Here is a 52,973-nt window from a genome sequence, read left to right on the forward strand (position 1 = left end):
ATCTGCCGGCCCGACACCTGGAACGCGTCAATCCCGGCCCCAACAGCGGCCTTCACGGCACCGTCGCCGACTGCATCAACGACGTGGGCGCGGCGGCCGTGATCTGCTGGCGCCGTTGGGGCCCCGTACGGGCGGTGGGAGGATGCGAGCAGGCCGAGGAGGGGCGGGAAGCGTGGGGCGTGGCGAGCGGGACACGGTCGCAGGGGGAGCGCGACTGTACGAGGCGGCGCGAGCAGTGGTCGACGATCACGGCAGGGCGGTCGAGGCGATACGAGCGGCGCTGAAGCCGATTCACGATGCAGCCGTGAAGCGTGAACTCGACGCCATCCCTGTGACCCGGCTGCAGGACGTCACCGAAGGACGGTTGCGGCTGGGTAGCGTCGAGAAGAGCAGCCTGCGCACCGTTGGCAGTGTTCTCGACGCGGGCCCCTACCGGTTGCGGCAGATTCCCGGCGTGGGACAGCGCACCGTCGACCAGATGCTCGCCGCCGCCCGTCGGCTCTCCGAGGCGGTGCACGAGAGCGTGGCCGTCCACATCGACGTGGACCATCCGGAGCCGAGCACCACCGCCCTCGTCATGGCCCTGCACGTACTTGTGGAGGCCGGCCCGGACGCTCGTCGTGCGGTCGACAAGGCCACTGTCCTGGTGGAACGGCTCGGTCTGCTGCTCACTGACGCGAGGCCCGCCGCGGGACGATTCCGGATGTTGCTGGCGGCCCAGGAGAAGAAGACTCGCGCGCTGGCGGCGGTCGCCGAGATCCGGTCGCTGATGGACGAGGCGGAGCGGGCGGGCCTGCCCGGGTTGTTCGCCCAGGCCTCGGTGGACCTGCTCCGAGCGCCCGAGTCCGATGTCGCGGCCTGGGTGGACTTCGAACTCCGTTCGGCCGAGTACTACAGCCTGCTCGCCGAGATCTCCGGGCACCTGTCCGACGCGGCCGCCGCCGAAGGCTTCCTGCCGGACGAGATTGCCGAGCGGGTACGGACCCAGCGCCTCGACGACGCCCACCGGCGGGTGTCGCTGCGCGGCTACCAGGCGTTCGGCGCACGGTTCGCGCTTGCCCAGCGCAAGGTGATACTCGGCGACGAGATGGGTCTGGGGAAGACCATCCAGGCGATAGCCGTGCTGGCCCACCTGGCTGCCGAGGGACAGAGCCACTTCGTGGTTGTCTGCCCGGCGAGTGTGCTCGTGAACTGGACACGGGAGATCGAGGCGCGCAGCGCCCTGCGGGTCACGGTGCTCCACGGGCCCGATCGGCACTATGCGTTCGCCGACTGGAAGGGACGGGGCGGGGTCGCGGTGACCACATTCGACGCGCTGCGCGGTTTTCCCTCGCCGGGCGGCGGGGAGGTCGGACTGCTCGTGGTCGACGAAGCGCACTTCGTGAAGAACCCGAACGCCAAACGCTCCCAGGCGGTTGCTCTGTGGGCGGAGCGTTGCGGGCGCGCCCTTTTCATGACCGGAACGCCGATGGAGAACAGGGTCGTGGAGTTCCGCGACTTGGTCCGGATGCTCGACGAGGGCGTCGCGGACTCCCTGGGCGAACGGGATGCGTTGGCCGGATCAGTCGCCTTCCGCAAGGCCGTGGCGCCGGTCTACCTGCGACGCAACCAGGAGGACGTACTGACGGAACTCCCCAGTCTGCAGCAGACCGACGAGTGGGAGGAGCTGAGCGCATCGGACGAGGAGGCCTACCGGGACGCCGTGGGCGCAGGCAACTTCATGGCGATGCGCAGGGCCGCGTACATGGGTCCCGAGAAGTCGGCCAAGCTGGACCGGCTCCGGGAGATCGTTCAGGAGGCCGGTGAGAACGGGCAGAAGACGGTCGTCTTCTCCTATTTCAAGGACGTACTGGCCGTGGTGAAGGAGTCACTCGCGGCCGAAATCACCGACGGCGCCCCGGTGTTCGGTCCGCTCACCGGAAGCATCCCCGCCGGACGGCGGCAGCAGATCGTCGACGACTTCGCTGGTGCCTCCGGCCCCGCGGTGCTTCTGGCGCAGATCCAGGCAGCGGGGGTCGGCCTCAACCTGCAGGCCGCCTCCGTCGTGATCATCTGCGAACCTCAGATCAAGCCGACCCTCGAACACCAGGCGGTGGCCCGGGCGCACCGAATGGGCCAGGTCAGGCCGGTCCGCGTGCACCGTCTACTCGCCATCGGGGGCGTGGACGAACGCATGGTGAAGATGCTGGAGACCAAGACGCGCCTGTTCGATGCCTATGCGCGCCGCAGCGCCGTGGCCGAAGCCTCGCCGGATGCGGTCGACGTGTCGGACACCGAGCTGGCACGCCGGATCGTCGAGGAGGAACAGGTGCGTTTGGGTATGAGGGAGGACGGCATGACGGAGGAGAGGCTCACGGCTGCCGAGTGAGTTGGTCGACGTCAAACGCGCGCTGTGTTCGGCGGTGACAGCGGCGCACTCGCGGGCGGCGCGCTCGCGCGCTTGTGTGTGCCGAGCCCGGTCCGCCGCCCGGTCTGTTCGACAGGGCGGCGTCCGGGCAGGTGGCAGGGGCCGGCGTTCTCAACCGTCGGGTCGACCTTCAGAAATCGGATGTCCCGTAGCCGGACTGTGTTGCTCGTCGGCGTTCGAGCCGTCGACGACCCCCAGCAGCTTGCCGCTCCGGCGGTTCACCCGCTTGAGGCGGCTCCATCCGCGCTGAGGGGACGGTCGTAGACCTCCAGGTTGCGGATCGAGGCCCAGGCGCCGCTGGGAAGGCCGGTGACGGTGACCCGCACATACCGTGCCTGCGCGCGGAAGACGGACAACTGCACCTGACTCGTGCCGGTGGTGGCGGTCAAGTCGGCCAGAGTGGTCCAGTTGGCGTTGTCGGTGGAACCCTCGACCCGGTACCGGTAGTTCGTTGCCGCGGACTCCCAGGCGATACGAGTGCCGGTCAGCGACTTCTCCGAGCCCAGGTCCACCTTCAGCCACTGGCCCGTGTTGCCGTTGTTCGCGCACCAGCGGGTGGTGGTGGAGCCGTCGACGGCCTTGGCCGCGGTGTTGCCCTTGGAGGTCTCCTCGCTGCTGGCGGTGACCGTCTTGCCGACGGCGATGTCGGCCGGCTGCACGGAGCGGTCCAGTGTGACGCCGACGACGCTGTCCTCGGGGATGCGGGTGCGGTTGACGCCCGTGATCGTCACCCTGCCGTCCGAGCCGACGTTGTACGCCAGATCGGCACCCGTGGCGACGTCGAAGAGGCGGGTGACCTGTGCGTCTCCGATGGACTGGGTGGTGAAGGAGGTGCCGCTGTAGCCGGGCAGCAGATGGATGTAGAAGGTCTTGTCCTTGTACGTATAGCCGTACTGACCGTCCACCGGTTCCCACGGTCCGCCGCGCGTGCCGTAGACGGCCTGGCCGCAGGTGGACAGGAAGGAGCCGACCCGGCGCACGGCGGCTGCCTGGTCGGCCGGCACCGCGCCCGTACGGTCGGGGCCGACGTTGAGCAGACAGGTCATGTTCCGCACCCAGGCGTTGACCAGGATGTTCATGATGGCGCCGAAGCTCAACAATGGCGAGCCGGCCTTGTAGCCCCAGGCGCCGCCTATGGTGAAGCACTTCTCCGCCAGTTTGCCGGTGCGGATCGCTCCGCTCGGCACGGAACCGCCTTCCTCGCTGGCGAAATCGCCGATCCAGCCGGAGCGCAGAGTGGCGACGATGTCGGGCTGGTGCTTGCGCACCAGGCCGGTCAGCCCCAATGGCTTGCCGGTGGCGGAGTCGGTCTCGCTGTAGGCGGAGTCCACCGGCCACTCGTTTTGGGGGTCGCGGAACTTGCCGGGCTCCCAGAAGAACGCGGCGTCCGCGTCGCTGCCCTGCTGGCCGAGCCAGCCGCCGTCCCACCACAGGTCGTCGATCTTGCCGTACCGGGTGACCAGCTCCTTGACCTGCTGATACACCTCGTTCTTCATGATTCGCGCGTTCTCCTTGTGCGCAGGATCGGTGACGTAACCCCACTTGTTCGGGAGGCAGTTGGTGCCGCGGACGTCGTAATAGCCGGGGTAGCGCCAGCTCAACGGCGAGTAGTACAGACCCACTCTCAACCCGGCGGCGCGTACGGCGGTGACGTACTGGCCGACGAAGTCGCGCTGCAGGGGCGCCTGTCCGGCATGCCAGGCGTTCGGGTGCGTGGATGGCCACAGCGCGAAGCCCTCGTGGTGGCGGGCCGTGAGCACCGTGTACTTGGCGCCCATGTCCTTGGCCAGCTGCGCCCAGTCGGCGGGGTTGTACGCAGTGGCGGTGAACTGCTCGCCTGTGGCTTCGGTGACGTACTTCCGGTAGTTCTCCGGGGTGACGGCGGAGTTCTCCATGTACCACTCGCCCTTGGCCGGGCCGGAGTAGACGCCCCAGTGGATGAACATGCCCAGCTTGGCGTCCTGCATCCACTGGATCTTCTCGTCGGACTGCTGCTCGATGCCCAGGTCCACCTTGGGGATCCGTAAGGGGAGGAGGGGCAGCGGCTGGGGGGAAGTCGCGGCGTGCGCGGGTGTCGCAAGCGTCGGCGAAATGGCTGCGGCAACCGTCATGGCGGCCATGCCGGTCAGCACTGTGCGGCGACTGATCGGTTCGGACAAGGCTCTCTCCTGAGTGTTCACAGAACAGAACAGAACGGACGGTGTTGGGACGTGGGCGGGAGTGGGCGCAAGGAGGGCACCACTGCGGTGAACTTCATGGCGCCACACCACCCAGGAACATGGGATGTATTAGTGGGTACGGAGGGGGTGCTGTCTATAGGTAGGACGTAAATCCCTAAAATCGGCAGGAGTTGAGAAGGGTTCCTAACCGCCAGGACATTTGTCATCGGATGTATGTGGCCGTGGTAGTCGTTGACGAGGGCATGGCATTCGTTTAGTGTCATGTGGACGGAAGCGAACAGATTCCAACAATTGCGAGTCGTGAGACTCAGTCAGCTCTTTCAGCGTTGCCGCTCCAGCGTGAGGACGGCGGCGGCGATTGACGTCACTTGCTTCGGGCTGCAGCGGGATCTTCGGAAGATGCCAGGACTTCAGTCGTGCGACGCCGCGCTCGACCGGCGCTCGCGCCGCGGACAGCGCTCGGCTGACGGTTTGCTGGGGTGGGGTGAGTTCGCGGCCCGGCGGACGTCTGAGGCGTGTCGTCATCCACGAGTCGGCTCCCGTGTAAGCCCGGTCGGCGAAGACCGGGACGCCCTGCCGTCCGCAGATCCGGATGATCCGGTGGGCGCGGGCGGCCGTCAGGCCGTGGGCGCGGCCGGGCGGTGCGGGTGAGATCCACAGCAGTCGTCCGGCTGGGTCGGTCACCACCTGCACGTTCACTCCGTGCCGGCGGTGCTGGTGGGAATAGTCGGCGCGGCTGTCGCCGACCCGGTCGCACTCCGCGAGGGTGCCGTCCAGCAGGACGTAGTCGGCGTCGGTCTCGCCCAGGGCACGGAGCAGGCCGGGCGCGCGGTCGGCGGAACCTGAGAGGGACAACGACGAAGGGCCCCACCGCGAACGGTGGGGCCCTTCGACGTCGTGCCCGGTGAGGCACTGGCGGAGGTTACGAGATTCGAACTCGTGAGGGGTTGCCCCCAACACGCTTTCCAAGTCTTCGCCCGGGGGTTCGGTGGGTCCCGGGGGCGTTCTGACCTGGGGTGGAGCGGGTGCCGGCTGGTGGCGCGGTCGAGGTGGGTGAGGCCCGCCAGGCCGAATCGGGCCAGGACGTGGTGCAGGGTCGAGGACACCAGCCGCAGCAGGTGGGCGATGCGGGCGGGGCCCAGCGGCGCAGGACGCGAGCCTTGATGGTCCGACGTTCGGTGCGGGCCGGGGTCCGGCGCGACCTGGAAGCGTTGCGCGGCCGCGCAGGGGCCAGCCGTCGTCGATGGCACACCGGGCCAGACGCAGCCTGCCGGTCGGCGTCAGCGGGGCATTACAGTGCGGGACGAGGGCCTCCTGCGGGCGGCTGTTGACGTAGCAATCCGCACCGAACCCAGAAGGCCCTCACCCGTTCAAGCACCCAGCACGCGTGTCACCAACGTCCGGGGACAGCACACTTAGGCACGGCAGGTGATGTCCTGGCTGGGCAGGCGGCCTGTGATCAGGTAGGTGTTGACCGCGTTGTTGGCGCAGGCGGGGGTGGTGGGGATGCCGTACACGCCGTGATCCCGTCCGCCCTGGACCTGGACGAGGCGTGAGCCGCGCAGGGCGCGGTGCATGGCCTGGCCGCTTGCCGCCGGAGTCTGGGAATCCCACTGGTTCTGCAATATGAGCGCGCCCACCGTGTTGTTGACACGCGTGGCCGGTTCGGCGCCGCGCGGCCAGAAGGCGCAGGGTGTGATGTTGGAGGTGAAGTCGCCGTAGAGGGGGAGGCGAGCGCCGTCGCGGATGGCGTCGTGCCGGTAGCGGGCCGGATCGCGGGGCCAAGAGGCGGAGTTGTCGGCGCAGATGATCGCCCAGTGGAGCGCCTCGTAGTTGGCCTCGGAGGAGTCCGCAAGGCCGTCGGCCGGCTGCGGATCCGGGCGGGTGGCCGGGGCCTTGCGGAGGCTGACGACGTCGCGTGCGGCCTGGTAGGGGTCGTAGAAGAACATCGACCGCAGTGAATCGCGGATGTCGGCACCGGTGACGGCCCGGTCCTCGAAGTCGAGGTCGCTGCCCTTGTACCTGAGTGGCGTGCGGTCGGCGCGGGCGATCAGCTTGAAGAACGCGGCGCGGACCTCCGCGGGGCTGTCACCGAAGTGGTACGTGCGGTCCCGGCGGGCGACCAGGCGGGTCCAGTCCCGGAACGCGGGCTCGACGCCCTCGGCCATGGCCTGGTACGTGCCCCGGCCGAAGTGGTTCGGGTCCACCGAGCTGTCGAGGACGACGCGGTCGCTGCGGGCCGGGAAGAGCTGGGTGTAGACGGCGCCGAGGTAGGTGCCGTAGGACAGGCCCAGGTACGAGATCCGCTTCTCACCCAGGACGGCGCGGATGACGTCCATGTCCCGCGCGGTGTTACGGGTGGTGAGGTACGGCAGCCGGGCGCGGTCCCGGGCGACGCACTTCGCGGCGAAGCTGCGGGCGAAAGCGGTGTCCTTGTGGAAGGACGCCGGCCGGTACACGCGCGGCCAGTTCAGCTCGTTCCTGGTAAGGCCGCAGTTCAGGGGGCTGCTGGCGCCCGTACCGCGTGGATCGAAGCCCACGATGTCGTACCGGTCCCGGACGCTCTTGGGCATGACCTCCGTCAGCCCCGAGGGGTCCAGTCCCCCGCTTCCCGGCCCTCCCGGGTTGGTCAGCAGCACACCACGCCGCTTGCCGGGCACGCCGGTGCGCAGCCGGGAGATCTCCATACGCAGTGTGGGCCCGGCGGGCTGCTTGTAGTCGAGAGGCACTTTGACGGTCGCGCACCGTAGGTCGGATTCCTCGACGTTGTCGCAGCGGTGCCAGGCGGGGCGCTGGTCGTAGTAGCGGTCAAGGGCGGAGGCCGGGGAACGGTCGGGTTCGGCAGCTGCCGCCTGCGCGGTAGGAAGGCACAGGCTGACGGTCAGTCCGGCCGCGACGAGGGCGGCCTTGCGTGCGGTAGGCATGACAAGGACTCTGCTTCCCCACCCGACCGCCCCGCCTCGGCCGAACGGCCACAAACGAAGGCGGTCGCCGGGGCCCTCGGGCGAAAGACCGATAGACGCGCGCACGGGCCGTGGCCCCTGGTGCGTCTCCTGCATCGAGGTGAGCCTTTCACCGGTGGGGCCGCGGAGCGTTTGGTACTTGACCTGCGTCCTGGCGACCGAGGGCGTGACCCGCACGCCTTGCCGCTGAGGGGATGGCAGCCCCACGGCGGGCCTGTTTCCCCCGCGGTTTCTACCGAGTGTCATCCCGGGAGCTGACGCGACGGCATACCTGAGTCTGACGAAACCGCCTCTCGCATCAGCCCCAGGGGGTCGGCAATTCAGCTGATACGCAGGACCGGTGAGAACCGGACGATGGAGAAGTCCCCAGCGGGGTGGGCCTGGACTCCCGTGTCCCTGTGCTGTCTTCGGCGGTCTGTGTCCGTCGGTGAGAACTGCGCCCCGTGCTGCCTCTGCCGTCGATCGGAGTCGTCCCCGTGACCACCGCCTCGCCCACCGGCCCCCGCACCGTCACCGCCACCGTGGCCGCCCGCGCCACACAGCTCTCCAAGGTCTACGGGCAGGGTGACACCCAGGTGGTCGCCCTCGACCAGGTCAGTGTCGGCTTCGGGCAGTCCCAGTTCACCGCGATCATGGGGCCCTCCGGGTCCGGCAAGTCCACGCTGATGCACTGCGTCGCCGGGCTGGACTCCTTCTCCTCCGGTTCGGTCCGCGTCGGTGACGTCGAGCTGGGGTCGCTGACGGACGGGCAGCTCACCAGGCTCCGCCGGGACAAGGTCGGTTTCATCTTCCAGGCGTTCAACCTGCTGCCGACCCTCACCGCGCTCGAGAACATCACGCTCCCGATGGACATCGCGGGCCGGACGCCGGACCGCGAATGGCTGGACACCGTCATACAGATGGTCGGTCTGTCCGGCCGGCTCAGCCACCGTCCCGCCCAGCTCTCCGGCGGCCAGCAGCAGCGTGTCGCCGTCGCCCGGGCCCTCGCCTCGAAGCCGGACATCGTCTTCGGGGACGAGCCGACGGGGAACCTGGATTCGCGTGCGGGCGCCGAGGTTCTCGGGTTCCTGCGGGACTCGGTACGGGAGTTGGGCCAGACCGTCGTCATGGTCACCCACGATCCGGTCGCCGCCGCCTACGCGGACCGGGTCATCTTCCTCGCCGACGGGCGGATCGTCGACGAGATGCACGAGCCCACCGCGGACCGCGTCCTCGATCTCATGAAGCCCTTCGACACCGCGTTCCGGACGACCTGAGCCGAGCTCGGCCGAACCGAGTCGTACGACCCGACACCCACCCCCTGATCGGCCCCCGCTCTTCCCCTCGTCCCACCAGGACACATCACCATGTTCCGCACAGCCCTGCGCAACGTCCTCGCGCACAAGGCCAGACTGCTGATGACCGTGCTCGCCGTCATGCTCGGCGTCGCGTTCGTCTCCGGCACCCTGATCTTCACCGACACCTACAAGAACGCCGCCACCAGCCAGACGGCCAAGAGCTACGCCCACGTAGATGTCCAGGTCGGGGAGAACACCGACTACTCCGGCGAGTCCCCCGGCATCAGCCGGAAAACGCTCGACAAGATCGCCGGACTCGACGGGGTCGCCGGCGCCGCCGGGCGGGTCGACGGGCTCGCCTATGTCGCCGACAGGGACGGCGGGCTCATCGCCAGTGGCCTGTTCAACTCGGCCGCCAACTTTGCGCCGGGCAAGGACGGCAAGGACCCGCTCTACGCGTTCACCGACGGCGGCGGACCCACCGGGCGTGGGCAGATCGCGCTCGACCAGCACACCGCCGACAACGGCGGCTACCACGTCGGCGACACCGTGCCCGTCGCCCTCAAGGGTCCGTCAAAGACGTACAAGCTCTCCGGCGTCTTCAGCACCGAGAACGACGAGGTGGCCGCAGGCGGCAGCCTGGTGCTGTTCGACACGCCGTCCGCACAGCGGTTTTTCCTCCAGCCGGGCTACTTCGAGAACGTCACCGTCACCGCCGCCCCCGGCGTTTCAAGCACCGAACTCGCCGCCGACATCGGCAAGGTGCTTCCCGACTCCGCGACGGCAGAGACGGGTCGGCAACTCGCCGACGAAAATGCCAAGTTGGTGGAGGGGGACGCCACTTTGATCGGTGGAATTCTGTTCGCCTTCGCCGGCGTCGCGCTCTTCGTCAGTGTTTTCCTGATCGCCAACACCTTCACCATGCTGGCCGCCCAGCGCACCAGGGAACTCGCTCTGCTGCGCGCGGTCGGCGCCTCCCGCACGCAGGTCACCCGGTCCGTGCTGATCGAGGCGATGATGGTCGGCGCCGTCGGCGCGGCCGCAGGGCTCGGGCTCGGCGCCGCCCTGGCCGCCGTCGCCCGTGCCACGGTTGACTTCGACGGCGGGACCCCGGACGGACCGCTGGTCGTCACGTCGACGACCGTCCTGGTCGCGGCTGTGGTCGGTGTCCTGGTCACCATGGTGGCCGCCTGGCTGCCCGCCCGTCGCGCCGCGAAGATCCCGCCGGTCGCGGCCATCGGCAGCGCACACCTGCCTGCCACCACCAGGTCCCTGATCCTGCGGAACTCCCTCGGCGGCATCGTCACACTGCTCGGCGCGGCGGTCGTCGTCGCGGGTGCCGGGACCGGCGGTTCCGGGGGCGGGGGAATCGTCGGGTTCGGTGCCTTGCTCGCGGTGATGGGAGTCATCGTGCTGATTCCGTTGCTCTCCCGGCCCATGATCGCGGTCGTACAGCCGCTGCTGCGGCGCGGCTTCGGGGTCTCCGGCATCCTCGCGGGCCAGAACGCGGTGCGCAGCCCCCGCCGTACCGGCGCCACCGCCTCCGCGCTGGCCATCGGACTCACCCTGGTCAGCGCGCTGACCGTGCTCGGCGTCACCCTCGGCCAGTCCATGGACAGGATGACCACGGACATCGTCAAGGCCGATTACATGGTCACGGCCAGTGGAGTGCGCCTGGACACCTCGGCGGCCACCGCCCTGCGCAAGGTCCCAGGCGTAAGAGCGGTGTCGCCGGAGCAGCCTGCCTGGATGCAACTCGACGGCATCCAGGAGGACATCTCCGCCGTCGCCCCGGCGGACTTCGACAAGGCCCTCCACCTCCCGGTGGTCTCCGGCTCGCAGGGCGCGCTCGCGAAGGGGCAGATCGCCGTTGCCGAGGACGAAGCGCGGTCCCACGGCTGGAATGTGGGGGACACCCTGGCGGCCGTGTACGAGGAGTCAGGCAAGAGCCGCAGGCTGACCGTCGGCGCCGTCTTCGCCTCCAACGAGGTCGTCCGGCCGGTCGTCGTCTCCGCGGACGTGATCGGACCGGACGCCACCGGCACGTTCCTCTCGAAGATCTACGTCACCACGGACGGCAGCACGAAGGAGAAGGCACTCGCCGACGCCCTCGCCGGGCGCCCGGGGACCAAGATCGACGACCGGCAGGCCATCCGCAACGAGCTCAGCGGAACCTTCGACACCGTGCTGAACGTCCTGTACGCGCTGCTCGCGATCTCCCTGGTCATCGCGGTGCTGGGGGTGGTGAACACCCTCGCGATGTCGGTGTTCGAGCGGCAGCGGGAGGTCGGCATGCTGCGAGCCGTCGGGCTCGACCGGCGGGGCGTGACACGGATGATCCAACTGGAGGCCGTGGTCATCGCCCTCTTCGGCGCGGTGATCGGCATCGGGCTCGGTTCCTTCCTGGGCTGGGCCGTCTGCGAGCTCACGAAGGCGGACATCCCCGGCTACGCACTGGTCCTGCCGTGGGGACGGTTCGGGCTGTTCCTGCTGCTGGCGGCGCTGGTCGGCCTGCTGGCCGCCCTGTGGCCCGCCCGCAGCGCGGCCCGGCTGAACCTGCTCACCGCCATCAAGACCGAGTAGACGGAGCGGGGCGCCGTACGGTCGCAGGCATACCGTGCCTGCGACCGTACGGTCGTGTGGCGAGCAGGGACAACGGCCCATGTCCGCTCACGTCCCAGTACGTCGGTCTCTGCTGGGCCGCACATCGTGGCAGCTCGGGACCGCGCGGGTCGGCGTGCGGGCCGAGGTGATCACACTCCGCCGTACCGGCCCGGCCATCCGGCGCCGGTCCGGAGCCGCGGCCAGGTCGACCCGGTAGCACGGAGCCCGTAGGGCCGTCCTCGGTTCCGCTGTCGTTGTCGTCGAGCATCTCGCTGCAGCGGACCAGTGCTTTCGCCCTGCGGGCCGCTCGGGGTGAAGAGGCTGCGACCCCGCGAACGTGACTGCGGATGGTCATGCGTCCACAGGATCGTAGTGGCGGAAGGTCTATGAACATTCCGCGCCGGCCGCGAGTGTTACCGCGGGAAGAGCCTCATGCGCGAAGGCTCGTACCCGCCGGCGGCACTGCCGGCGCTCCGCTGAGGGCACCTGGAGGAAACCGTGGATCGTTCCTGGCCACTCATCGAGGACGACGGGGACGTCCTCGGCGCGCATCCGCGCCACCAGCCGTCGTACGTCGTCGAGCAAGAGGTCGTGCCGGCCCACCGGAACGTATGTGCGCGGGAAGTCGCGGAAGGATCCGAACAACGGTGACAGTCCGGGATCGCGCAGATCACGCCCGCCGGCGTACCAACCTGCTGCCTCCAGCAGATGGGAGCGGGTGAGCATGTCGCGTCCGATGTTCGCCGTGGTGTTCGCGCCACTGGGAGACAGGTCGACCCAGGGGAAAACGGGCACAACAGCGGCCGGCATCGGCAAACCCTCCTCGCGCGCTTTCTGCAGGAGCACCAGCGCCAGGCCGCCGCCGGCCGACTCGCCGACGACGACCAGTCGATCGGGGCCGGGAGCGCGTACGAGTTCGCGGTAGACGGCCAACGCGTCTTCCACTGCTGCGGGGTACGGGTGCTCGGGTGCGAGCCGGTACTCGACGCTGACCAGGTCGGGACCGCCGTCGGCGGACAGATGGGCTGCGTTGGCGCCGTCCCGGGCGCTGCCGGCCATATAGGCCCCGCCGTGCAGGTAGAGGACGGTGCCGCGGGCCCGCGCTCCGGATGACGCGCGAAGCACGGGGACGCCCGCGATCACCTCTTCGGTCAGCTTCACGCCTCGGGGTGCGCGAGCCAGAGACGCGAGTCGCCGCAGCAGTCGGCGATCTGCGGCCAGGTCGGCCGGCGTACCTTCCTTGCGGCGTGCTCGTCGGCTGAGCACCGCACCGACGAGCCGCATGGCGAGACTGGGGTTCTGGGCGACGAGTGTGGAGGCGATGGCGTCCGGGTGGGTCACAGAGGCTCCCTGGGGTGGCAGACGATTTTCGCGAGGATGTAGGTGACGGTCAGCGAGGCGACCGGCTCAACGGTTGTGCCTCGCCCGGGCCGTGGCAGTGAGCCGCCGGAGCCGCGGCAGGCGGTCTGTTCGTGGTGCTGTGGTCGCCGCACGAGGAGACGGGATGAAGATCCGCACGAGGAGACGGGATGAAGATGCCACAGGTCGCTTTGTCTGGGGTGATGGTCGGACGACCGGCCTCTACGATGGCGACCCGCTGTGTCAGGAGGGCATTGAGCCGCACCGGGCCGTTCGGCCCACGCTCGGCGAAATCGGACAGCACCTCTTCCGCGCCTGGACGCGCGAACGCCTTGATGCTGCCTGCGGCGATGAGGAGGCACCGGTGCTCGTCCTGGCCGGTCGAGGTGCGGGGCCTCAGTGCCGGTGTCACATCCTCTTTCCGCAGGTCACGTGCCCTGGAGCTGGGTGGTGATCGGGTTAGCCGTTCGGCTGAGCGTCGATGGACGCCGAACCGAACGGCAGCCGGAGGGATCGTCAGGCGGCTGTAGCGAGGTGAGTTGGGACCGCCTCGGTCCGGCGGTTGCGTCGGGTGAGGCGGCGGGTCATGAGGGTGATGAAGGCCCACTGGATGTGGGCTTCGGCGTGGGACATGAGGCGTTCGTAGTCCCGCGCGTTGCGGCGGGCCCGCATCGTCCACGAATTCGACCGTTCAACCACCCAGCGCTTGGGCAACAGGACAAAGCCCTTGGCGTCCTTGGGTCGGGAGACGACTTTGACGGTGATGCCGAGGGAGGTCTGTGCCCAGGTGCTGAACTCGTCTCCGCCGTAGCCGTTGTCTGCCCAGACCAGGACGATTTCGGGGTGCTCGGCGTGAAGACGGGTCAGCAGGACGCGGGCCGCGTCTCGGTCCTGGACGTCGGCCGGCGTGACGAGCAGGTCGACGAGCAGGCCGTCCTGATCAACCAGGAGGTGCCGCTTTCGCCCATTTATGTGCTTGTTCGCGTCGTAGCCGCGCGTCGCCTTCGACACGGTCTCCGCGCCCTTGACGGACTGCGAGTCCACGATCACCCGGACCGGCCAGGGACACCGCCGTCGCCGAAGTCGCAACCGCCGGCGAAGGTGATCGAGGACGTGCCGCAGGACACCGGCCTTCGCCCATCGCGCGAAATACCCGAACACCGTGCGCCACGGAATCCCGAAGTCGGCAGGGAGAGCGCGCCATTTCGCACCGTTGTCGGTGATATAGCGGATCGCGTCGACCACGCGCCGACGGGGCCACTTCTCCGGCGCCCCGCCCTTGGAGGTCTGGCAGGCGGGGGTAGGCAGAAGCCGTTCCAGGAGGGCCCATTCGAGGTCGCTGGTGTCGGAGGGGTAGCGGTAGCGGGGCAGCGGCATGACGGGTGCCGGGCCGCGACCTGAAGAAGGGCAGCCAACTGCCGGGCGGTCGCGGCCCGTCGCCTTTCCAGGGGGTCACTCGAGGTTGGCGAGGAGGTGCAGGGTGGACTCGATCGCGCCCATCTGCGCCATGACCGTGCGGATGTAGGGGTCGTCGGGCTTCTTCTTCTGGTGCGGCAGGAGGATCCCGGCGATGAAGTTCTCCACCCGGTGGTGGACCGACTCGAAGAACGCCCGCTCGTAGCCGATCCAGACCTCCGGCGCGTCCTCCAGCATGCGGTAGCCCCACGTCTTGTCCCAGGTCACCGGCGGGAGCCCCTTCGCGGCGGCGACCCGGCGCAGGTGGGCGAGCCCGGTGTGGACCTGCGCACGAGTGCGCTCGGTGGCCGCCATCAGTTGGACGATCGTCAAGCCGGCGGGACGGGCCTCCAGCAGGGCGGACAGGACGGCTTCGGCGTGGACGTGAGCGGGAACGCCCCGCCCCATCGCTACTCGCCCGAGCCCTTCAGCAGCTTTTGGAGCTGCTCGTCCAGATCGACCTCGCCGCGGGTGACCGCGTTCTCGATCCAGTCCGCCGACGCCCGCACCCGTGCGAGGCTTCGCAGGATCGTCTCGCGTTCGGCGTCGTCGTAGGGCTCGCCGCGCAGGTTCGGCACGATCCTTCCGGCGGTGACGGCGAACTGCGTGCAGACCGCGACCAGGTCCATGAACTGGGTGTTGTGTTCCATGCGCCGCAGCTGGTCCAGCTGCGGGGCGGCTTCCTCCTGCCCGTACTGGACCTGCTGGCGGAACTGGTCGAACTGCGCCTCGTTCACGGTGTGCCTGGCCGTGTCGTCGGCCATGGCCTTCGAGGCGACCGCCGGGCGGCGCAGGAAGTCGGTGGCCACCCGCGCGGCCACCTGGTCATCGGCGGCCAGGTCGTGGATCGCATCCACCTTCTCCTGGACGCTCTCGGGGGTGTCGACCTTCCAGCCGACGATCCGTTTCGCGCTGTCATGCGTCCAGCGCGCAGGTCCACCGCGCGGGTTGGGTGGGGGGTTGTCGACCGCCTCGAACCGTACCTGCTCGTCGGGGATAGAGGCGAGGATCTTGTGGATGGTGTGGGAGACACCCGCCCGTCGGCGTTCCTTCGGCCAGCGCGAGGCCACCCACCGGTAGTCCCGGACGGTCGAATAGGCCAGGCCAACGTCCTCCGCGAACATCCGGATCGCCTCGCTGACTGTGAACAACACCTCGCTCCCCGACGGGTTCGTGCCCCCGTAGGAGCGCATCGGCTCGATCTCCATGGCCGCGTCCCCGAGCTGCCACTGGACACTGCTCATCGTCTCGACCCAGTCCCGCCCCAGCTTGACCAGCTCGTCGTAGCGCTGCCGGGTCACACTGCCGACCATCCCGGTCATCCGGACACCACCCCCGGGGACAACACCCTCGCGTGCCGTCAACTCGCCCTGGACACCCGTCACTTCGCACCATCCGACCGCCTCGCCCGTCAGAGAAGGGCGTACCGGCCCGGCGCCCGAAGCGGCCCCGCATCCCTCGAACGCGCAGGCTCACGCCTCGCTTGACCGCGCGCGCCGCGTGTGCCAGGCTCGTTTGCGGCAGGCGGGAGAGCAGTACACCGCCGTGACCAGGCGGTCGACACCGACCGTCCACGCCACCCCGCACTGCGGACACGAGGTCGTCACGCCGGCATTCACCGCCTCGGTCCGAGACTTCGCCCGCCGCATCCGCCGCCAGTGCCTCGAACGGCAGGCCGCCTCACAGAACACCGCCGTCGACTTCGCCGACGGCATCAACGGCCCACCGCACCCCCGGCACAGCCGCGGCCCGGAAGCGGCCTCCGCGACGACGACCAGCCGCAGCCGGGGCACCCCGTCCCTGCCCATGCCGCCACTGTACGAGCCATCGGCGCCCGTTACGGGCTTCCGAGCCACGCACATTCCGATCACTCCGCTGTCGCCTGCGAATTGGCAAGCGCCGGTACCCTCACGCCGGGGTGCGCGGCGCTGGCTGTGGGCGCCGGAGTCGCGGCCTTCGTTGGAGTCGTCGCCCGCGTCGGGCTGGTGGCGGACGCTTGCGCCAACGAGGGAACGCAAGCCTGCCTCAACCAGATGGGTGGACTGGTCCTTGACGGCATCGGATTCAACGCTGCCGGTGGATTGGCGACCCGTGCGCTGCCCACGGTAGGCAGAGCGGTGGCAAGCCGAGCCCGAAGCGTGTGGGAGGACCGTGTCGAGCTGGTGAGGTGCGAGCGGCGGGAGTGGTTCCCCACCGGCCGGTCCGGTGGGGAACCCTCCTTCCCGTCTGTGCCCGCATACGATGAACGCCGAGCAAGGAGTGGTGAGAGAAGGTATGGCGCACACCGACGCACGACTGGGGATGTGGCGTGACAAGACCTTGTTCTGGGGTTGTGTGGCGCTGGCCTGGGCCGCTCTCTGCGGAGAGCTGGCCTGGGAGGCATCCGGCCGTGAGTACTGGCGGATCTATCCCTTTCTGATGATGGCGGTCATGGGGCTGGTTCCGGTGTGGCGCCTCGCTCTCGTCACCACTGTGCGAGCGAATGCGGAAGGTCTGCTCGTTCGCAACAGGTTCAGGACGTGGCACATTGAGTGGCGTGACATCGAGCGTTTCACCTGGGAGTGGGGCGAAGGACCCCGGTTGGAGCTGCACGACGGCAGCCGGGTCAGACTGGACGCCTACGCGGGCTGGCCGGCGGGCAGCCGCAAGCAACAGGTGATCGAGACCATCGAGTGGGGCCGTCGGCGCGGCTCGGCCTCGGGGACCCCGAACACCTCGTCCCAAGCAGCTTGGGGCGCGGCCGAGGGCATTCTCGTCGTGTCGATCATCGCCACCTTCGCGATCCTCCTTACAGCGCCCTGAGCCTGCGCGCTGCCGGGCTGTGCTCGGCGTCGAGGCGGGCGCTGTGTCGCCGCCCGGAACCGGGTCCGTCCGCGCAGTTTTGATCCGCCGTCAGAGGGTCCGTGTTGAGGCGACGTCGAGAGCAGCGGCACTTGGATCGGGCAGGGTGACCGATCCTGCACTCGCTCGGCTGGACGCACGGTCCCTGCCGATGAGAGCGACAGCATCACGCCCTGAATAACGCAAAACCCTGCCCAATTGGCATGGATGCATCAGACACAGCTTCTCAGGGAACTACGAGCCCGTTCCCGGCCACAGCCTGCCGGGTTCCTTGAGCACTGCGCCGGCACTCAGGTCAATCCGCACCTGCTGGAACGAGCGGTGATCGAAACCGCGAACGCCGCGGGTGGCGAACGTGATGAAGGGGTGTCGTCCTCACCCCAAGAAAGGTCGGGGTCGGTCCCGGTCTGCGTTTCACCGCCAGCCCCACTCCCTATTCGGTGCCGGTTTGCCCCGAGCTGCCACGGTGGTCCGCCCATCGGGGGACGCGGCGCCTCGCTTTTGGCGCGGCCGGATCTTCGTGCCGGTCAGCCCTCACGCGAGCGATCTCGCTCCCTGCCACTAAAGCGCGTTAGTAGCAGGCACGCAAGTGGCTGCTCGTATCCACAGCTCCGTGAGAGTCAGCGGCAGACAGGCCGCTGAATGCTGCGGGGCGCACGCCGAGATCAGACTGAGTGACGCTCGATCACCCGGGTGACCTCGGGCCCGGCCGGCATGGGCCGGCCCTCGAGCAGGCTGGTGACGGCCGCGACGAGGTGGCGCGCGGTGTCCCGCATATCCACCGCCACCATCGTCAACGGCGGGGCGGCGAGGCGCGCGGCCGGGGAGTCTGCGGCGCCGATCACCGCCAGGTCTGACGGTGCGGTCAGGCCGTGCTCGCGCAGGCCCGCGAGGACGGCCAGGGCTGCCACGTCGTCGTGGGCGCACACGCCGGTGACAGCCATGTCGCGCCACGTCGCGACGGCGTCGACGGCGGCTTGGGCTCCTGCCTCGTCGCCGGGAACGGCCAGGGTCACGGGGGCCGGTACATCGCGCTCCGCGCAGGCTCGCCGGAGCGCCTTCAGGCGCATCTCGCTTGCCTCGGCCAGGCGTTCGTCATGCGGGCGGGCATAGCCGAGCCGGCGGTGTCCCGCCCTGAACAGCCGCTCGACCTGCAGCCGGGCGATGCTGTTCTCCCGAGCTCCCCAGATCCACTGCGCGACGGGGTCGGACTCCGCGGTGAGGGAGACCACGGCACGCACGCCATTACGCCGCATTGCGACGACGTCGCTGTCGGGCAGATCCCATGCGAGAACGGCTACGGGCGTGATGGCGGTCCACACATCGCCGTCGGGCTTGCGGGACCACGGGTGGATCACTGCCGTGAGCCCGACCGCCGCGAACTCCGCCGCCAGAAACTCGACCAGTGCACCGAGGTCGGTCAGCGGCAGCTGAGGGGGCTGATAGAGGAGCACGACGTCGCTGCGGCCGCGGCTGAGCGTGCGGGCTTCTGCCGAGGGGGCGTAGTGCAGCCGTGCGGCCGCTTCAAGGACGCGCTGCCGCGTCGACCCGGAGATCGTCTGCCCCTTGGTGCCGTTGAGCACGAAGCTGACGGTGGCCCTGGAGACTCCGGCCTCCCGGGCGACGTCGGCACTGGTGACCCGGCCTCCCGGCCGAGCGGCGGCCTCGCCTGTCATTCGTCCCCCTCTCCTCTTGTGGGTGCCCCACCCCAGATGTACTGTACCTTCACTCACTAACGCGCGTTAGTGATGCGGTTGATGGACCGTCGCCATGGGAACCGGGACTTGTCGCGTCGTTTCGTCAATAACCGCATGGCGGCCCGAGATGGGGACCCGGCAGGTGGCCGGTGCGGCCAAACCTCGGCTTCGGCCTGCAGGGCACGACCGGGCATGCCCTGTTCCGGTGCAGCCTCGAGCCGAGGCAGCTGGTGCGGTGGTTCGAGGTCGTCCGCAGATCCGTTCTGTTCGACGACCGCGCGCCTGATCCCTTCGCCCGGCGATTCGGCCGATAGCTGAGTCGCGACGCCATCCGGACTGACCTCCTACGAGCGCAGAACCTCAGGAGCTGACCATGTCAGAACCGTTGATCTTCCCCGACCGCTTCCTGTGGGGCGCCGCGACCGCCGCGCACCAGGTCGAAGGCAACAACACGACCAGCGACTGGTGGGAGTGGGAAACCGATCCAGCGCCCAAGGCTCCCCTGGCGGAACCCTCCGGTATCGCCTGCGACCACTTCAACCGCTACAAGGACGACATCGCGCTGCTCGCGAAACTCGGGCTGAACACCTACCGCTTCTCTGTGGAGTGGGCGCGCATCGAGCCCCGGCAAGGAGAGTTCGACCACGAGGCGCTCCTGCACTACGTCGACATGGTCGATACCTGCCTGAAGCACGGCGTCACCCCGGTGATCACGCTGCAGCACTTCACGCTGCCGGCCTGGGTCACCCGTGCCGGCGCCTGGACGAACCCCGGCCTTCCCGCCTGGTTCGCGCGCTACACCAGGCACGTGATGGAACACCTGCAAGACCGTGCTCCCTACATCTGCACGATCAACGAGCCCGGAAACATGATCACGCGCGGGTATCTGGGCACCTTCCCGACTCCGCCCTTCGTCCGCAACCTCGACGCGTTCGACGCCGCAGCCGCAGGAGTGAACGCCGCACATCGCAACGCCCGGGAGGTCATCCGTGAACTCGCGCCCGGGGTCAAGGTCGGTATGGCGCACGCGCTGCAGGACTGGCATGCCAACTCCGGCGGCACCCCAGCCCTGCGATGGGCGCGGGAGCTCCACGAGGACCGGTTCTTCGCCGAGACCGCCGAGGACGACTTCGTCGGCGTCCAGACCTACACCCGCCTCGACGTCAACGCCCCCCGGATTCTCAGGCACGTCAGTGCGGCGCTTCTGCGCAGCCGCCGACTGACGCAGGCGCTCGTACTGCCGCACCTGCACCGCCAAGCCGCAGCCGCCGTCCCTGTGGAAGGAGCACCCGACGACGGGATCCGCCGCACCCAGATGGGCTATCGGTGGGCACCGGAGGCGATCGAGGCCACGATCCGGCGAGTGGCGCACCTCTTCTCCGGCAAGGAGATCGTCATCACCGAGCACGGTGTCGCAACCGACGACGACGCCGACCGCGTCGAGTACCTGCGGGCGGGGGACGGCTATCGCCCCACGTACGGGCTCGTAGCGGTCGACCGCACCACCCAGGACCGGGCCGTCAAGCCATCGGCCCACTGGTACGGAGACGTGGCCCGAACCAACCAGATGCCGGTATGACGTGCCGCTCGGCGACGCGGAACGGCCTGGACCGTCATGAGCTGAACGCTGGGCAGCGTGGCCGGATCGTCCTCGAAGAGACGCTGGTAGGGATCGAGGTCTTCGGTGTCCCCACACAGCAGCCAGTGGGGGGCAACTGGTTCAGAGCGGGCGTCGTTCACGCAGGTGGGCGAGGCTGAACGGCTGCCGGTTCGCGCCACGTACGGTCCACATCACCGCGCACGTCAGCCGGGTGACCTACTCCGCCTGCCGCCGCGGAGGGGACGTCTCGATGTACATCATCGACGGTGTGGCGGACACGCGTGGCCCGGCACCAAGATCCCCGTACCGCCCGACAGCGGCCGGTCAACCTTGAGTTCGGCGCCAACGGCGTCATGTGGAGGTTCTTCGCCGCAGTGGGCCGCACCCGCCTGTCGTGACGTTCCGGCGTGCCCACAGCGGCGCCCCACGATCAGTCCGAGCCGGCAAGGCCCCTCTCACGCCGCCGGTTCGGCAGCCGTCGCGATGTTGGCGCTGCACACGGGTCAACCGTCCGTCGGCGTCCTGCGGGAACAGATCGTTTACCCGAGTTCCTCCGGCCTCACGGAACCGGACGGTTTCCGGTACTGCGCCTGTACGTCTTCGCCGTCGGCCGGACGCGAACGAGCACTGCGCCGCAACTCGAAGAGGCTCGCGCCACCGCACGAGTCCTTCCTTCCACTCTCCTTCCTCACCACCACGACAACAATGGAGTTCTCATGTCGTTCCGCTGGGGCATCGCGGGCACTGGTGTCATCGCAAACGGCTTCGCAGACGCACTGAGGCGCCTGCCGGACGCACAATTGGTCGCCGTCGGGTCCCGCAGTCGAGAAAAGGCTGACGCGTTCGGCGAGAAGCACGGCATCGCACCGCGGCGCCGGCACACCTCGTACGAGGGCCTGGCCGCTGATGACAGTGTCGACGTCGTCTACGTTGCCTCGCCCCACTCCCACCATCACGAGCACACCTTGCTGTTCCTGAACGCGGGGCGCCCGGTGTTGTGCGAGAAGGCGTTCGCGCTGGACGCCGAGCAGGCCGCTGACATGGTGGCGGTGTCCAGGGAACGGGGCCTGTTCCTGATGGAGGCGATGTGGAGCCGGTTCCTGCCGGCCTACGTCAAAGTCAGAGAGCTGCTCGCCGAGGGCATCATCGGTGAAGTCCAGTCCCTGGAGGCCGACTTCGGCCTCCGATTCCCGGCAGACCCCGAACACCGCCTGTTCGATCGCGCACTGGGTGGCGGTTCCCTGCTCGACCTGGGTGTGTATCCCATATCGCTGACCAGCATGGTACTGGGCGCGCCCGACCGGATCACGGCGTACGGCGCCCTCGGCCCCACCGGCGTCGACGAACACATCGCCGTCCTTTCCGGATACGACAGCGGCGCGGTCGCACTGGCCCAGAGTTCCGTGCGGGCGACCCTCGGCTGCACAGCCCGTATCACCGGTACCGAGGGCTACATCGAACTGCCGTTCCTGATGCACTGCCCGGAGGAACTGACCGTTCAGTCGCGGGGCACCACCGAGCGCCTGAGTCTGCCTGCCGCACGCGAAGGCGACTGCGGCGAGACGGCAGGCGGCGGCCTGACGGCACCCTCGCTGAGTGTGACCGGGTAGGCGACAGTCGCGCCGGCTTCTCCCAAAACCACCGACGTCACGGCGTGAACGTGCAGGTGGTGACCGATCCGGCCGGACGACTGCTGTGGATCTCACCCGCGCTGCCCGGCCGCGTGCACGGCCTGACCGCGGCCCGCACCCACCGGATCATCCGGATCTGCGAACGCCAGGGCATCCCGATCCTCGCCGACCGCGCCTACATCGGAGCCGACCCAGGGGTGACAACACCACGCAGACGTCCACCAGGCCGCGACCTCACAGCAACCCAGCAAACCGTCAATCGCGCGCTGTCGGCAGCATGCGCCCCGGTCGAGCGCGGCGTCGCACGACTGAAGTCCTGGCGGATCTTCCGCAAAGCCCGGTGCAGTCCCAACCGCATGTCGTCGATCGCAGCCGCCATCCTCACCCTGGAGCGGCACCACTGAAAAGGCTCAGTGTGTCGAAAGGTCACGGGCATGGCAGGTCAGTTGAACACGCTGCACGCGAGTGTCCTGGCTCACAATCGAGGACCGCTGGGCAACCCTTTGGGCGCTGAACTACTCTCTTTGCGAGTGAACATCCTGAAGAGGCGGCCTCGCCTGCTCATACTCCTGACCCTGGCCGTGGCGGCAGCCGTAACGGTGACCGTGGTCATGATCATCCAGGCGAACAAGATGAAGACGGTCTCTCCGAGCGAGGAGCGCGACCGGGCCGCGTCAGGACGAGGCGTACCGTCGGGACAGGTGGACTGCCGGAAGGTCAAGTGCATCGCGCTCACCTTCGACGGCAACCCGGGTGAACCCACCGACCGGTTGATGGATCTCCTGAAGGAGTACAAGGCGCCGTCGACGTTCTTCCTTGAGGGCCGGCGCATCCACAAGTTCCCGGATGTGGTGCGACGGATCGCCAAGGACGGCCACGAAATCGGGGACCACACCTGGACCCACGCGGTGCTGACGGACGTCTCCGATGCGCAGATCCGCGACGAGCTGACCCGCACGGAACGGGCCATCTCCGGAATCACCGGCGGCAAGGTGACGCTGATGCGCCCGCCGCAGGGCCGCACCGACGACCGCGTCTCCAAGGTCTCGAAAGAACTGGGGATGGCGCAGGTGCTGTGGACGGTGACCGCGAAGGATTACGAGACGGACGACACCGCGCTGATCACCAAGCGCGTGCTCGAGGGCGCCGACCGCGACGGGATCATTCTGCTCCACCCCCTGCACAAGGGCACCGTGCCTGCCATGCCGTCCATCCTGAAGGCACTCAGGAAGCAGGGCTACACCTTCGTGACCGTCTCCCAGCTGCTCGCTCCGAGCAAGGCCGAGCCCGGCAAGATCTACAAGTGACCGCCCGGATACACGAAGCGTCGCTGGTTCCCGTCAGCTGTTCCTAGTCGGTGAGCAGGAGTGAGTCTTGGACTCACTCCTGCTCGTTGCTGGCATCCCGGACGGTCTTGGATGTCCAGGTCGCCCGCGTTCGCTCCGCGTCCGGCGGCATGGATCGTGTCTGGGGCCTGGGGCCTGGGGCCTGGGGGGTGCGGGGGCGGGGTTCCTCACGCCAAGGGCTGTCTCTACCCTGTCCGGAGCGGGACTGCGCAGTTCCCGCAGGTTGCGGAGCCGTGGCAGAGCGGCCCATTGCGATCGGCGTGAGCGAGGCCCCTCTCACGCCGACTGATGGGGAGCGGGCGGGCCTGCCCCCTTCCCGTCCGCGGGTTCGAATCCCGTCGGCACCGCAGCCGCCCAGCACCACGCCGCGTTGCGATGATCAGGGACCGTGACGTCACAAGGGGTGCGACCGAGATACGCGGCAGGCGGCGATGCAGGACGAGGATGCCGTAGGTCTGCTCCACCACCCACCGTTTGGGCTGGGGCTCGAACCCCTTCGGCCGAGTTCCGCTTGACGATCTCGACGTCCATAACCAGCTGGTCTACCCACCGCTGACCACTCGCCAGAACAACCGTGGTCGGAGCCGTTGTGGCCAGGGTTTGCAGATAGGTGGAAGGTTTCACCTTAGGATCTGGCGCTGCATGAGCGGGCCGGCCAGGCGCTCAAGGAGCACCGCACGAAGATCCACCGGTACTTCAGGTTCCGAGGGCGCGTGCTGGCTGACCCGGACAAGGCGGCCGACAAGGTGATGGGGGAGAGGCGTGCCGACACCTCAGGTACTCGATGAGTTGCTGCGTCAGCTGAGGCTTCGTGTCGGCCAGGATGCCGATCTTGATTCGCAGACGCTGATTGACTGGTTGGGGCGGCAGCTCGGCGCGGAGATCGCCCTGGTCGACCGCGCGGGCAAGGTGGAGGTCTCCACTGCCCGGCTTACGCCGGACGTTCTTACCGGTATCCAGCTGGTGCTGACGCAGTTGTCAAGCGGACAGTTGGCCGCTGCGGCCTCGCAGGTGGGCGTGTTCCATGTGCGGTGCGAAGCGTTGGGACGGCAGGTGCCGCGTCCGGTGCTGGTGGTGGCCAGCTCGTTACCGCTGACGCGGGAGTCGCTGGCGCTGGCGTCCCATGTCGGCGTCATGATCGAGGTGTTGCGACGAGCCCGGCAGGCCGACGACCTGGCGCTCCGCTACCAGCAGGCGGCAGCGCGGCTGCGCCTGGCGGTCCTCGGGGCCATGATGGCTGGAGAACTGACGCTGGCCCGCCGGATGACGGCCGGTGCCGTTCCGCCGTTGCTGGACGCTGAACGTCTGCGCATCCATCTGCTGCGCTGCCCGCCCTCAGACCGCGGCAGGCTCATCGACGCCTACCAGGATGCGTCCGGCTATCACGGTCGCGGCTTGATGGTGCGTTGCCCCGTCTACGACGACCACCTCATCTGTCTCCTGCCCATGGACCACGACGGCGACAGCGCGGACGGCAGCCTGGCCGCGCCCTTACGGGCGCTGGTGCGAGACAACCCTGACTACGCGCTGGGCATCAGCGCCCCCGTGCCCCTGCCGGCCACCGCGCGGGCCTACGATCAAGCCCGCCATGCCCTGGCCGTCGCCTGCCACACACCCGACCGGGTAGCCGACTACCACACCCGGCCACCGCTGGCGGGACTGCTCCCCCGTCAACAAGCCCTCGCCTGGGCCCGGGCCTTCCTGGAGCCGATCAGGGAAGCCCCCCGTCTCACCCTCGACATCACCAGCCTTGCCCTGAACTTCCCCCGCTCCGGTGTGGCACGGCTGCTCGACATCAGCCGCAACACCGTCACCGCCCACCTGACGCGTGCCCAAGACGCCCTCGGCCTCAACCTGCAGGACCCCCGCAGCCGCGCCGAGCTCGCCCTGGCCCTGGCGATCACCGACCTCCCGCCACCTGACAACAACGCCGTAACCGAGCATGTACCGACGCCTTCGGTGGACAGTCTGCTGTCCACCGAAGCGGCCATCACCTGGGCCCACGCCTTCCTCCAACCCCTGCAGCCCGGCACGGACCGCACCGTGCACCAGACCCTGCGAGCCTGGATCGAAGCCGGCACCGATGCCCAGCGAACGGCCCAAACCCTCGGCATCAGCCGCACCACCGTTCGCGCCCACCTGCGCACCGCCGAACAATTCCTGAAACGCAGCCTCCAGACCCCAGGCCTCGGCACCCACGACCTCGTCCACGCGTTCCGCATCGCCGACCGTGCACCGTGAACAGCCGCAACCCCGCAACTGCGCACCGTGCGCTTTGCCCGCCACCCACAGCCCTCGCTACCTTCTGTTCCACCCGGCCTGCGATGACTGTCCGCAGGGCAGGGTGATGCTCGTCATTACGTGCACCATCTCAATGGGGGAGCAACTGCATGAACTTCCGTACCAAGCAGGCCCGTATGGCCTCGGCCGCGATCGGCGCCTTGGCGGCGACGATCCTGGCGGTCAGCACGACGCCCGCCTCGGCCGCCGCGTCCGACGGGTACATCAGCGGCGCCGGTTCGATCTACGACGACTTCGGTGACGAGGGCACCCTGTCCACAACCTCGTACTCGCATTCCAGCGCGACCTGCTTCTGGCAGAACGTCCTCTACGCCGAGGGCGCCATGAAGAACTCCGAATACCGCTTCGCCAAGTCCGACATCGACGGCGAATTCGGCTCCAAGACCAAGTTCGCCACGCGGAACCTGCAGAGCCGCTGGGGCCTGACCATCGACGGCATCGTCGGCAAGGGCACCATGAGCAAGCTGGACGCGAAGCGGACCTGGCTGCCGGACGTCGACGGGGGCATCTGGACGGGCCATCTGAAGTACGAGAGCACTACCGACACCGGGCTCATCGTGGCCACCTACTACGGCAAGTACCACAGCTTCGACGTGTGGCGTGGGGATTCGGGCCGCTGGACCTTCGAAGACGTGAGTACCGGCGTATACAGCAAGGCCAGCTACAGGGAGAACGACTGCTGACGTACGGTCCGCCGGTCTTCCCGGCCGCTTCCCTCAGGGGGCGGCCGGGCAAGGCCGGCCGCTGTCCGCGGCCTCCTGCTCGTCATCACCGAGCCCCATGCTCAGCACTGTCGAGGGAGTTGGACACACCGGAGGGCTGGAAGGCCGAGCTCATCCGGGAGAGGAACGTTGTCTCACCGTGGTCGAAGATCCGCTACGCGATGCCGATGCGATCCCTCCGCAGCAGCTGACCGCGCACGCGCCCGAGGGGCATGAGGCGGATACGGCGCCGTTCCTGTTCGCATTCCACGGCGCGCGGCGTGCCTACGGGCCCGATCTGCATGTCGCGGACGAGGCCGCGTCGGTGACCGCGTGCACGCTGACCGCGACCTGGCAGTTGGCCTGCTTGCCCAAAGCGCCGCAGTACTGGTGGGCGACGCCGACCGACATCCTGCCGTCCTTGGGGAACGACACGTCATCGACCGCCCAGGCGTCCGGGCCGATCCGCTGGGCGATCCGCCGGCGCACCGGATCCCAGGTGGACTGGTTTACGAACTGCTGCAGGTTCTGCTCGTTGCCGTCCGGCCGCCGCAAGGCATGGCCTGGATGGACTTGCGGCGGCCGTCCGTCATCAGTCCCCGCAGATAGCAGTCGCTCTTGGCCCGCTGGTCCTTGCGCGGCACCGAGGCGAACACATCCGCCACGAATAACGTCAACGCCGCCCGAACACGATTGACTTCATGTACGTCCACACACTCCTCATGCCCCTGAACACGGCCGGCAGGCAGACCTAACGGAGTCCTACTAGCCCTGTTGAGCAACCCGAGGTCGAGAGCCTGGTGCGCCATGGCGCGGAGGAGATGGCCCGACAGCGGGCGTCGCCGGAGCGGGCGGCCAGCTTGTCGAAGGCCATCCACCCGGAGAGGTACGCCCCTTCGGCGGCGGCGGAGTACATGTCGCGACGCACTCGGTCGTCGGGGAACTTCCCCACCAGGTGGCGGGCGACATCGGAACGGCTCCCGGGGTCGCACACGGAGTCAATCGAACCCTCCCCGACATACCGCTTCCACAGCTGGTCACTGACCGACTATGCACAAGGGTGCAAGAGGAGGAGGAGCAGACAAGTGTCGCCTGGTGACCATCGGGTGGCCGCTGTGCGGCAGGTTATTTGTGGGGGCACAGGACATGCTTGGGGAGCGTCACTGTAAGCAGCCACTAGCCGACACACCGCGCGAAATATCCCGACCGCGCCGGAAGGAATCTCACGCCATGACCGCGACCGCGCCAAAGGCTCCGACTGCACCAGGGGTGCGGTTCTGGTGGGGAATCCCGTTCGCCACCGCCGAGCGATACCGCCGCCCCGTGGTCGCGGATTTCGATCCGGACCGCCCCTATGACCGCAAGGGCGTCGTCTCTGTCCAGCCCGACAGCGGCGACTGGCTCGAAGCGGACAGCGGGATGGGCGAGGACTGCCTGAACCTGAACGTGTGGGCTCCCGAGCAGCCGGCCGGGAAGGCGCTGCCGGTGGCCGTGTACATCCATGGCGGCGGATTCGAGTACGGAGCGAACACGCAGACCACCTCGAACGCCGCCGGTCTCGCCGCGACGGGACGCGTGGTGAGCGTGTCGGTCAACTACCGGCTCGGCGCACTGGGCGCGCTCTCGCTCTCCCAGTACGGCGGGCGGCTCGCCGAGGCCAGCAACCTCGGCCTGCAGGACGTCATCGCCGCGCTTACCTGGGTCAAGCAGAACATCGCCCACTTCGGTGGCGACCCCGACCAGGTCACCGTGTTCGGCCACAGCGCCGGCGCCTACACCACCCTCGGGCTGCTCGGGGCCTCCTCCGCAGACGGCCTGTACCGGCGCCTGGCCGGGTTCTCCGGCGCGTCCTCGCGTATCGTCCCGGCCTGGTGGGCCGAGGAGCTCGCGGAGCGGTTCGTCACGGAACTCGGTGTCGGGGGCAACACCGACAAGCTGATCGATCTCGACGCGGCCTCCCTGGTGGCCGCCCTGCGCAAGGTCTGTCCGACGGATCTCGGAGTCCGGGGCGGCATGTACAACAAGAGCCTCGGCGTCGTCCTGGACGCCGAACAGCCCGGCGGCGTGTTGCACGCCCACCCCCTGGACGTCCTGGCCTCGGGCTCGCACCGGGACATCGACGTCCTCCTGAGCACGGCCGGCGACGAGATGGGCTGGTGGGTGGCGAACGACCTCGACCGGTTCGACCCGCACACCGTCGACCGTGTCACCGACGAACTCGCGGGGTGGCGCATTCCCCGCTCCCGCGCCAAGAGGATCGTCGACGTCTACGACCAGGGCGGCCGCACTCCTGCCGAGGTCCGCGCTGCGCTCCTGACGGACTACATCTTCACGCTCCCCGCAGCCCGCGGCGCTCTGGCCCACGCCGCCGCCGGCGGCAACGCCCATCTCCTCATGATCGGGCCCGCCGAGGGCTCGCCCGCCGTGCACGGCACTGAGATGTACGCCCTGGTCGGCCAGGAACAGCCGGGCCGCAGCCCCGAACAGGCCGCCCGTGACACGCGTGTCCGCGACATCGTCCTCGACTTCGTCACCGGCGAGCAGACCCGCCTGTGGCCCGCCGTCACGGACCGGCCCACCTCGGGAAGTGTCGTCAACCCGCCCTACGAGCCCAGCGCCCACTACCAGGCAGTCCTCGACCTGTTCGAGAACATCGCCCGCCCCTGACGGCCTTCGGACGATACGGAACAGCGTAGGGCCACCACGGGCTGATCACCTGGGCTGAGCGCGGCCACGATCGTGAAGGACCTCGGAGCCACCGTACTGTCCGCCACCCGCAGCCCGCAGAGGGTCGGGGAACTGTGGGCCGCGGGCGTCGACCATCCCCTCGTCGACAGCGGCATGATCGCCGACCAGGTGAGCGAGCTGATGCCGGAGGGCGTCGACGCCGTACTGGAGTTGGTGGGCTGCTCGGTCCTCGCCGACACCCTCCGTACCGTCGGCCGGCACGGCACGGTCTGCTTCACCGGAGCCCTGGCGGGCCAGTGGACGATCTCCGATTTCACCCCGTTCATGATCCCCACGGGGTGCGGCTGACGTCGTACGGCGGTCAGGCAGCCGATCTCCCGGCCGACGTCCTTGCCCGCCAGCTCCAGGCCATCGCCGCAGGGCGCCTCAAAGTCCCGGTCGCGAAGGTCTATCACGGCCTGGAACAGGTCCGTGACGCCCAGGCCGACGTCGAGTCCGCCACCACGCCGGGCAAGCACGTCGTCGTTCTGGACGACTGAGACCTGGGCAACTGAGAGCCAACGACCAACCGCCCCCGCTGGGCGATGGTCGACAACGGCCGGTCAGAGCATCCGTAAGAGGAACTGACGGAGGAATGGCTTCCGTTGTGCGTCGGTCCTCACTTCTGGGCTGCGAAGGCGGCCGGGGTCAGACCGGTGCGGTCGCGGAAGAAGCGGCCGAAGTTCGCGGGATCGGTGAAGCCGAGGTGGACGGCCACAGCCCGGGCATCCCACTTGGCGGCTCCCAGCAGGCGCCGGGCTTCCAGGAGGCGCCGCTCGTCGATGAGTTCACGTACTCCCTTGCCGGTGGCGTCCCGGGCGGCGCGGCTGAGGGTGCGGACCGAGCAGTCGAGCAACTCGGCGTAGTCCGCGGCTTGGTGCAGTTCGCGAAAGTGGAGCTCCAAGGCGTCCAGGAAGCGTCCGTACCTGTCGGCGCGGCCCGTATCGGCCGTGGCCGTGCCGATGGGGGCGATGCCCGGAGAGTTGGCCAGGCGCAGCAGCAGCGATTCGAGCAGACTGCGTCGCAGGGCATGGTGGATGTCGAGGGGGCGGCGCCCCAGTGAGCGGTGTTCGTCCAGGAGTTGGAGTGCGGTCTGCTGGAGCCATGCGGCGTCGTCGGGGTGCGGGGTGAGCACGGCAGGGGCCTCGTGCGCGGTGAGCGGGGCCAGGAGACGGGCGAGGTCGGGCCGCAGCACGTCCGGTTCGAACAGGATGAACGGGCCGCGGGCCGCGCCGGGCGGATGCCAGCGCTGCGCGTGCCCGGGACGCACCCACAGCCACTGGCCGGGGGCGACGGTCCGCGTGACGTGGTCGACGTCGTGCCGCAGCTCACCCTCGGTGACGGCGATGAGGTAGTGGAAGGTGGCACGGCCCGGACGGGGCGGGTTCCACGGCCAGTCGTCGTGCTGGGCGAAGAAATCCTCGACGGTACTCACCTCGAGGCCGTACGGAGTACCGACCGGGGGCTGGAAACCGTACAGCGGAACCGCAGCTGGTCCGGCCTGCTTGCTCGGCCCGGAGTGTCGCTTGTCGACCATCACGTGTCCGCAGCCTACCGCCCTTCTGGTCGGCTTCGACGGAAGGATGGGACGTGAGGATGGGACGTGCCACCGCGCCCGCGTGGCGCGCCCTCCGCCTCCTTCGATGCCGCAGCCCGTCACCACCTGAGAGGGTTCACCACCCATGAACGGATCGGCCCTGCACAAGACCGCCGCCGACTGCGCGGAGGAACTCCCCGGAGCCCAGCTGGAGCACCCCTTCGGGCCCGACTGGGAGGTCTTCAAGGTGCGCGGCAAGGTGTTCATGCTGATGACCGAAGTCCCGGGGCGGCCCGTCGTGATCCTCAAGGCGGACCCCGGCGAGGCCCACGCCCTGCGGGAGCAGTACAGCCAGATCACCCCCGGCTACCACATGAACAAGAGGCACTGGATCACCCTGGAGAGCGGAGAAGGTGTCGACAAGGAGCTCGTCAGGGAGCTCGTCACCGACTCCTACCGGCTCGTCGTCGCCCACCTGCCCAAGGCCGAGCAGCCCGTCGACCCGCACACCTACGGCACCGGCGCACGGGCGGCCCGGTGAACGCGCCCGGTGACCGGCTCCAGGACACCGCCCGCCAGGCGGCCCTGGCCCTCCCCGACGTCAGCCACGGCTACCCCTTCACGCCGGCACTCGACGTGTACAAAGTCGCGGGCAAGGTGTTCCTGATCGTCACCGACGACCCGGACGAACAGATCATCACGGTCAAGTGCGAACCCGAACACGCCCGCGCGCTGGAACGCGGCCACGCCTCGATCACACCGGGCCGCTACCTCGACAAACGCCACTGGATCTCACTGGGGCCGGGCGCCGGCATCACCGAGCGGCTGATCACCGACGCGGTCGAGGACTCCTACGACTTGGTCGCCGAGCGGCTGCTGCGACGCGATCGCCCCGGTACCCGATGAGCGCCGCGAACTTCCCCGCGAAGGGCTGAGTCCTCGCTCATCAGCGTCCCGTGCAATGGCTGGCCCACACCTTCTCCGGCGTGGCCGAACCGTCCAGATCGGCGAAGGTAAGTGGATTGACTTGCCTTAAGGGCCGTGCGGGAGTTACCTTCGCATGGTGAGTCCATCGACTTACCTTACGCCTCGGCAAGGAACAATCAACATGAATCGTCTTACGGGCAAGCGTGCCCTCATCACCGGCGGCACGAGCGGGATAGGCCTGGAGACCGCGCAGCGTTTTATCGCGGAGGGGGCCGACGTGCTGGTCACGGGCGTAACCCCGGCCAGCATCGACAGGGCGCGGCAGATCCTCGGGGAGAAGGTGCCGGTGGTGCAGGCCGATGCGCGCGATCTTGATGCGCAGCGCGGCCTGGCGGAGCGGGTGCGTGAGCACTTCGGGGAGCTGGACGTGGCATTCCTGAACGCCGGCGTCTCGGACTGGCGGCCGTTCGAGGACCACACGGAGGACAGCTACGACCGGCTCTTCGACATCAACGTCAAGAGCGTCTTCTTCCTCACCCAGGCCCTGGTGCCCGTGCTGGCCAACCCGTCCTCGGTCATCCTCAACGCGTCCAACAGCGCGCACGGCGGCTACGGGCAGTCGAACGCCTACGCTGCGACGAAGGCGGCCGTCAGCTCCCTGATGCGGTCGTGGAACGCGGACCTGCTCAGGTCGCACGGCATCCGGTTCAACGCGGTCAGCCCCGGCCCGGTGGACACCCCGCTCTACTCCAAGCTCGGCATCGAGGACCCCACGGTGCAGGCGGCGGTCCTGGACGGGATCAGCGCCGGCATCCCGCTGGGTCGCATGGGTATGCCCGAGGAGGTCGCGGAAGCCGTCGTGTACCTGGCCTCCGACGTCTCCGCCTTCGCTGTGGGCCAGGACCTTATCCTGGATGGAGGCCAGACCGTCCTCTGACAGCGAGGATGCGGCCGGGAGACGGGCGAGGGGCGTGGGCATGTCGGTGGCGGACCGAGCGGAAACCGATGGCGATGTGTGCCAGGCCGGGTATCACGCGCAGATCAAAGCGGAGAACCGCGCGCGCATCATCCGCGCCGCCCGCGACCTCTTCCTCGCCCGGGGATACGACAAGACCTCCCTGGCCCAGATCGCCAGGGCGGCCGGCGTCTCCACCGGCACCCTCTTCAAGCGTTACCCCTCCAAGGCTGCGCTGTTCGCGGCCGTCACCTCCGAGCAGTGGCAGCTGGATGTGGAGTACGCAGAACCGCCCCCGCCCGGTGATCCCCGGTACGGTCTGGACCACATCGGCCGTGACTACGCCTGCCTGGTTGGGCGGCCCGGCACGGCGGCGCTGTACCGCCTCATCATCACCGAACTTCCCCAGATGCCGGAACTCGCCGATATCGTCGGCACCGGCTTCGCCACCGACCGCGGGCCCTTCTTCGACCGGCTCCGCGACTATCTGGAGGCCGAAGCGCAGGCCGGCACACTCGACTTCCGTTCGGCCGACGGACAGCCGCAGTCGGCATCCGGCGTGGCCGAACAGTTCCTCGGCATGATCTGCGGCCAGTTCCTGTGGCCTCAACTCGTACGGACCGACTTCGTCCCGCCCGACCCCGCCGACGCCGCGATCGTGGACGAAGCCGTCGCCCTCATGCTCGCCCGCTACCGCACCGGATCCTGAACTCCGGACTACCAGTTCACGCTGCCAGGACCTCGATACGTCGCCCTACTGGGGCGAGTGCAGGTCTGGGTGACGCGCCCGACAACGAATACGGGCGAGCGCGGCCGGCGTGAGTTCGTGGCGGGTGGCTCAGCTCGTCCAGGCTTTGATCTGAGCGGCGACCTCCCGGACCGGCAGCCCGTCCCGGGCGGCGCGGGCCAAGGGGAGAACGGTGTCCAGGCCGGGGCTCACAGGGAGTCCGCACGCCGACAGGTACGCCGCGGTCACCGTCGCCGCGAAGAGCAGGTTCCGCACCTCCAGGCTGGGGTTCCTCGCCAGTTCGCACAGCAGCGCGGCAGCCTTGTGATGGGGCTCGGGATAGACCTCGCGGTCCAGGACCTCTGCCCGATGACGTGCTTCCGCGGCTACGGGCACGCCGTAGTCGACGACCTGAGGGTCCCCCGGGATCTGCTGTGCCACAGCCAAGATCCAGGCGAGGTCGATCCGCAGATTCACGCGGCGTCCTTCGGCGCGGTCCGCGCCGGCCCCTCCGGGAGACCGGGGTACCGGTCCTCACCGAATTCCGCCTCGAACTCCGCGGCGTACGAGGCCAGGAACGCCGTGGCACCGGCCATGAAGGCGGCACGTGACTCGTTCACATCCTGCTCGATCAAATCAGCCACGTACCCCTGCAGGCTCAAACCGCGGCGCTTGGCCCTGGCCTCGGCGGCTGCCTTGACGTCCTCATCCAGGCGGATATTCGTCTGCTTTCCCATACCCCCACCATAGCTAGGTGCCGGTACCAGCACCTAGCAAAGGGGCAGACTTGTCACCTGACGGTCACCGCACGGAGTGTCCTGCCTCCGCCGTGTTCCTCCTTGTCGAGTAATCCGGGCTGGTGGTGCAGGAAGCGGCCGAACCGCTGCTCGCAGATCGGCGATCCAGGTCCATTCGGTCCACGCGCCGTGTCACGGGCCGGTGGTGCCAGGCGTTCTCACGTCTGCGCTGGGGCAGGTGATGTGCCGACGGCGTCCTCGGCCTCCCAGCGCAGCAGGTCGCCCGGCTGGCACTCGAGCACTTCGCAGAGCGCGGCGAGCGTCGCGAAGCGCACCGCCTTGGCGCGGCCGTTCTTGAGTACCGCGAGGTTGGCGGGAGTGATCCCCACGCGTTCCGCGAGCTCGCCCACGGACATCTTCCGCCGGGCCAGCATCACGTCGATGTCGACGGCGATCGGCATCAGATCACCTCGTCCAACTCGGCCTGCATCTGCGACGCTTCGACATCGCGTGCAACGGCCTGGGCGAGCAGCATCCGCAGCAGGAGCACGATGAGCGCGACCCCCAGGATGGCCAAGCCGACCCCGCCCATGATGACGGTGACGCCCGGGTCGTCGCGCTGGCCCGGAGCGTTGATGGCCGTGACCGCGAACCACAGCAGGGCAGCCGCCACGATCGCGCCGATCACGGCGTCGACGTACCGGAAGGCGGCGTGGGAGAACACGGTTCCGCGTCGCACCATCGTCACCAGCCGCCATACGCAGACCAGGGCGACCTGGGCCGACACCATGCCCAGGGTCGTGATCACGCGCAGCGGGGTCAGCGGGAGCGACCCGTCCTCGGGGTCGCTCCCGCTGACCAACGTCCACACCATCAATGCCTGTACGAACACGGTGCCGGCGAGCACCACCACGAGCACGGCGCGCAGCGCGCCCACGGTCAGCTTTCCCATGACCCACCCTTCCATCGACTTCCGATGGGAATCTATCGATATTCGATAGGTGAGGCAAGGGTTGACGTCCGTGGGACTACTCGGCTGACGAGAGCCGCTACGGGCAACGCTGCGGTTCCTGTGCGAACGGGCGTGCGCGGGCGATCAGTAGCGCGACGTCGTCGTGGTTGTCGGGGTGGCGGAGGTTGTGCAGGAGCCGGTCGCAGGTTTCTTCCAGCGGGGAGTCGGGTGCCTCGAGCAGGCGGAGGAGGGTGTTGAGGCGTTCGTCGATGGGGTGGTGGCGGGTTTCGACGAGCCCGTCGGTGTACAGGACCAGTCGGTCGCCGGGGGAGAGGCGGAAGGTGGTGGTTTCGAAGGGGACGCCGTCGACGCCGAGGGGGGTGCCGGTGGGCAGGTCGAGCAGTCGGGGGCGGGCGCCGCTGTGGACCAGGACGGGGGGCAGGTGGCCGGCGTTGGCGATACGGCAGGTGGCGTCGTGCGGGTCGTAGGCGGCGTAGAGACAGGTGGCGATGTACGGGTCCAGTCCGGAGGTGATCGTGTCGAGTTGCTCGAGGACGCGGGCGGGGCCGAGGTCGAGGCCGGCGAAGGCCGCGGTGGCGGTGCGCAGACGGCCCATGGTGGCGGCGGCGTCGATGCCGCTGCCCATCACGTCGCCCACGACGAGGGCCGTCTTGTCCCCGCCGAGGGGGAGGACGTCGTACCAGTCGCCGCCGATCTCATAGGCGGCCTGTGCAGGCAGGTATCGGGAGGCGACCTGCAAGCCGGGCAGCTCCGGTGGGTGTTCGGGCAGCAGGCTGCGCTGGAGAGTTTCGGCGGCGTTGCGCATTCTCTGATGCGTACGGGCGTTGTCGAGGCACACCGCTGTGCGGGAGGCCAGCTCGGAGGCGATGGCGAGGTCGTCCTCGTCGAACGGCTGCGGATCGCGGGCGCGGGCGATCCCCAGGAAGCCGAGGACGGCGCCGCGGGCGGTGAGTGGGACGGCCAGGTAGGAATGCACTCCGGCCCGGGCGAGCAGGGTGGCGGCGTCCTCGTCGCGAGCGATGTGCGTCAGGTCGTTTCCGTCGGCATGGCGGACGAGGATGGGCCGGCCGGTGCGCACGCATCGGGTGGCCAGGCGGTCGGCGTCGTACGTGGCGATCTCGCCGGGCGCATCGGCGGCCTGGAGGGCCTCAGTGGGATAGGCGGCCTTCACTGCCAGGGCACGGAAGAGTGCGGGCCCGGCTCTGGTGGCGGGACGGTGCTCGTCGATGGCGGAGTCGAGGACGTCGACGGTGACCACGTCAGCGAACTCGGGCACGGTCACCTCGGCCAGCTCCCGGGCGGTCTGCTCCACCTCCAAGGTGGTGCCGATGCGGGCTGAGCCGTCGGCGATCAGCGCCAGGCGCCGCCGTGTCTCAGTGGCCTCCATCGCCGACTGGTACCGCTCGGTGACGTCCACCACCAGCTCAGCCACTCCCAGCACCCGGCCCTGGGTGTCCTCGAGCCGGTACACCGAGATCGACCAGGCGTGTTTGTGCCCGGGGTCGGCCCGGGTGCGGCCGACGATGGGGGCCTGGTCGACCAGCGGGTGCCCGTTGCTGAGGACCTGCCGTATCGCAGTCTCGGCTTCCTCGAACTCTTCGGCGCTCATGACCTCGCGGTAGCGGCGACCGAGGTGATCGGTCGCGGGAATGCCGTGGATGTGTTCCAGGGTGGGATTGACTGCCACGTACCTGAGATCGGTGTCGAAGATCGCCACGCCGATGGGGGACTGGGAGATCAGCCGGGTGGACAGGGCGACGTCCCGCTCCAGCTCGCGCAGGGTGGCGGAGTCGGTGCCGAGCCCGAGGGCGTAGAAGTCGCCGCGGTCGTCGAGCAGCCGCATGTTGCGCAGTTCCACCGACCGAGTGTTGCCGTCCTTGCACCGGATGGGGAACGTGCCGCCCCAGCTCTGGCCGGTCTTCATGACCTCGGCGAACGTCTTGATCACCCAGTCGCTGTGGTCTTCGTGGACGAGCAGCCGGGCGGCGTACTGCCCGAGCGCTTCGTGCGCGGTGTAGCCGAACAGGGCTTCGGACTGCGGGCTCCACAGGACGACCCGGCCGTCGGCATCCAGCAACACCGCCGCGACACCGAGCAGGTCCATCAGTCCGCTCGGCGCCGAGGGCTCATTCTGCCGCCAGGTGCCTGCCCGGTCGAGGCCCGCAGAAGGCCCTTCGGCTTCGCTCATCGCGGCACTCCTTCCACCCGCCGACACGGGGCCATCCGCCGGCCTGGAGCGCGGCCTGTCTGCGTCGGCAGGCGCCTGGACTTCCATAGTCCCCCGGACCACCGGAGAGCACACCGTCAATACGGTGCCAACTGGTATGACGCACGATGGTTTGCCCGTACTCACCCGAACTGTTGCGCGAGTATCAGGTGCGGCGGGTGTGTGCGGGGTGCATGTGCGTAGTCGAGCACGAGCGGCGCGACATCGGCGACGGTGCTGTGCAGTCGTCGCAGGTCTCCGGACGCCGCCCAATCCTTCGGACGGCATCCGGGCACCGGATGGGGCGGGTCCGGCTGTCCTCGCGCTCACTCAGCGGGTGTTTTTTGAACCCATAGTCCTGTCTGACTTCAGTTGACAAGATCAACTCATGAGACTGCACTCGGTGTCCTTGGACAAGATCGCGTTTGATGACTGGCAGGCCATTCACTCGTGGGCCTGTCTCCCAGAGGCCTGTCGTTTCCAGCCTTGGGGACCAAACACTGAGGACCAGACACGCGATTTCGTGAAGGCCGCAGTCGAGGCTTGGTCGAGCACACCCCAGCAGAGGTTCGCCCATGTAGCGCGCCTCGGGGACGACGTTGTCGGTGTGGGCGAGCTGCATGTCCGCAGTCACACGCAGCGCCAGGGCGAGATCTCCTACATTGTCCATCCTCGGGTATGGGGGCAAGGCATTGGCACAGGAATCGGGCGCCAGCTACTCTCTCGCGGCTTCGTTCAGTTGGGGCTTCATCGCATCTTCGCCACCTGCGACCCGCGGAATCTCGGCTCCGCCAGAGTGCTGGCCAAGCTCGGTATGACCTATGAGGGGCGCCTTCGACACACGGCATGGATACGGGACGGCTGGCGGGACTCCCTGACGTTCAGCATTCTCGAAGAGGAATGGCGTGCTGAGGACTCGGAGTGATGCCGACGTAGAGAAGGTCGGTTCACGAAGCGGAGCCGCGCTTCTTGGTCCAGTTGTCGGTGCGGGGGCTCTTGCGGGTGAGGCGTCGGGTCATCGTGGTGATGAGTGCCCAGTTCAGGTGCACTTCGGAGTGCTGGGGCAGGCGTTCGTAGTCGCGTGCGTTGCGGCGTGCATGCAAGCCAGTACGCACCAGTTCGCGGCCCACGCCGAATGGAGGTGGCCTGGTCACCTGGGAACAGCAGGGACGCTGATTTCGGCTGGCGGCTCGTTGGCGGCACTTGGTGCCGGGCGCGCCTTGAGAGTGCAGATGCCGTCCACACACTGGCGCTCCATGCGGCCGCGGGAAATGGTCTGCGCCAGGCCGACCATCCAGCAGGTGGGGCAGCCGCGGAAGGCGATCAGGGCCAACGGGGCCGCCAGCAGGGTGGCCGGGCCGGCAACGGGCAGCAGGCCGATCGAGCCGATGATCAGCCCGAAGCCGATGGCGCCGCGCGTCAGGTGGCGCGGGACGGACTTGCTGGCGAAGTTCGACTCGGGAGCCGCGGACTGTGTGGTGGCTTGGGCCTTCGCCTCGTGCGCGGGCTTCACGGTGGTCACGGTCATGAGGCTTCTCCGACTGATTGATCGGCAACTTCATCGGTCACTGCGAGGGAGTGACGCAGCGCTGCGCGTGCTCTGTGCAGCCGAGATTTCATCGCGGCGTTGCTCAGACCGAGCGAATGGGCGACGCTCTTGCCCGGCAGGCCCTGAACATCCCGCATGATCAGGATCTGCCGCTGGTCACGAGGGAGGGCACAGACCGCGGCCGCGATCCGCTCCACCTCCAGTCTGTGCAGCACCGCGTTCTCGGCGGACGGTTCCGCTGACGCTTCCGGTTCGACCGACTGCTCGTTGCTCCGCGAGACGAGCAGTCGTACCTGCCGGAGGCATTCATTGCGCACGATCCGGAACATCCATGAGGCGAGCGCTCCGGTGGCCCGCAAGGTGCCGATCTTTCGGTAGAGGATGATCAGCGCCTCCTGTGCTGCGTCCTCCGCATCCTGCGGTGAGGCGCACAGCGATATGGCGAACTTGCGCACATGAGGCTGCGATCTCACGACGACGGCGGTGAGCGAAGTGACGTCGCCGTCCTGAGCGGCCTTGATCAGCCGCTCGTCCGGCCAGGGGAAGTGCTGGTTCATGTGCTCCTCATCCTCGGAAGGCGTCCTGTGCAGGCTCTGGTCAGCTTCGGCTCTTGTAGCGCCGAATCAAGTGCCAGCTGCACGCGCCCACGAGCAGGGCTCCGATCACTACGAGGCTGGTGACCATCATTGGTTGTTCCTCCCGGTTCCGCCGGCCCGTTCGGCCGGTACACAGATAAGAGGCAGGGAGGTCCGGAAAGGATTCACCTCCCGGCGCTGTCGCACAGTTTCGTGGACCGCAGCTGGGCACGGCCGATCCTCCACCGGTCGTCCACAGCAGCCGCCCATTGACATCAGGCAGGGCGATGACCAGCAGCCCGTGCCCGTTGGTGCTTGCCCGCCCAGCGGCGTCTCATCGTGGCCGGTGCGACCGCGGTGAAGGACGTCAGTTCTCGCGGTGAAGCGCGCTATTTCCCGGCTGGCGTGGCGGCTCGGGGAAGGCGTAGCTGGAAGCATGCTCCGAGGGTCCGGGGGGTGAGGGTGAGGGTTCCTCGGTGGCGGTGGGCCAGGTCGCGGGCGATGGCGAGGCCCAGGCCGGTACCGCCGTGGTCGCGGGAGCGGGCGTCGTCGAGCCGGACGAAGCGTTCGAAGATGCGCTCGGCGTCCTCGGCGGGCACGCCCGGTCCGTCGTCGTGCACCGTGAGGACGACCCAGGCGTCCTCGTTTCGGATGGTGATCTGGATGCGGTGTGCGGCGTGGCGGGCGGCGTTGTCGATGAGGTTGCGCAGCAGCCGTTCGTACTCGTCGGGGTTTCCGTGTGCGTGTGCGGGGGCGGTGCTGTCGCAGGTGAGGGTCAACGGTCGTTCGGTGAGGGGGTATTGCTCGGTCAGCCGGGAGGCGAGGGCTGCCAGGTCGACGGTTTCGGGGTCGGCTGTGGGAGTGCGGGTGTCGAGGCGGGCGAGGAGCAGCAGGTCTTCGGCGAGGGCCTGGAGGCGGCGGGTCTGTCGTGCGGCGGTGGTGGCCGCGGCGGGCCAGTCGGTGCGTTCGGGGTAGGCGAGCGCGACTTCCAGGCTGGCCAGCAGTGTGGTGAGGGGGCTGCGCAGTTCGTGGGCGGCGTCCGCGACGAAGCGGCGTTGCTGGGCGGCGGCGTTGTCGAGGCGTTGGAGGGTGGTGTTGATGGTGGTGGCCAGGGCGGTGATCTCGTGTCCCGTGGCGGGGACGGTGACGCGTTCGCGGGGGTCGCTCGCGGTGACCGAGGCGGTGAGGACGCGGATGGCTTCGACCGGCCGCAGCGCGATGCGGACGGCGAAGTAGGCGACGGCGGCGATCAGTACGAGGCCGACGAGCCCGGCCCGCAGCAGCAGGAGGTCGGTGGTTTCGGTGATTGTCTCGGCGATGTCCTCGCCGGCGTGCGGGAGCACCACCACATGGACCCGCAGTTGGGCGTCGGCGGCGATACCCAGAGCGGCGACTTTTTCGTTGCTCAGTTCATCGGCCCTGACATCGCAGTACATGACCAGGTAGGTCCCACCGTCCTTGCCGAACAGGTCCCCGGGCTTGGAGTCGTGGCGCGCTGGTAAGCGCATGGGAAGGGTCGTATAGCCCCAGCCTGACGACTCGTCATCTGGCGGGGCGGGCAACTCGGCCTTCGGCGGGGCGGGCAGCACATGACGGGTGCCGGGATCGAGTTCCTCCATGCCTCCGCCGTAGGCGACAGCGGCGCGGCGGCCGGTCGCGACGACCTCGTACGGCACGGTGCTTCTGCGAACGGGAACCACACCCTCCTCCAGCTGATCGACGAGAGCCCGGAGCTGTGCCTGCGCCTGCCCTTCGGCGATCTGCGTGCTCTGACGGTAGACATCGTGGTGAACCCACCAGCCGATGCCGACCAGGATGACGGCGGCGGTCGCGGCGACGGCCAGAGCCGTGCGGGCTCGCACTGAACGCGGCCACCAGCGGCGTCGCGGTTCAGTCGCGTTCACGGTCGTCCACCAGCCGGTAGCCGGTGCCTCGTACGGTCTGCAGTGACTGCCGGTGGAACGCGGCGTCCACCTTCTTGCGCAGCGCGCTGACGCGCGCCTCCACCAGGTTGGGATCCTCGGCTTCGTCGGGCCACGCGTGGTAGAGCAGATCCGTTTTGGAGACCGCCTGTCCCGCACGGCGGGCGAGTAGCTCCAGCACGGCGAACTCCCTGGGGGTGAGGTCCACCCGGGTCCCGGCCCGGCGGCAGACCCGGCCGGCGACGTCCAACGAGAGGTCGCCCACGGCAAGGACGGGCGGGGCGACGGCGGCGGCTCGTCTGACCAGGGCCCGCAGCCGTGCGACGAGCACCATGTAGGAGAAGGGCTTGGCCAGGTAGTCGTCGGCCCCCGTGTCCAGGGCCTCTGCCTGGTCCCAGTCCCCGTCCTTGGCGGTGAGTACGAGGATGGGGGTCGCGTTGCCCTCCCGGCGCAACTGGGCGCAGACCTTGTAGCCGTTGAGCCCGGGCAGCATCAAGTCCAGTACGACCAGGGCGTATTCGCCGGTCCGCGCCATCCACAGCCCCTGCCGGCCATCATGCGCGAGGTCGACGCTGTAGCCCTCGGCGGTCAGACCGGTGTGCAGGGTGTGGGCAAGGTCCACCTCGTCTTCGACCACCAGGATGCGCATGGGGTGCAGCCTCGCACAGCGCCGGCCCGCCTTCCTGATCGGCCGGTCAGGTTGGGTCAGCAACCGGTCAACGAGGTCCGGGCACGCTGGCGGAACATCTTCGCCACTGCTGAAAGGCCCTGCCGCCGATGTCCGTTGCCGAACGTGGCCCCGCCGTGGCCAGGACCGTTTCCCGTCCCGCACCCGCCCGTCGACGATCACCGGGCCCGGCCAAAGCCGTTGTCGTCATCGCGCCCTTGGTCCTGTCCGTCGCTCTCGGGCTTTGGGGCATCCGCAGGAAGAACACCATGTGGGGGGACGAGTCCGTCACCTACCAGCTCGCACACCGCGACCTTTCGCAGATATGGCTCACCGCCCAGCACATCGATCTGGTCCATGCCCTCTACTACGCCGTGATGCATGAGATCTTCGGCCTCTTCGGCGCGGGGCTGCTGACGTTACGGTTGCCGTCTGTGCTGGCGATGTCCGTGGCGGCGAGCGGAGTCGGGCTTCTGGGGCTACGCCTGGCGGGGCCCCGTGCCGGACTGCTGGCCGGGCTGGTGTTCGCTCTCCTTCCCCAGGTCCAGAAGTACGCGCAGGAAGGTCGCTCGTACGCCATGGTCTGTGCCCTGATCAGCTGGGCCACCTATGCGCTCGTGATCAGCGTCCCGCATCGCACCCGGTGGCGGTGGGCGGTCTATGGCTCCACCATGCTGCTGGCCTGTCTCCTCCATGAGTTCGCGGTCCTCGCCCTGGTCGCACACGGCGTCACACTGGTCGTCTCCCGTGTTCCACGACCGGTGCTGAAAGCGTGGAGTATGTCTGCCGCGGGCGTTGTGGCCGGGCTGTTGCCACTGGCGATCCGTAGTGCGCGGCAGTCGGCGCAGGTGTCCTGGATCGACGGACCGGTGCGGCTCAATGATGTCCTGGCCGTGGCAGTGGTGGGCGTGGTGTGTGCGCTTGCTCCCCTGGGGATGAGGGGACCCGTACGGCTTTCCGTGCTGGCTGTGCCGATCGTTGTGCTTCCGGGCCTTCTGCTCCTCATCGCCTCACTGGTCAAACCCCTTTTCGTCGACCGGTACGTGCTCTACAGCAATATCGGAATCGCCTTGCTGCTGGGCGCATGGATGGATTACTTGCTCCGGAGGCAGCGGTCTTCCCGCACCGCGTGGATCGCGGCGGTTGCAGCGGTTGCCGTACTGGCCGCGCTCGTTCAGCCGAGCCTCTCGCTGAGGACACCCGAAAGCCGGAGCAATGATGCCACCGCCATCGGCGCCGCCGTACGGAAGGAAAGCCGACCCGGCGACGGGCTGCTCTATCTCTCCGGCCGGCACCGGATCTTGACCGCGGCCAACCCCGAGGACACCCGTCTCCTGACAGATCTCGCCCTGGCACAGGATGCCATTTCGTCAAACACACTTGCAGGTGTCGAGCTTCCCGCCCAGGATATCGCGGCACGCATGCTGGAATTCGACCGAATCGTCGCGGTCCGCGCGGCGGATGCGCACTTACCGAACAACCCGCAGGAGGAAGCGAAAACAAGCACCTTGCGGCACTATTTCCGCGAGTACGGAACAACCCATGTCAAGGGAGCGCGAGTCACCGTCTATGTCCGAGACCAGGACCCGTCTGCGAAGGCTGATCCTGGATCCGGCAGCCCGGGAGCGAGCGGTGGGGTGAGGAGGTGACTGCGGGTGGTGCCGACCGGGCCCGGCACCACCCACCGTCGCGCTGCCTCGACCGGTTGAAGAAGTCCGTCATCTCGTGGTCGTAGGGTGGGCGGCTTCCGTCAGTGTTCGAAGGCGCCGAGGTCCGGAGCCGAGCCGTTGTAGGGCAGACCGACATTGAGGCCCTTGTCGATCAGTGTGCTGTTCGCGGCGAGGCGCAGGTGGGGAAGCAGGGGGAGGCTGCCGTCGGCTTGGCGGGGCGCGTCCCAGCCGGACGTCGACACGCTCTGGAACTGGGAGTTGGACAGATTGACGTTCAGATTCCAGGAATTGTACGAGGAGTTGGTCCCGTTCATGTTCGACAGCAGCGTGCCGGTGTAGGCGATGTTGTTGCGCAGGTTGCCGAGGCCTATAGCGGTGCCGCTCGGGGAGATTCCGAGCATGTTGAAGTCCGGGTGATTTCCGTAGCTCGTGTTGTTGAAGAAGTCGTCCGCTACGGTGTGGTGATTGGCGTAGAAGCCTGAAGACCGGTTGTTGAACGCTACGGAGGAGCGGACGGTGTGTTTGACACCGTTCGACACGTACTTTCCGCCGTAGCCGCCGGCCTTGAAGCCGTTGCCGTTGCCGATTGCGGTGGTGGTCCCCGGCAGATATCCGTTGAGCCACGCCCAGGAGTTCTCGATCGTGACGGACGAGAAGGCGTTGATGAGGTCGAAGCCGTCGTCGGAATTCCACCAGGCGCGATCGCCTCGGAAGACGTTTCCGGGGTGGTTGGCCGAGACGTGGGCGCCGAAACCGTCGGCGCTCTCGCCGGCTCCGTTGGACGTGTGCGGGTCGTAGTTGTGGTGGGAGTCCGAGTTGAGGACGAGGTTGCCGCCGCCGTCCTGGATGAACAGGCCCGGACCCATGTTGTGGTGGAGGTCCAACTGCTCGAAGGTGTTGTTGCTGCCAGAGATCCAGATTCCCCAGGACTCGTGGTTAAGGTTGTTGTTCTGCGGTACGCCGGTGACTGTGAGCCCCTTGAGGCGGATCCAATTTCCGGTGACGTCGAACCCCTTGATCCGGCAGTCGTCGTTCATCTGCGAGAAGTCGAAGACCGGCCTCTCTCCCGGATAGGCGACGTAGCTGATGAGGTTGCCGGAACTGCCGCTCTTGTTCAGGGTGACTGCGTCGACTCTGTCGGTCTGGCTACTGCAACTTGCGTTCGCACGGGTATACGCGTACGTGCCGCCGCGGAAGTAGACGGTGTCGCCGGCCTGCGCGACGGACTGGGCGTGGGCGAACGTCTTCCAGGGAGTCGATTGGCTTCCTGCGGCGCTGTCGTTGCCGGTGGGGGAGACGTAATAGACCTTTCCTGCTGCGGCGTTACCTACCGGTGCCGACCCAGCGAGCACGGTGGCGACAATCGCCATGACCGCGGAGACCGGGAGGGCGACCTTCCTCTGCTTGGAACGTTTCATTTTCTTCTCCACATCGCTCGGAAGGCAGGTGATTGAGTTCGGGATCAGCGTCGCGCGGTGAACAGTCAGCCGGGCCACGGACTGTGTACCGGGCTCGGCGGCCGAGCCCCCCGGACCCTGACGAGGGGAACGGAGAGAGTTCGTGCCGCCGGGGGATTACCTTAGGTACAGGGCAAGCGGAAGGTTCTTGTGGCGTATGTCGTCGGTGACGAGGCGGGCGATCCGCTGCGCGCCGTAGGCTTCGAAGTGGGTGTGGTCATTGCAGAAGAAAGCACCCAACGGGCCTGATCCGTAATCGCCGTTGTTCGGACAGAAGCGCAGGCTGTTGTAGAGCGAGACGCTCAGCGCCTCGAGGTCGACGACCGGTGCCCCGGTGGTGGATCCGGCCGCGAAGGTCTGAGGGACGAAGGCCCGGTTCTTGGTGGCGGTGCTGCCGGAACAGGTGATGGCGGCGACCGAAGTGAGTAGAACCGGGTGCGCTCCTCGGTCCAGGGCGGCCTGCGCCATCATGGTCATCAACTGCTGGTACCGGGGCCTGCCTACGTGCCGCGGACAGGCGGAGTCGGTGTCGTTGATGCCGAACTGGATGAAGAGGTAGTCGCCGGGTTTCATGCCGGCGGTCGAGTTCAGCATCGCCTGCCAGCGCGATGAGTACGCGTTGGAGCGGAGCACGCACTCGCCGTCGGAGCCCTTGGTGTTGCTCACATTCGACTCGTACAGCCAGGTCTGGATGCTGCGGCCGCTCACCGCTCGGTTCTTGACTGTGACGTCGCTGGTGAACAGGGCGTCGAACTGACTGCCCCAGCCGACGGGGCAACGGCTGCTGGGGTCGGCCATGGTGGAGTCACCGGCCAGCCACACGGTGACCGGCTGAGCCGCCCGTGCGGCTGGGGCCGCGGCGAGGGACGTACCGGAACAGTGCCCCCCGGCACTTCCGGCCTCAGAGACACCGCTGACGCCGAACGCCGACAAGGCGATCACCGCAGCGGTCGTGAGAAGGATCCGAAGCGTCTTCAAGGGTTCTCCGGTTCTCCGGGGGCAGGCACGGATGCCGTCTGTGAAGTGTGAAGGCTGGGCGATTGGCAGTGGGTCGTGGTTGTGAACAGCGCTTGGCCGGTGGGGTCTTGGGCGGGGTGCGGCCGCACAGGTCTCTTCATGGCGAAGCGACGGCGCACGCGCCGCACACCCTGGCCGATCCGTCCCGCCGACCGAACTGGGCGCCGCTGAGAGCCCATTCACCACACCCAATTCCTGTGATCGTTCACAGATCGGATCTAACGCAGGTCAGAGTCCGGTGGATTCAGTGAGTGGAAGGTGCATCACGCAGCTTCCCGATCGGGCGGGTACCTGTCAACAGGCGCTCGTGAATTGGGAGTTCTGGACTCATGGGGCGGCACGGGTGGAGGGCGGGGGCAAGTAGCCTCACTGTCCGCGCCGGGCGAAGAGGACCAGTTCGGAGGCGCTTCGGGTGACAGCGGGTCGCCGAGGGGTGCAGTTCTGTGAGTGCCAAGAGTCGTCGTATTCGAACATGACCAAACAGTAAGACGGACAAAATTCTTGACGACGCGTCGGGGCTTCCCTACTCTCACCCGTCGTGGGACCGCTCCCACGCCTCCAAGAGTGAACGATCACCCTGTCGTTCGAGTGTTACGTCCACTCACCCCCACATCGGAGGTCATCGTGCCTGACTCACGCATGTGTCCATGCACTTGTGCCGCGCCTGGCGGTGGGCCGCGACGGCGGGGCAGGTGGAGATCTTCTTCCCCTCCGGCTCTGTCCGCGTGCCGGTCGCCAACCTGGCACACCCTGGCGTCCAGGCCCACGGAGCGGCTGCTGGCTGAACACGGGCCACATGTCTGACTATTGACAGTCCGCACTCGCCGGTCCCTTTGACGGTGCTGGCGCGCCGATTGACGGTGTTGGCGCGCCGACTGTGCGCCGATCCGTTCCCTGCTCGACAGCTCTGGCAGATCGCCGTCGGCGCGGCAGTCGGCAGTCGGTTATGGGTCCTCGGAGCCATCAGCGGCCCCTACGGCAATGCAGACACGGACCGGCACTGAACGCTGCGCTGCCCCTGAGGGTCGGGGCGCGCTCGTCGGCTATCGACACCGGCATCAACGGGACCGAACGGTGGTGCCGACTACGCCAAAGTCACGGTCTACAACCGTCTGCCGAATATCGGGGCCTTCGAGTGTTCGGCGGGTGTCGTCCGCCATCTCTGAAGTCGACCGAACAGCCTGGAGAGCAAGTGAAGAGGAGCATATGAAATGCTACGGAGAATCCCCCGATGGACGATCGTTGCCCTGCTGTTCCCGGTCGCGGCTGCCTTGGCGTTCTTCGGCAACTCGGCTGGTTCGAGCGCCGCAACCCCACTGCCTCAAAGGAACGTGAGTGCTGCCGCTCCGGTGCTCCAGAACGATGTCTTCTGGAAGGACACCTCCGGGAACCCGATCTATTCCCAGGGCGGAGGTGTACTGAAAGTCGGCACAACGTACTACTGGTACGGCGTGAAGTACGACGGAGCTGTCAGCTACTACAACAACCCGGCTGGCGGAAAGAACAGCAACACGTCCTTCAACGCGATCACTTCCTACTCCTCCACGGACTTGGTGCACTGGAAATTCGAGGGGAACGTCATGACCTCCTCGGACGTGAGTGGTAGCTCGTGGCTCGGCAGGGTGGGCGTGGCGCACAATCCGACCACTGGCAAATACGTGCTGGTGGCCCAGCTCAACAGCGGGCTCATGTTCGCCACAAGCAGCACGCCGGCAGGTCACTTCAGCCTCGCGGGCACCCAGTCGAGCATCGGGAATGTCGTCAACAACATGTCCGGCGACCAATCGGTCTTCACCGATGACGACGGGCGGGCCTATCTGATCTTCAGCAACAAGAGCGGCAGGTCGAACCTGTACGTCGCACCGCTGCGCTCCTCGGACTACCTGCACGTCGACACCGCCACGAAGATCTACAGCAGCTCATCGGGCGGACGCGAAGGCAACATCATGTTCAAGCATGCCGGAACCTACTATTTCTGTTCCTCCGATCTGCACGGCTGGAACGCTTCCCATACGTACTGCATCAAGTCGACGAAGATCAACAGTGGGTATTCGTCGGAGTTCGTCATGCAGGGCACGGATGCTGACTTCTCGCATGTGACGCAGACCGGCCTGGCGTTCGAAGTGACCGGTTCATCCGGATCGTTCGTCATGTTCGGAGGTGACCGCTGGAGTGACTTCGCGGGCAACGGAATCGGCTACAACCAGTGGGTGCCGGTCACCTTCAACGGCACGACGCCCGTCTTCCATTCGCTCAACCAGTGGAGCGTCGATGCCGCGGCGGGCACGTGGGCCGTCGGCAGTGGTAACAACCACGTCCTGAACCCGAGCGTCGAGGCCGACCGGGTCGCCCAGAAGACGCTGGCCGGATGGACGAACTCGTCCAACGTCAGCAGTGACCCGAACAGCAATCACCTGGGTGGACACACCGGACGCTGGGCGATATCGCAGTCCTACACCTCCGCCTACAAGGCAAGCATGTACCAGAACATCGCGGTGCCGAACGGGACGTATTCGTTGTCGGCCTGGGTCAAGAGCAGTGGCGGGCAGAGGTCGGCGGACATCTTCGCCAAGAACTTCGGCGCGGGCGAAATGGACCGTGCGATCAACCAGTCGACAGCCAACTGGACGAAGGTCGTCATCTCCGGAATCAACGTGACCACTGGGTCGATCCAGGTCGGCGTGGCCTCCGACGCGAATCCCGAGAACTGGGTGAACGTCGATGACTTCGAGCTGGTGCAAACCGGTCAATGAGGTTCTTCGAGCGGGCCACCGATCGGGTGACGGTCCGTGAAGCGCAACGAGCGAGGCCCCCGGGCAGTTGATCGAGATGTCTGACGTCTCAACCACGCTGCTCAGGGGCCTCGTTGGTCATCTATCCGGCCGCACTCGACCTGCCACATGCGCTCGTGGAGTGGGTCACCATGCTCATCGTCGCCCGTGAGGGTGACCGCCGCTGCAAGCTCCGTCCGTCCCAGGGCGCGATGGGGGTACTGGTGTACCTGCGCGAGCACACCACCCTGGCGAAGGTCGCTCGACGAGGACCTCGACCGCCTCGCCCAGCGCGGGCGGGAGGTCCTGCCCGTGACCGCCCGGGTGGGCGACGGCGCGCCGGCTGGTGTGAGCCTTCGGGGACGGACCGAGTCGGGTGTCAGCGTGGGCGGAAGAGGTAGGCGAGGTTGAGGACCACCAGTCCGGCCCAGGAGATGAGCAGTGCGGTGGTCCCGCCGGGAGTGAAGGTTGTCGCGACGGTGCCGAGGATCAGTGAGAGCAACAGGACCCTGAGCTCCGCCCTTCGGTCGCGGACCACAGCTCGCTGAAGAGGGCCGGGCTCCGCCAGCCGCTCGGCGCACAACTCGTCGAACGACGCGGCGACGCGGTCGTCGATCCGGTCCCCGAGCCGTTCGACGAACAGGTCCACGATGGCGTTCTCGCCCCCGCCTTCCGGGCGCTCGGCGGGCTGGGGGCGTTTTGCCGGTGCCGGGGGTTGCTCGGTCATCTTGGTCTCCTCCAGAGGTGTGGGCGGGGGCGTGGCGCCAGCACCCGCAGCGACAGCGGGTCGGCGATGGTGGGGCGGACGATCGTGGCCGGGGAAGCCGGGGCGGCAGGAAGCGGTGGCCAGCACGACGCACAAGGCCGCCATCGGTAGTTCCGCGACGGCGGCCATCGCGATCGCTGCGGCGAGTTCGGCTCCGCGGGCAGAGGTGACGATGTCGAACCAGGCGTCGACGATCAGCAGCGCGGCGGTTGCCGCCGCGGTGAGCGGGTGCCGAGGATCCCGGCGCAGCAGCAGCGCTCCGGTGGCGGTGAGGCCCAGGGCCTCCAGCGCATCCAGCCCCACCCACGCGGCTGACCAGTGCGGGACGCTGGGTGCGGTGGGCAGCGTGGCCGCCAGCACGAGCAGCCAGGGCAGCAGCGCGAGGCCGCACCCGATCATCGCCATGCCGGGCCACCGTCTCCTGTGGATGGTGCCTTGCTCTTGCAGCACAGCGGTGTGCGGCAAGAAGAACACGTCCGCGATGGCGGCGGGCAGCGCGTCCGCAGCGCCGCAAGCTGCCGAATCTACGAGGGCCATGGGGCTGCGTCTCCTCCCGGATGCGGGCTTGTGTGCCTTACGTGGACAAGCTTTCCTGCGGCGGGTGCGCGCGTCGGTAACGCGAAGGTCCGACTTGAAGGTGGTACTGGCTTCACCATCGATCCGGATGCACGGTGCATGGCATGTGCGTCACCAGGCGTTCTACCGTCGAGCCATGAGGAGTTATCGGACGCTGCGACGCGCATTACTTCGAGCGGGACGGGACACCGGATTCGTGGCAGCCGGGATCCCGCTGCACCTTGCCCTGGCGTCGCAGTGGGTCTGGGGCGTGACCATCGTTGTGAAGGCGAACGCGTGGGCCGTGGTCCCGATACCGTTCGCGCTGTTCGTCGTCGGCGTTCCGGCGCTCACCGTTGTTCAACGACACCGTTATCGAGCCTTACTCGGTATGGACGTCCCCCGGCTGACGCCGACGCCGCAACGATGGTGGCCCAGGCGTGCCCTGCGGTGGTTGTCCTCGGCCCAGACCTGGCGACAGGTCGGATACCACCTTCTGCTCGGGCCGTTGCTGGCTGCTATGGAACTGCTCGTGCTCGCGGCATGGGCCGCGGCGGTGGCGGGCGTCACCGTGTTCTCGTATGGCTCCGCGCTGCCGGTGGAGCAGGCGGTTTTCTGCACCGTCGGCGGCGTCGTGCTGCTGTGCAGCGCACCCTGGCTGGCCGGGGCGACGGCCCGGACCGAGGCCCGGCTCGCGCTGGCGCTGCTGGGGCCGAGCCGGAACGAGCGGCTTCAACGGCGTGTCGAGCACCTGGCCGAGAGCCGCAGCGACCTGATCGAAGCCGTCGACAGCGAGCGCCGCCGTATCGAACGCGACCTGCACGACGGCACCCAGCAGCGCCTGGTCTCCCTCGCGGTCAATCTGGGACTGGCCAGGGCAACCCTCACCGACCTGCCGGACGATGCCCGCACCGCCATCGACGAGGCGCACCGCGAGGCGAAGGAGGCCATCGCTGAACTCAACGACTTGGTCCGCGGGTTGCACCCCGCGGTCCTCGAAGACCGAGGGCTGGACGCTGCGTTGTCCGGCCTGGCCGCCCGGGTACCGTTGCCGGTAGGCCTGCGCGTCGACCTCGGAGAGCGAGCAGCGCCCGTCGTGGAGTCGGTCGCCTATTTCGTGGTTTCTGAGGCGCTGACCAACGTCACCAAGCACGCCCGCGCCACCCGCGCGGAGGTGACCGTCGAACGGATCGGGAAGGTGCTGCGCGTGAACGTCACCGACGACGGGAGCGGTGGCGCCGACGCCTCGGCCGGCAGTGGGCTGAACGGACTGGCCAAACGCGTCGGCTCCGTCGACGGAACGTTCCGCGTCAGCAGCCCCGCCGGGGGCCCGACCACCCTCACCGCGGAGCTGCCGTGCGAGCTGTGATCGCTGAAGACTCGGTGCTGCTGCGCGTCGGGCTCGTCAAGGTGCTCGAGATGGCTGGCTTCCTGATCGCAGCCGACGTGGGTGACGCGGACGCCCTGTTGACCGCGGTCGAGCAACACCGGCCCGAACTTGCCCTGGTCGATGTCCGCATGCCACCGGCCTTCACCGACGAGGGAGTGCGCGCCGCGCTGGTGATCCGCCGCCAGTGGCCCCAAACGGCGGTGGTTCTGCTCTCGCAGTACGTGGAGGAGCGGTACGCGGCCGATCTGCTGAGCGCCCACACCAACGGTGTCGGCTACCTGCTCAAGCAACGTGTCGCCGACGTGGAGGAGTTCATCGCCGCGGTACGGCGGGTCGCGGACGGCGGCACGGCGCTGGATCCCGAGGTCGTCGCCCAGTTGCTGCTGCGCCGCCACAGCGACCCGTTGGAGCGGCTGACGCCCCGTGAACGGGAGGTGCTGGCGCTGATGGCCGAGGGACGTTCCAACGCGGGGATCGCCGAGGCACTGGTGGTCAGCGACAGCGCGGTCGCCAAGCACATCAACAACATCTTCGCCAAACTCGGCCTGCCCGCCGCCGACGCCGACCACCGACGCGTCCTCGCCGTGCTGCGATTCCTCGGGGTGCCCTCGAACTGACCGGCTACGCCGGACCGGCTACGCCGGACCGGCTCTGGTCGTCAGGCATTCGCTCGACGCACTCCTGTCCGTGAGTGACGATCCGTGCGCCAGGTAACGCGCTACCGGAATTCATTCGCAGTGCGTCGGCCTTCAGGCCGATGGTGAAGCGAAGCTGATGGTGGCGACGCGGAGGGTCGCGGATTCAGGTCCGGCGGAGCCGGACACCGCAGTTCCTCGCCCGCGCGGTGCGGAGTGTCGCGCGGGCTGGTCCCGGCGGAGCCGGGTGGTGCTCACACCGGCCGGTTCTGCTGTTCGATGTACTGCCTGACCACGCTGAGCGGGGCGCCGCCGACGGTTCCGGCGAAGTAGGAGCCGGACCACAGCTTGTTGGCCCGCCAGTAGTGCCGTACCAGGTCGGGGAACTCCTGGCGCAGGCGGCGGGAGGAGACGCCCTTGAGGGAGTTGACCAGTTTGGTCACGGCGACCTTGGGCGGGAAGTTCACCAGCAGGTGGACGTGGTTGTTCTCGCCGTTGAACTCCACCAGCTCGCACTCGAAGTCCGTACACACCGACCGCATGATCTCCTCCATGCGCGTCAGATGAACATCGGTGAACACCTTGTGCCGGAACTTGGTCACGAAGACCAAGTGGACGTGCATCACGAAAGCACAGTGCCGACCAGTTCTGATCTTCTGCATCTCGCCCATAACCCAAGTATGTACCGTGAGGGTCATGCAGCTCCGGTACGCCTTCAGGTTGTACCCGGACACCGGCCAGCAGAGGGAGTTGGCGAAGGCGTTCGGGTGCGCCCGTGTCGTGTTCAACGACGCGGTCCGCGCCCGTGAGGAGGCCAGAGCGGCCAAGCAGCCGTTCCCCACGGCCGC

General features: G+C 68.1%; 41 protein-coding genes and 10 pseudogenes. 24 read left to right on the forward strand and 27 right to left on the reverse strand.

The features are described from left to right. Nucleotides 1-284 (forward strand): hypothetical protein (locus ACN6LB_RS34225; RefSeq protein WP_445029271.1); only part of this gene is annotated, 284 nt, incomplete at its 5' end. Further along, complete coding sequence (locus ACN6LB_RS34230) at nucleotides 173-2,368, forward strand: DEAD/DEAH box helicase (protein WP_445029232.1); 2,196 nt, start codon at nucleotides 173-175, stop codon at nucleotides 2,366-2,368. The genes ACN6LB_RS34225 and ACN6LB_RS34230, both read left to right, overlap by 112 nt. A gap of 257 nt (nucleotides 2,369-2,625) precedes the next feature. On the opposite strand, the gene ACN6LB_RS34235 is transcribed toward ACN6LB_RS34230, so the two are convergent. The 4 genes and pseudogenes from ACN6LB_RS34235 to ACN6LB_RS34250 all read right to left on the reverse strand — a co-directional run bounded on the left by ACN6LB_RS34235 (nucleotide 2,626) and on the right by ACN6LB_RS34250 (nucleotide 7,511). Beyond that, complete coding sequence (locus ACN6LB_RS34235; protein WP_445029233.1) at nucleotides 2,626-4,566, reverse strand: alpha-L-fucosidase; 1,941 nt, start codon at nucleotides 4,564-4,566, stop codon at nucleotides 2,626-2,628. A 341-nt stretch (nucleotides 4,567-4,907) separates the two neighbouring features. Then, nucleotides 4,908-5,424, reverse strand: a pseudogene (locus ACN6LB_RS34240) (transposase family protein); the annotation flags it as partial. A 191-nt stretch (nucleotides 5,425-5,615) separates the two neighbouring features. Then, nucleotides 5,616-5,832, reverse strand: a pseudogene (locus tag ACN6LB_RS34245) (IS481 family transposase); the annotation flags it as partial. A gap of 170 nt (nucleotides 5,833-6,002) precedes the next feature. Then, nucleotides 6,003-7,511: an alpha/beta hydrolase gene (locus tag ACN6LB_RS34250; RefSeq protein WP_445029234.1), complete on the reverse strand. Its 1,509-nt coding sequence runs from the start codon at nucleotides 7,509-7,511 to the stop codon at nucleotides 6,003-6,005. A gap of 515 nt (nucleotides 7,512-8,026) precedes the next feature. Between ACN6LB_RS34250 and ACN6LB_RS34255 the strand changes: the two genes are divergently transcribed. Next, nucleotides 8,027-8,806 carry an ABC transporter ATP-binding protein gene (locus tag ACN6LB_RS34255; RefSeq protein WP_445029235.1) on the forward strand — a complete coding sequence of 260 codons (780 nt, stop codon included), beginning with the start codon at nucleotides 8,027-8,029 and terminating at the stop codon, nucleotides 8,804-8,806. A gap of 90 nt (nucleotides 8,807-8,896) precedes the next feature. After that, nucleotides 8,897-11,410 (forward strand): ABC transporter permease, encoded by a 2,514-nt coding sequence (locus ACN6LB_RS34260; protein ID WP_445029236.1) that lies wholly within the window; start codon nucleotides 8,897-8,899, stop codon nucleotides 11,408-11,410. Nucleotides 11,411-11,815: 405 nt separating this feature from the next. On the opposite strand, the gene ACN6LB_RS34265 is transcribed toward ACN6LB_RS34260, so the two are convergent. The 5 genes and pseudogenes from ACN6LB_RS34265 to ACN6LB_RS34285 all read right to left on the reverse strand — a co-directional run bounded on the left by ACN6LB_RS34265 (nucleotide 11,816) and on the right by ACN6LB_RS34285 (nucleotide 16,053). Continuing rightward, entirely contained in the window at nucleotides 11,816-12,772 is a 957-nt protein-coding gene (locus ACN6LB_RS34265; RefSeq protein WP_445029237.1) for an alpha/beta hydrolase, read from the reverse strand. Nucleotides 12,773-13,357: 585 nt separating this feature from the next. Next, nucleotides 13,358-14,167: pseudogene (locus ACN6LB_RS34270) on the reverse strand (IS5 family transposase); the annotation flags it as partial. A gap of 75 nt (nucleotides 14,168-14,242) precedes the next feature. After that, nucleotides 14,243-14,653, reverse strand: coding sequence for a RacP protein (locus ACN6LB_RS34275; protein ID WP_445029238.1), 411 nt, complete (start codon nucleotides 14,651-14,653; stop codon nucleotides 14,243-14,245). A gap of 2 nt (nucleotides 14,654-14,655) precedes the next feature. Continuing rightward, nucleotides 14,656-15,567 (reverse strand): DUF6192 family protein, encoded by a 912-nt coding sequence (locus ACN6LB_RS34280; protein ID WP_445029239.1) that lies wholly within the window; start codon nucleotides 15,565-15,567, stop codon nucleotides 14,656-14,658. A 150-nt stretch (nucleotides 15,568-15,717) separates the two neighbouring features. Then, on the reverse strand, nucleotides 15,718-16,053 hold the full coding sequence (locus tag ACN6LB_RS34285; protein WP_445029240.1) for a hypothetical protein: 336 nt from the start codon (nucleotides 16,051-16,053) through the stop codon (nucleotides 15,718-15,720). A gap of 466 nt (nucleotides 16,054-16,519) precedes the next feature. Between ACN6LB_RS34285 and ACN6LB_RS34290 the strand changes: the two genes are divergently transcribed. Next, the gene (locus ACN6LB_RS34290; RefSeq protein WP_445029241.1) at nucleotides 16,520-17,047 is read left to right on the forward strand and encodes a PH domain-containing protein; all 528 of its coding nucleotides are present in this window, start codon (nucleotides 16,520-16,522) and stop codon (nucleotides 17,045-17,047) included. A 704-nt stretch (nucleotides 17,048-17,751) separates the two neighbouring features. Here ACN6LB_RS34290 and ACN6LB_RS34295 read toward each other — a convergent pair. Continuing rightward, entirely contained in the window at nucleotides 17,752-18,762 is a 1,011-nt protein-coding gene (locus ACN6LB_RS34295) for a LacI family DNA-binding transcriptional regulator (RefSeq protein WP_445029242.1), read from the reverse strand. A gap of 394 nt (nucleotides 18,763-19,156) precedes the next feature. Here ACN6LB_RS34295 and ACN6LB_RS34300 point away from each other — a divergent pair, with 394 nt between their 5' ends. The 4 genes and pseudogenes from ACN6LB_RS34300 to ACN6LB_RS34315 all read left to right on the forward strand — a co-directional run bounded on the left by ACN6LB_RS34300 (nucleotide 19,157) and on the right by ACN6LB_RS34315 (nucleotide 23,321). Further along, nucleotides 19,157-20,362 carry a glycoside hydrolase family 1 protein gene (locus ACN6LB_RS34300; protein WP_445029243.1) on the forward strand — a complete coding sequence of 402 codons (1,206 nt, stop codon included), beginning with the start codon at nucleotides 19,157-19,159 and terminating at the stop codon, nucleotides 20,360-20,362. 737 nt (nucleotides 20,363-21,099) lie between these two features. Next, nucleotides 21,100-21,993 carry a Gfo/Idh/MocA family protein gene (locus ACN6LB_RS34305; protein ID WP_445029244.1) on the forward strand — a complete coding sequence of 298 codons (894 nt, stop codon included), beginning with the start codon at nucleotides 21,100-21,102 and terminating at the stop codon, nucleotides 21,991-21,993. Further along, nucleotides 21,963-22,418: pseudogene (locus ACN6LB_RS34310) on the forward strand (transposase family protein); the annotation flags it as partial. The gene ACN6LB_RS34305 and the pseudogene ACN6LB_RS34310, both read left to right, overlap by 31 nt. Nucleotides 22,419-22,544: 126 nt before the next feature. After that, nucleotides 22,545-23,321 carry a polysaccharide deacetylase family protein gene (locus ACN6LB_RS34315; protein ID WP_445029245.1) on the forward strand — a complete coding sequence of 259 codons (777 nt, stop codon included), beginning with the start codon at nucleotides 22,545-22,547 and terminating at the stop codon, nucleotides 23,319-23,321. Between the two features lie 455 nt (nucleotides 23,322-23,776). Here ACN6LB_RS34315 and ACN6LB_RS34320 read toward each other — a convergent pair. Continuing rightward, nucleotides 23,777-23,897, reverse strand: a pseudogene (locus tag ACN6LB_RS34320) (IS5/IS1182 family transposase); the annotation flags it as partial. 225 nt (nucleotides 23,898-24,122) lie between these two features. Between ACN6LB_RS34320 and ACN6LB_RS34325 the strand changes: the two are divergent. Both ACN6LB_RS34325 and ACN6LB_RS34330 read left to right on the forward strand, forming a co-directional pair. Continuing rightward, nucleotides 24,123-25,601, forward strand: a complete 1,479-nt coding sequence (locus ACN6LB_RS34325) for a helix-turn-helix domain-containing protein (RefSeq protein WP_445029246.1) — start codon at nucleotides 24,123-24,125, stop codon at nucleotides 25,599-25,601. A 149-nt stretch (nucleotides 25,602-25,750) separates the two neighbouring features. Then, the gene (locus ACN6LB_RS34330; RefSeq protein WP_445029247.1) at nucleotides 25,751-26,344 is read left to right on the forward strand and encodes a peptidoglycan-binding domain-containing protein; all 594 of its coding nucleotides are present in this window, start codon (nucleotides 25,751-25,753) and stop codon (nucleotides 26,342-26,344) included. Nucleotides 26,345-26,674: 330 nt separating this feature from the next. On the opposite strand, the pseudogene ACN6LB_RS34335 reads toward ACN6LB_RS34330, so the two are convergent. Further along, nucleotides 26,675-27,075 (reverse strand): annotated as a pseudogene (locus tag ACN6LB_RS34335) (transposase); the annotation flags it as partial. 517 nt (nucleotides 27,076-27,592) lie between these two features. Between ACN6LB_RS34335 and ACN6LB_RS34340 the strand changes: the two are divergent. Next, a complete protein-coding gene (locus tag ACN6LB_RS34340; RefSeq protein ID WP_445029248.1) occupies nucleotides 27,593-29,029 on the forward strand; it encodes a carboxylesterase family protein in 1,437 nt (478 codons plus the stop codon). A 51-nt stretch (nucleotides 29,030-29,080) separates the two neighbouring features. Then, nucleotides 29,081-29,589: pseudogene (locus tag ACN6LB_RS34345) on the forward strand (zinc-binding dehydrogenase); the annotation flags it as partial. Nucleotides 29,590-29,652: 63 nt separating this feature from the next. Here the strand turns inward: ACN6LB_RS34345 and ACN6LB_RS34350 are convergent. Continuing rightward, nucleotides 29,653-30,629, reverse strand: a pseudogene (locus ACN6LB_RS34350) (helix-turn-helix domain-containing protein). Between the two features lie 142 nt (nucleotides 30,630-30,771). On the opposite strand from ACN6LB_RS34350, the gene ACN6LB_RS34355 reads away from it, so the two are divergent. From ACN6LB_RS34355 to ACN6LB_RS34370, 4 genes are all read left to right on the forward strand, one after another. Beyond that, complete coding sequence (locus tag ACN6LB_RS34355) at nucleotides 30,772-31,167, forward strand: MmcQ/YjbR family DNA-binding protein (protein WP_445029249.1); 396 nt, start codon at nucleotides 30,772-30,774, stop codon at nucleotides 31,165-31,167. Further along, entirely contained in the window at nucleotides 31,164-31,532 is a 369-nt protein-coding gene (locus ACN6LB_RS34360) for an MmcQ/YjbR family DNA-binding protein (RefSeq protein WP_445029250.1), read from the forward strand. Before ACN6LB_RS34355 ends, ACN6LB_RS34360 begins: the two co-directional genes overlap by 4 nt. Nucleotides 31,533-31,734: 202 nt before the next feature. Beyond that, entirely contained in the window at nucleotides 31,735-32,490 is a 756-nt protein-coding gene (locus ACN6LB_RS34365) for an SDR family oxidoreductase (protein ID WP_445029251.1), read from the forward strand. Nucleotides 32,491-32,530: 40 nt separating this feature from the next. Then, complete coding sequence (locus tag ACN6LB_RS34370; protein ID WP_445029252.1) at nucleotides 32,531-33,217, forward strand: TetR/AcrR family transcriptional regulator; 687 nt, start codon at nucleotides 32,531-32,533, stop codon at nucleotides 33,215-33,217. A 129-nt stretch (nucleotides 33,218-33,346) separates the two neighbouring features. Here ACN6LB_RS34370 and ACN6LB_RS34375 read toward each other — a convergent pair whose 3' ends face one another. The 5 genes from ACN6LB_RS34375 to ACN6LB_RS34395 form a co-directional block, all read right to left on the reverse strand. Beyond that, nucleotides 33,347-33,712 carry a hypothetical protein gene (locus tag ACN6LB_RS34375; RefSeq protein ID WP_053679687.1) on the reverse strand — a complete coding sequence of 122 codons (366 nt, stop codon included), beginning with the start codon at nucleotides 33,710-33,712 and terminating at the stop codon, nucleotides 33,347-33,349. Further along, nucleotides 33,709-33,972: a hypothetical protein gene (locus tag ACN6LB_RS34380; RefSeq protein WP_445029253.1), complete on the reverse strand. Its 264-nt coding sequence runs from the start codon at nucleotides 33,970-33,972 to the stop codon at nucleotides 33,709-33,711. Before ACN6LB_RS34380 ends, ACN6LB_RS34375 begins: the two co-directional genes overlap by 4 nt. 218 nt (nucleotides 33,973-34,190) lie before the next feature. Next, nucleotides 34,191-34,433, reverse strand: coding sequence for a helix-turn-helix domain-containing protein (locus tag ACN6LB_RS34385; protein WP_445029254.1), 243 nt, complete (start codon nucleotides 34,431-34,433; stop codon nucleotides 34,191-34,193). Continuing rightward, the gene (locus tag ACN6LB_RS34390) at nucleotides 34,433-34,924 is read right to left on the reverse strand and encodes a DUF2975 domain-containing protein (RefSeq protein ID WP_445029255.1); all 492 of its coding nucleotides are present in this window, start codon (nucleotides 34,922-34,924) and stop codon (nucleotides 34,433-34,435) included. The genes ACN6LB_RS34385 and ACN6LB_RS34390 overlap by 1 nt, the downstream gene beginning before the upstream one ends. Before the next feature lie 97 nt (nucleotides 34,925-35,021). Continuing rightward, on the reverse strand, nucleotides 35,022-37,133 hold the full coding sequence (locus ACN6LB_RS34395; protein ID WP_445029256.1) for a SpoIIE family protein phosphatase: 2,112 nt from the start codon (nucleotides 37,131-37,133) through the stop codon (nucleotides 35,022-35,024). 406 nt (nucleotides 37,134-37,539) lie between these two features. Between ACN6LB_RS34395 and ACN6LB_RS34400 the strand changes: the two genes are divergently transcribed. Next, nucleotides 37,540-38,076, forward strand: a complete 537-nt coding sequence (locus tag ACN6LB_RS34400) for a GNAT family N-acetyltransferase (RefSeq protein WP_445029257.1) — start codon at nucleotides 37,540-37,542, stop codon at nucleotides 38,074-38,076. Nucleotides 38,077-38,116: 40 nt separating this feature from the next. Here the strand turns inward: ACN6LB_RS34400 and ACN6LB_RS34405 are convergent. From ACN6LB_RS34405 to ACN6LB_RS34425, 5 genes and pseudogenes are all read right to left on the reverse strand, one after another. After that, nucleotides 38,117-38,254: pseudogene (locus tag ACN6LB_RS34405) on the reverse strand (IS5-like element IS4811 family transposase); the annotation flags it as partial. 47 nt (nucleotides 38,255-38,301) lie between these two features. After that, complete coding sequence (locus ACN6LB_RS34410) at nucleotides 38,302-38,679, reverse strand: hypothetical protein (RefSeq protein ID WP_445029258.1); 378 nt, start codon at nucleotides 38,677-38,679, stop codon at nucleotides 38,302-38,304. Then, nucleotides 38,676-39,257 carry an RNA polymerase sigma factor gene (locus ACN6LB_RS34415; RefSeq protein ID WP_445029259.1) on the reverse strand — a complete coding sequence of 194 codons (582 nt, stop codon included), beginning with the start codon at nucleotides 39,255-39,257 and terminating at the stop codon, nucleotides 38,676-38,678. Before ACN6LB_RS34415 ends, ACN6LB_RS34410 begins: the two co-directional genes overlap by 4 nt. Before the next feature lie 407 nt (nucleotides 39,258-39,664). Next, entirely contained in the window at nucleotides 39,665-41,179 is a 1,515-nt protein-coding gene (locus ACN6LB_RS34420) for a sensor histidine kinase (RefSeq protein WP_445029260.1), read from the reverse strand. Then, entirely contained in the window at nucleotides 41,166-41,846 is a 681-nt protein-coding gene (locus tag ACN6LB_RS34425) for a response regulator transcription factor (protein ID WP_445029261.1), read from the reverse strand. Before ACN6LB_RS34425 ends, ACN6LB_RS34420 begins: the two co-directional genes overlap by 14 nt. 128 nt (nucleotides 41,847-41,974) lie before the next feature. Here ACN6LB_RS34425 and ACN6LB_RS34430 point away from each other — a divergent pair, with 128 nt between their 5' ends. Further along, entirely contained in the window at nucleotides 41,975-43,513 is a 1,539-nt protein-coding gene (locus tag ACN6LB_RS34430; RefSeq protein WP_445029262.1) for a glycosyltransferase family 39 protein, read from the forward strand. A gap of 101 nt (nucleotides 43,514-43,614) precedes the next feature. Here the strand turns inward: ACN6LB_RS34430 and ACN6LB_RS34435 are convergent, their stop codons facing one another. Then, nucleotides 43,615-44,952: a right-handed parallel beta-helix repeat-containing protein gene (locus tag ACN6LB_RS34435; protein WP_445029263.1), complete on the reverse strand. Its 1,338-nt coding sequence runs from the start codon at nucleotides 44,950-44,952 to the stop codon at nucleotides 43,615-43,617. A 156-nt stretch (nucleotides 44,953-45,108) separates the two neighbouring features. Beyond that, the gene (locus ACN6LB_RS34440; protein WP_445029264.1) at nucleotides 45,109-45,969 is read right to left on the reverse strand and encodes an SGNH/GDSL hydrolase family protein; all 861 of its coding nucleotides are present in this window, start codon (nucleotides 45,967-45,969) and stop codon (nucleotides 45,109-45,111) included. A gap of 1,250 nt (nucleotides 45,970-47,219) precedes the next feature. Here ACN6LB_RS34440 and ACN6LB_RS34445 point away from each other — a divergent pair. After that, entirely contained in the window at nucleotides 47,220-48,761 is a 1,542-nt protein-coding gene (locus tag ACN6LB_RS34445; protein ID WP_445029265.1) for a family 43 glycosylhydrolase, read from the forward strand. Between the two features lie 113 nt (nucleotides 48,762-48,874). Further along, a pseudogene (locus ACN6LB_RS34450) lies at nucleotides 48,875-49,042 on the forward strand (IS5/IS1182 family transposase); the annotation flags it as partial. A 116-nt stretch (nucleotides 49,043-49,158) separates the two neighbouring features. Here ACN6LB_RS34450 and ACN6LB_RS34455 read toward each other — a convergent pair. Beyond that, nucleotides 49,159-50,082 (reverse strand): hypothetical protein, encoded by a 924-nt coding sequence (locus ACN6LB_RS34455; RefSeq protein WP_445029266.1) that lies wholly within the window; start codon nucleotides 50,080-50,082, stop codon nucleotides 49,159-49,161. Between the two features lie 175 nt (nucleotides 50,083-50,257). Here ACN6LB_RS34455 and ACN6LB_RS34460 point away from each other — a divergent pair, with 175 nt between their 5' ends. After that, nucleotides 50,258-51,469 carry a histidine kinase gene (locus ACN6LB_RS34460; RefSeq protein ID WP_445029267.1) on the forward strand — a complete coding sequence of 404 codons (1,212 nt, stop codon included), beginning with the start codon at nucleotides 50,258-50,260 and terminating at the stop codon, nucleotides 51,467-51,469. Then, on the forward strand, nucleotides 51,457-52,107 hold the full coding sequence (locus tag ACN6LB_RS34465; protein WP_445029268.1) for a LuxR C-terminal-related transcriptional regulator: 651 nt from the start codon (nucleotides 51,457-51,459) through the stop codon (nucleotides 52,105-52,107). Before ACN6LB_RS34460 ends, ACN6LB_RS34465 begins: the two co-directional genes overlap by 13 nt. 272 nt (nucleotides 52,108-52,379) lie before the next feature. On the opposite strand, the gene tnpA is transcribed toward ACN6LB_RS34465, so the two are convergent. After that, a complete protein-coding gene (gene tnpA, locus ACN6LB_RS34470) occupies nucleotides 52,380-52,796 on the reverse strand; it encodes an IS200/IS605 family transposase (protein ID WP_445029269.1) in 417 nt (138 codons plus the stop codon). Nucleotides 52,797-52,821: 25 nt separating this feature from the next. On the opposite strand from tnpA, the gene ACN6LB_RS34475 reads away from it, so the two are divergent. After that, a partial coding sequence (locus ACN6LB_RS34475) for a helix-turn-helix domain-containing protein (RefSeq protein WP_445029270.1) occupies nucleotides 52,822-52,973 on the forward strand: 152 nt, incomplete at its 3' end.

The sequence above is a fragment of the Streptomyces sp. SAS_270 genome, assembly GCF_052543295.1.

Coding starts and splice junctions, on each gene's coding strand:
- ACN6LB_RS34390 (WP_445029255.1), bottom strand. CDS start 34,924: ATGGGAAAGCTGACCGTGGGCGCGCTGCGCGCCGTGCTCGTGGTGGTG.
- ACN6LB_RS34330 (WP_445029247.1), top strand. CDS start 25,751: ATGAACTTCCGTACCAAGCAGGCCCGTATGGCCTCGGCCGCGATCGGC.
- ACN6LB_RS34410 (WP_445029258.1), bottom strand. CDS start 38,679: ATGACCGTGACCACCGTGAAGCCCGCGCACGAGGCGAAGGCCCAAGCC.
- ACN6LB_RS34280 (WP_445029239.1), bottom strand. CDS start 15,567: ATGACCGGGATGGTCGGCAGTGTGACCCGGCAGCGCTACGACGAGCTG.
- ACN6LB_RS34370 (WP_445029252.1), top strand. CDS start 32,531: ATGTCGGTGGCGGACCGAGCGGAAACCGATGGCGATGTGTGCCAGGCC.
- tnpA (WP_445029269.1), bottom strand. CDS start 52,796: ATGGGCGAGATGCAGAAGATCAGAACTGGTCGGCACTGTGCTTTCGTG.
- ACN6LB_RS34285 (WP_445029240.1), bottom strand. CDS start 16,053: ATGGGCAGGGACGGGGTGCCCCGGCTGCGGCTGGTCGTCGTCGCGGAG.
- ACN6LB_RS34400 (WP_445029257.1), top strand. CDS start 37,540: ATGAGACTGCACTCGGTGTCCTTGGACAAGATCGCGTTTGATGACTGG.
- ACN6LB_RS34460 (WP_445029267.1), top strand. CDS start 50,258: ATGAGGAGTTATCGGACGCTGCGACGCGCATTACTTCGAGCGGGACGG.
- ACN6LB_RS34300 (WP_445029243.1), top strand. CDS start 19,157: ATGTCAGAACCGTTGATCTTCCCCGACCGCTTCCTGTGGGGCGCCGCG.
- ACN6LB_RS34435 (WP_445029263.1), bottom strand. CDS start 44,952: ATGAAACGTTCCAAGCAGAGGAAGGTCGCCCTCCCGGTCTCCGCGGTC.
- ACN6LB_RS34260 (WP_445029236.1), top strand. CDS start 8,897: ATGTTCCGCACAGCCCTGCGCAACGTCCTCGCGCACAAGGCCAGACTG.
- ACN6LB_RS34305 (WP_445029244.1), top strand. CDS start 21,100: ATGTCGTTCCGCTGGGGCATCGCGGGCACTGGTGTCATCGCAAACGGC.
- ACN6LB_RS34275 (WP_445029238.1), bottom strand. CDS start 14,653: ATGGGGCGGGGCGTTCCCGCTCACGTCCACGCCGAAGCCGTCCTGTCC.
- ACN6LB_RS34290 (WP_445029241.1), top strand. CDS start 16,520: ATGGCGCACACCGACGCACGACTGGGGATGTGGCGTGACAAGACCTTG.
- ACN6LB_RS34340 (WP_445029248.1), top strand. CDS start 27,593: ATGACCGCGACCGCGCCAAAGGCTCCGACTGCACCAGGGGTGCGGTTC.
- ACN6LB_RS34355 (WP_445029249.1), top strand. CDS start 30,772: ATGAACGGATCGGCCCTGCACAAGACCGCCGCCGACTGCGCGGAGGAA.
- ACN6LB_RS34250 (WP_445029234.1), bottom strand. CDS start 7,511: ATGCCTACCGCACGCAAGGCCGCCCTCGTCGCGGCCGGACTGACCGTC.
- ACN6LB_RS34295 (WP_445029242.1), bottom strand. CDS start 18,762: ATGACAGGCGAGGCCGCCGCTCGGCCGGGAGGCCGGGTCACCAGTGCC.
- ACN6LB_RS34385 (WP_445029254.1), bottom strand. CDS start 34,433: ATGCCGATCGCCGTCGACATCGACGTGATGCTGGCCCGGCGGAAGATG.
- ACN6LB_RS34380 (WP_445029253.1), bottom strand. CDS start 33,972: ATGGGAAAGCAGACGAATATCCGCCTGGATGAGGACGTCAAGGCAGCC.
- ACN6LB_RS34430 (WP_445029262.1), top strand. CDS start 41,975: ATGTCCGTTGCCGAACGTGGCCCCGCCGTGGCCAGGACCGTTTCCCGT.
- ACN6LB_RS34395 (WP_445029256.1), bottom strand. CDS start 37,133: ATGAGCGAAGCCGAAGGGCCTTCTGCGGGCCTCGACCGGGCAGGCACC.
- ACN6LB_RS34425 (WP_445029261.1), bottom strand. CDS start 41,846: ATGCGCATCCTGGTGGTCGAAGACGAGGTGGACCTTGCCCACACCCTG.
- ACN6LB_RS34445 (WP_445029265.1), top strand. CDS start 47,220: ATGCTACGGAGAATCCCCCGATGGACGATCGTTGCCCTGCTGTTCCCG.
- ACN6LB_RS34455 (WP_445029266.1), bottom strand. CDS start 50,082: ATGGCCCTCGTAGATTCGGCAGCTTGCGGCGCTGCGGACGCGCTGCCC.
- ACN6LB_RS34365 (WP_445029251.1), top strand. CDS start 31,735: ATGAATCGTCTTACGGGCAAGCGTGCCCTCATCACCGGCGGCACGAGC.
- ACN6LB_RS34415 (WP_445029259.1), bottom strand. CDS start 39,257: ATGAACCAGCACTTCCCCTGGCCGGACGAGCGGCTGATCAAGGCCGCT.